Annotated in this window: 50 protein-coding genes (2 of these 50 cut by a window edge); 26 read left to right on the forward strand and 24 right to left on the reverse strand. The window is 64.5% G+C overall.

All coding sequences use genetic code 11. The annotated features are described in order from the left end of the window. The 3 genes from ASE52_RS15880 to ASE52_RS15890 form a co-directional block, all read left to right on the forward strand. A protein-coding gene (locus tag ASE52_RS15880; protein ID WP_035197544.1) for a LysR substrate-binding domain-containing protein crosses the window boundary here: on the forward strand, nt 1-719 show its 3' portion. 259 nt of this gene lie to the left of the window's left edge; 719 of the gene's 978 nt are visible here — the last part of the coding sequence; its start codon lies off the left edge, out of view; it ends in the stop codon at nt 717-719. 68 nt (nt 720-787) lie between these two features. After that, nucleotides 788-1,018, forward strand: coding sequence for a helix-turn-helix domain-containing protein (locus ASE52_RS15885; RefSeq protein WP_057227483.1), 231 nt, complete (start codon nt 788-790; stop codon nt 1,016-1,018). 15 nt (nt 1,019-1,033) lie between these two features. Continuing rightward, nucleotides 1,034-1,549 (forward strand): Clp protease N-terminal domain-containing protein, encoded by a 516-nt coding sequence (locus tag ASE52_RS15890; RefSeq protein WP_055394586.1) that lies wholly within the window; start codon nt 1,034-1,036, stop codon nt 1,547-1,549. 7 nt (nt 1,550-1,556) lie between these two features. Here the strand turns inward: ASE52_RS15890 and ASE52_RS15895 are convergent, their stop codons facing one another. Then, on the reverse strand, nt 1,557-2,069 hold the full coding sequence (locus ASE52_RS15895; RefSeq protein WP_057227485.1) for a MarR family winged helix-turn-helix transcriptional regulator: 513 nt from the start codon (nt 2,067-2,069) through the stop codon (nt 1,557-1,559). A gap of 142 nt (nt 2,070-2,211) precedes the next feature. On the opposite strand from ASE52_RS15895, the gene recA reads away from it, so the two are divergent. Both recA and recX read left to right on the forward strand, forming a co-directional pair. After that, complete coding sequence (gene recA / locus ASE52_RS15900; RefSeq protein WP_057227487.1) at nt 2,212-3,288, forward strand: recombinase RecA; 1,077 nt, start codon at nt 2,212-2,214, stop codon at nt 3,286-3,288. Between the two features lie 82 nt (nt 3,289-3,370). Next, nucleotides 3,371-3,838 (forward strand): recombination regulator RecX, encoded by a 468-nt coding sequence (gene recX / locus ASE52_RS15905; protein WP_010464513.1) that lies wholly within the window; start codon nt 3,371-3,373, stop codon nt 3,836-3,838. A 39-nt stretch (nt 3,839-3,877) separates the two neighbouring features. Here recX and ASE52_RS15910 read toward each other — a convergent pair whose 3' ends face one another. After that, nucleotides 3,878-6,643: a chemotaxis protein CheW gene (locus tag ASE52_RS15910; protein ID WP_206743051.1), complete on the reverse strand. Its 2,766-nt coding sequence runs from the start codon at nt 6,641-6,643 to the stop codon at nt 3,878-3,880. Between the two features lie 121 nt (nt 6,644-6,764). Then, nucleotides 6,765-7,697 (reverse strand): N-acetyl-gamma-glutamyl-phosphate reductase, encoded by a 933-nt coding sequence (gene argC, locus ASE52_RS15915; protein ID WP_057227491.1) that lies wholly within the window; start codon nt 7,695-7,697, stop codon nt 6,765-6,767. 220 nt (nt 7,698-7,917) lie between these two features. On the opposite strand from argC, the gene sucC reads away from it, so the two are divergent. The 9 genes from sucC (at nt 7,918) to ASE52_RS25735 (ending at nt 19,267) form a co-directional block, all read left to right on the forward strand. Next, nucleotides 7,918-9,078 carry an ADP-forming succinate--CoA ligase subunit beta gene (gene sucC, locus ASE52_RS15920; RefSeq protein ID WP_057227493.1) on the forward strand — a complete coding sequence of 387 codons (1,161 nt, stop codon included), beginning with the start codon at nt 7,918-7,920 and terminating at the stop codon, nt 9,076-9,078. Nucleotides 9,079-9,093: 15 nt separating this feature from the next. Then, nucleotides 9,094-9,990, forward strand: a complete 897-nt coding sequence (sucD, locus tag ASE52_RS15925; RefSeq protein ID WP_010464520.1) for a succinate--CoA ligase subunit alpha — start codon at nt 9,094-9,096, stop codon at nt 9,988-9,990. Between the two features lie 383 nt (nt 9,991-10,373). Then, on the forward strand, nt 10,374-13,004 hold the full coding sequence (locus tag ASE52_RS15930) for a serine/threonine-protein kinase (protein ID WP_057227496.1): 2,631 nt from the start codon (nt 10,374-10,376) through the stop codon (nt 13,002-13,004). Nucleotides 13,005-13,021: 17 nt separating this feature from the next. Continuing rightward, a complete protein-coding gene (locus ASE52_RS15935) occupies nt 13,022-13,810 on the forward strand; it encodes a Stp1/IreP family PP2C-type Ser/Thr phosphatase (protein WP_010464524.1) in 789 nt (262 codons plus the stop codon). 44 nt (nt 13,811-13,854) lie between these two features. Then, complete coding sequence (locus ASE52_RS15940; protein WP_010464526.1) at nt 13,855-14,511, forward strand: FHA domain-containing protein; 657 nt, start codon at nt 13,855-13,857, stop codon at nt 14,509-14,511. 62 nt (nt 14,512-14,573) lie between these two features. Next, nucleotides 14,574-16,835, forward strand: a complete 2,262-nt coding sequence (locus ASE52_RS15945) for an adenylate/guanylate cyclase domain-containing protein (RefSeq protein WP_057227497.1) — start codon at nt 14,574-14,576, stop codon at nt 16,833-16,835. 12 nt (nt 16,836-16,847) lie between these two features. Next, nucleotides 16,848-17,639 carry a 3',5'-cyclic-nucleotide phosphodiesterase gene (locus tag ASE52_RS15950; RefSeq protein WP_057227499.1) on the forward strand — a complete coding sequence of 264 codons (792 nt, stop codon included), beginning with the start codon at nt 16,848-16,850 and terminating at the stop codon, nt 17,637-17,639. A 203-nt stretch (nt 17,640-17,842) separates the two neighbouring features. Next, nucleotides 17,843-18,415 carry a pilin gene (locus tag ASE52_RS25215; protein ID WP_082606907.1) on the forward strand — a complete coding sequence of 191 codons (573 nt, stop codon included), beginning with the start codon at nt 17,843-17,845 and terminating at the stop codon, nt 18,413-18,415. A gap of 33 nt (nt 18,416-18,448) precedes the next feature. After that, complete coding sequence (locus tag ASE52_RS25735; RefSeq protein WP_140426250.1) at nt 18,449-19,267, forward strand: fimb protein; 819 nt, start codon at nt 18,449-18,451, stop codon at nt 19,265-19,267. A 40-nt stretch (nt 19,268-19,307) separates the two neighbouring features. Here ASE52_RS25735 and moaC read toward each other — a convergent pair whose 3' ends face one another. Further along, nucleotides 19,308-19,796 (reverse strand): cyclic pyranopterin monophosphate synthase MoaC, encoded by a 489-nt coding sequence (gene moaC / locus ASE52_RS15960; RefSeq protein WP_057227503.1) that lies wholly within the window; start codon nt 19,794-19,796, stop codon nt 19,308-19,310. Nucleotides 19,797-19,976: 180 nt separating this feature from the next. Here moaC and ASE52_RS15965 point away from each other — a divergent pair, with 180 nt between their 5' ends. After that, entirely contained in the window at nt 19,977-21,461 is a 1,485-nt protein-coding gene (locus ASE52_RS15965; protein WP_057228477.1) for a M48 family metalloprotease, read from the forward strand. On the opposite strand, the gene ASE52_RS15970 is transcribed toward ASE52_RS15965, so the two are convergent. From ASE52_RS15970 to ASE52_RS15980, 3 genes are all read right to left on the reverse strand, one after another. Continuing rightward, nucleotides 21,429-21,782, reverse strand: a complete 354-nt coding sequence (locus ASE52_RS15970; protein WP_010464537.1) for a phage holin family protein — start codon at nt 21,780-21,782, stop codon at nt 21,429-21,431. The genes ASE52_RS15965 and ASE52_RS15970 overlap by 33 nt on opposite strands. Before the next feature lie 88 nt (nt 21,783-21,870). Beyond that, nucleotides 21,871-22,326: a hypothetical protein gene (locus ASE52_RS15975; protein ID WP_057227506.1), complete on the reverse strand. Its 456-nt coding sequence runs from the start codon at nt 22,324-22,326 to the stop codon at nt 21,871-21,873. Nucleotides 22,327-22,403: 77 nt separating this feature from the next. Next, nucleotides 22,404-23,138 (reverse strand): TerC family protein, encoded by a 735-nt coding sequence (locus ASE52_RS15980; RefSeq protein WP_010464541.1) that lies wholly within the window; start codon nt 23,136-23,138, stop codon nt 22,404-22,406. Between the two features lie 569 nt (nt 23,139-23,707). On the opposite strand from ASE52_RS15980, the gene ASE52_RS15985 reads away from it, so the two are divergent. Further along, a complete protein-coding gene (locus ASE52_RS15985; protein ID WP_057227508.1) occupies nt 23,708-24,151 on the forward strand; it encodes a DUF3717 domain-containing protein in 444 nt (147 codons plus the stop codon). Between the two features lie 91 nt (nt 24,152-24,242). Continuing rightward, nucleotides 24,243-24,548 (forward strand): DUF2007 domain-containing protein, encoded by a 306-nt coding sequence (locus tag ASE52_RS15990; RefSeq protein ID WP_010464546.1) that lies wholly within the window; start codon nt 24,243-24,245, stop codon nt 24,546-24,548. Nucleotides 24,549-24,623: 75 nt separating this feature from the next. Here ASE52_RS15990 and ASE52_RS15995 read toward each other — a convergent pair whose 3' ends face one another. Continuing rightward, the gene (locus ASE52_RS15995; RefSeq protein WP_057227510.1) at nt 24,624-25,184 is read right to left on the reverse strand and encodes a YaeQ family protein; all 561 of its coding nucleotides are present in this window, start codon (nt 25,182-25,184) and stop codon (nt 24,624-24,626) included. 79 nt (nt 25,185-25,263) lie between these two features. After that, entirely contained in the window at nt 25,264-26,643 is a 1,380-nt protein-coding gene (purB, locus tag ASE52_RS16000) for an adenylosuccinate lyase (protein WP_057227512.1), read from the reverse strand. Nucleotides 26,644-26,748: 105 nt separating this feature from the next. On the opposite strand from purB, the gene ASE52_RS16005 reads away from it, so the two are divergent. The 8 genes from ASE52_RS16005 (at nt 26,749) to ASE52_RS16040 (ending at nt 34,170) form a co-directional block, all read left to right on the forward strand. Continuing rightward, complete coding sequence (locus ASE52_RS16005) at nt 26,749-27,363, forward strand: glutathione S-transferase N-terminal domain-containing protein (protein ID WP_010464552.1); 615 nt, start codon at nt 26,749-26,751, stop codon at nt 27,361-27,363. An 82-nt stretch (nt 27,364-27,445) separates the two neighbouring features. Beyond that, complete coding sequence (locus ASE52_RS16010; protein ID WP_057227514.1) at nt 27,446-28,162, forward strand: TetR/AcrR family transcriptional regulator; 717 nt, start codon at nt 27,446-27,448, stop codon at nt 28,160-28,162. Between the two features lie 193 nt (nt 28,163-28,355). Continuing rightward, nucleotides 28,356-28,943 carry a TRAP transporter small permease gene (locus ASE52_RS16015; RefSeq protein WP_010464556.1) on the forward strand — a complete coding sequence of 196 codons (588 nt, stop codon included), beginning with the start codon at nt 28,356-28,358 and terminating at the stop codon, nt 28,941-28,943. Nucleotides 28,944-28,968: 25 nt separating this feature from the next. Then, a complete protein-coding gene (locus tag ASE52_RS16020; RefSeq protein WP_057227516.1) occupies nt 28,969-30,249 on the forward strand; it encodes a TRAP transporter large permease subunit in 1,281 nt (426 codons plus the stop codon). 68 nt (nt 30,250-30,317) lie between these two features. Beyond that, complete coding sequence (locus tag ASE52_RS16025; RefSeq protein ID WP_057227518.1) at nt 30,318-31,322, forward strand: TRAP transporter substrate-binding protein; 1,005 nt, start codon at nt 30,318-30,320, stop codon at nt 31,320-31,322. 121 nt (nt 31,323-31,443) lie between these two features. Beyond that, on the forward strand, nt 31,444-32,304 hold the full coding sequence (locus ASE52_RS16030) for a shikimate dehydrogenase (protein ID WP_057228479.1): 861 nt from the start codon (nt 31,444-31,446) through the stop codon (nt 32,302-32,304). A 38-nt stretch (nt 32,305-32,342) separates the two neighbouring features. After that, nucleotides 32,343-33,242: a VOC family protein gene (locus ASE52_RS16035; RefSeq protein WP_057227520.1), complete on the forward strand. Its 900-nt coding sequence runs from the start codon at nt 32,343-32,345 to the stop codon at nt 33,240-33,242. Between the two features lie 22 nt (nt 33,243-33,264). Beyond that, nucleotides 33,265-34,170 carry a sugar phosphate isomerase/epimerase family protein gene (locus ASE52_RS16040; protein WP_057228481.1) on the forward strand — a complete coding sequence of 302 codons (906 nt, stop codon included), beginning with the start codon at nt 33,265-33,267 and terminating at the stop codon, nt 34,168-34,170. A gap of 22 nt (nt 34,171-34,192) precedes the next feature. Here the strand turns inward: ASE52_RS16040 and ASE52_RS16045 are convergent, their stop codons facing one another. From ASE52_RS16045 to glnE, 15 genes are all read right to left on the reverse strand, one after another. After that, nucleotides 34,193-34,648: a nuclear transport factor 2 family protein gene (locus ASE52_RS16045; RefSeq protein ID WP_057227522.1), complete on the reverse strand. Its 456-nt coding sequence runs from the start codon at nt 34,646-34,648 to the stop codon at nt 34,193-34,195. 6 nt (nt 34,649-34,654) lie between these two features. Next, the gene (locus tag ASE52_RS16050) at nt 34,655-35,437 is read right to left on the reverse strand and encodes an SDR family NAD(P)-dependent oxidoreductase (RefSeq protein WP_057227524.1); all 783 of its coding nucleotides are present in this window, start codon (nt 35,435-35,437) and stop codon (nt 34,655-34,657) included. Beyond that, nucleotides 35,434-35,976, reverse strand: a complete 543-nt coding sequence (locus ASE52_RS16055; RefSeq protein WP_057227525.1) for a DUF3833 domain-containing protein — start codon at nt 35,974-35,976, stop codon at nt 35,434-35,436. The genes ASE52_RS16050 and ASE52_RS16055 overlap by 4 nt, the downstream gene beginning before the upstream one ends. 25 nt (nt 35,977-36,001) lie before the next feature. Further along, nucleotides 36,002-37,294 (reverse strand): MFS transporter, encoded by a 1,293-nt coding sequence (locus ASE52_RS16060; RefSeq protein WP_057227527.1) that lies wholly within the window; start codon nt 37,292-37,294, stop codon nt 36,002-36,004. After that, on the reverse strand, nt 37,291-37,788 hold the full coding sequence (locus tag ASE52_RS16065) for a chalcone isomerase family protein (protein ID WP_057227529.1): 498 nt from the start codon (nt 37,786-37,788) through the stop codon (nt 37,291-37,293). The genes ASE52_RS16060 and ASE52_RS16065 overlap by 4 nt, the downstream gene beginning before the upstream one ends. Nucleotides 37,789-37,877: 89 nt before the next feature. After that, nucleotides 37,878-39,101: a cyclopropane-fatty-acyl-phospholipid synthase family protein gene (locus ASE52_RS16070; protein ID WP_057228483.1), complete on the reverse strand. Its 1,224-nt coding sequence runs from the start codon at nt 39,099-39,101 to the stop codon at nt 37,878-37,880. 35 nt (nt 39,102-39,136) lie between these two features. Next, on the reverse strand, nt 39,137-39,928 hold the full coding sequence (locus ASE52_RS16075; protein ID WP_057227530.1) for a DUF1365 domain-containing protein: 792 nt from the start codon (nt 39,926-39,928) through the stop codon (nt 39,137-39,139). Further along, nucleotides 39,925-41,244, reverse strand: coding sequence for an FAD-dependent oxidoreductase (locus ASE52_RS16080; protein WP_057227532.1), 1,320 nt, complete (start codon nt 41,242-41,244; stop codon nt 39,925-39,927). The genes ASE52_RS16075 and ASE52_RS16080 overlap by 4 nt, the downstream gene beginning before the upstream one ends. Nucleotides 41,245-41,488: 244 nt before the next feature. Next, the gene (locus ASE52_RS16085; RefSeq protein ID WP_057227534.1) at nt 41,489-42,076 is read right to left on the reverse strand and encodes a glutathione peroxidase; all 588 of its coding nucleotides are present in this window, start codon (nt 42,074-42,076) and stop codon (nt 41,489-41,491) included. Nucleotides 42,077-42,376: 300 nt separating this feature from the next. After that, nucleotides 42,377-43,582, reverse strand: a complete 1,206-nt coding sequence (locus tag ASE52_RS16090) for a hypothetical protein (protein ID WP_057227537.1) — start codon at nt 43,580-43,582, stop codon at nt 42,377-42,379. 137 nt (nt 43,583-43,719) lie between these two features. After that, the gene (locus ASE52_RS16095; protein WP_057227539.1) at nt 43,720-46,830 is read right to left on the reverse strand and encodes an efflux RND transporter permease subunit; all 3,111 of its coding nucleotides are present in this window, start codon (nt 46,828-46,830) and stop codon (nt 43,720-43,722) included. A gap of 12 nt (nt 46,831-46,842) precedes the next feature. After that, on the reverse strand, nt 46,843-48,057 hold the full coding sequence (locus ASE52_RS16100; protein WP_140426252.1) for an efflux RND transporter periplasmic adaptor subunit: 1,215 nt from the start codon (nt 48,055-48,057) through the stop codon (nt 46,843-46,845). 189 nt (nt 48,058-48,246) lie between these two features. Continuing rightward, entirely contained in the window at nt 48,247-49,638 is a 1,392-nt protein-coding gene (locus tag ASE52_RS16105) for an efflux transporter outer membrane subunit (protein ID WP_057227542.1), read from the reverse strand. After that, nucleotides 49,635-50,360 carry a CerR family C-terminal domain-containing protein gene (locus ASE52_RS16110; RefSeq protein ID WP_010464587.1) on the reverse strand — a complete coding sequence of 242 codons (726 nt, stop codon included), beginning with the start codon at nt 50,358-50,360 and terminating at the stop codon, nt 49,635-49,637. Before ASE52_RS16110 ends, ASE52_RS16105 begins: the two co-directional genes overlap by 4 nt. A 105-nt stretch (nt 50,361-50,465) precedes the next feature. Then, nucleotides 50,466-53,213: a bifunctional [glutamate--ammonia ligase]-adenylyl-L-tyrosine phosphorylase/[glutamate--ammonia-ligase] adenylyltransferase gene (gene glnE, locus ASE52_RS16115; RefSeq protein WP_057228485.1), complete on the reverse strand. Its 2,748-nt coding sequence runs from the start codon at nt 53,211-53,213 to the stop codon at nt 50,466-50,468. A gap of 98 nt (nt 53,214-53,311) precedes the next feature. Here glnE and ASE52_RS16120 point away from each other — a divergent pair, with 98 nt between their 5' ends. After that, nucleotides 53,312-57,262, forward strand: partial view of a YhdP family protein gene (locus ASE52_RS16120; protein ID WP_057227546.1) — the 5' portion only. 201 nt of this gene lie beyond the right edge of the window; 3,951 of the gene's 4,152 nt are visible here — the first part of the coding sequence; its start codon is at nt 53,312-53,314; its stop codon lies off the right edge, out of view.

A 57,262-nucleotide genomic window follows, 5' to 3' on the forward strand; every position in this document is an offset into this window, starting at 1 on the left:
CCCTGGAGCTGATCACCAGCGACGACGGTGGTGGCGCACTGCACCTGTCCAGCCTGCCCACGTTTGCAGCCAAGTGGCTGATCCCGCGCCTGCCGCAGTTCCAGCAGCAGCACCCGCAGGTCACATTGCACTTTGTGCCCTACGTGCACAGCTACGACTTCGAGCGGCCCGAGCTGGACTGCTCCATCCTGTTCGGCGAAGGCCACTGGCCCGGCGCGCACGCGCACTACATCACCGGCAACGAGGTGGCGTTGATCGCCCCGCGCACCCGCGTGGCCGACTGGGCCGTCCACACGCCGGGCGACGTGGCGCACCACACGCTGATGCGCCACGTGACAGTGCCCGAGGCCTGGCTGCGCTGGAGCGAGACACACGGGGTGCCCGGCCTTATCGATCCCCTGGCGGGCCCGCAGTTCGACCAGTTCCAGACCATGATCCGCGCGGTCATGGCTGGAATGGGCCTGGCACTGGTGCCGCGCTGCCTGGTGCAGGACGAGATCACCGCCGGGCTGGTGCGCGAGCCCCTGGCCGACGCGCCGCTGCGCGGTGGCTACCGGAGCGACATGGGCTACTGGTTTTGTTATCCCGAAGGCCGCACCCAACTGCATGCGTTGCAGTGTTTTCAACAATGGCTGTTGGCCTGCGCTTCGCCCGCCGGCGAAACACCACAACCCCTGCCCGCATCGGACATGGGAGCGAATACGTTCGCCACCGTCTGACTCCGGCTCAAAAAACCCCCTCGTCAATGTTTGTTGACGCCCGGTCATTCGTCAACTACAGTTGACGAATGCAGCCCCCACCCGCACTCCCCCCGCCCGACAACCCCGAGGCCGCGCTGGCTGCCGTAGTCGCCCTGCGCCTGATGGCCGACCGGCTGGAAACCGCTGCCGTGGCCGCGGCGCTGGAGCAGGGGTGGTCGTGGACGCAGATCGCCCAAGCCCTGGGCGTGAGCAAGCAGGCAGCGCACAAGCGCCTGTCACCCCACATGCCCCAGGCCCCACAGACGTTCCGTTCTTGAGAAGGAGTTCTCGCCATGTTTCGCCAATTGCAACACCGCTTCCAGAGCATGCGCACGCTGAGCTGCCTGTGCACCAGCGCCGAGGCCCATGCCCGCGCAAGCGGCCAGGCCGCACCGGGGGCCGAGCATTTTCTGCTGGCCGCCATCGATCTTCCCGAGGGGTCGGCCCGGCGTGCGCTGGAGAGCGTGGGGGCCGACCCCGCCGCCGTGCGGGATGCGATCGAGCAGCAGTACCGCGATGCGCTCCAGGACATGGGACTGAATGCGCCCCTGCCGCAGGCACAGGCCCTCGCGCCACCGGTTCCAGGCCTCTACCGGGCCCAGCCCTCGGGCCAGGAGGTCATGCAGACGCTCGCGCGCTCCCGCAAGGACCAGGGCGGCCCCCTTCTGGGGGCCCACGTAGTGGCAGTGGTGGCCACCATGCCGCAAGGCGTGGCGGCGCGCACACTGCGTGCCATGGGCATCGATGCAGGCCAGCTGGCGGCTGCAGCGCAGGCCCAGGTGCCATTGGCAACGGGCGCAGCCGCCTGACCCAGGTTCAGCGCATCAACGTACCGACCCCATCGCCGCCCGCATAGGCCTCCAGTCCAATGGCCACCACGGTGGCCACGTCGTGACCTACTTCGGTCCGGAACTCGGCTTCTGCCTGTGCCACCGCATCCCGGAACGCCTGCAGCCACGCCAGGCCCGTGGTCGTGAAACACACGCGGCGCGCACGTGCGTCCAGCGGGTCGGCCTCGCGCGTGACCAGGCCCCAGGCCTCGCACTGGTCCACCAGGTTGGCCATGGCCTGCTTGGTCATGCCCGCACGCTGGGCCAGGTCGGTCAGCCGGTCGCCCTGCAGCGCCAGGTGGCGCGTGATGTGCACATGGGCTGCGCTCACCTGGTCGCGCGCCGCCAGATTGGACAGCGCCAGCGGCACTTCCACGTTGTGCGCCATGAGCTGCAGCACGCGGGCGTCGAAACGGCGCATGGCGTGGCCGAACAGGCGGCCCAGGTGGGTCTGGCGCCAGCCGTCTTCGGCAGGGGATGGAAGGGACAAATCAGGCATCGCTGAATTGTCAGGCAAACTGACCAAATTATCCTTGAATGCCTTCCGATAGCTCGCATAAACTACTGTTCAAGCATCCAGCCTGTGATTAATTGCAGAGCAATGCAAACATCCAACCTGTTGTTTTTCAAGGAGTTTTCTCATGGACGTCGCAGTCAAAGGCACCAACCCCGCATTGCCCGTGAACACCGAAAAGGCCAAGGCCCTGGCCGCCGCGCTCGCCCAGATCGAGAAACAATTCGGTAAGGGCACGATCATGCGCCTGGGTGAAGGCGAGGTGATTGAGGACATCCAGGTGGTCTCCACCGGCTCGCTGGGCCTGGACATTGCCCTGGGTGTAGGTGGCCTGCCCCGTGGCCGGGTGGTCGAGATCTACGGCCCGGAATCCTCGGGCAAGACCACGCTCACGCTGCAGGTGATTGCCGAGATGCAAAAACAGGGCGGCACCTGCGCGTTCGTGGATGCGGAACATGCCTTGGATGTGCAATACGCCCAGAAGCTCGGGGTGCAGCTGTCCGACCTGCTGATCAGCCAGCCCGATACCGGCGAGCAGGCGCTGGAGATCGTGGACAGCCTGGTGCGCTCGGGCGCCGTGGACCTGATCGTCATCGACTCGGTCGCAGCCCTCACGCCCAAGGCCGAAATCGAAGGCGAAATGGGCGATGCCCTGCCCGGCCTGCAGGCCCGCCTGATGAGCCAGGCGCTGCGCAAGCTGACCGCCACCATCAAGAAGACCAACTGCATGGTCATCTTCATCAACCAGATCCGCATGAAGATCGGCGTGATGTTCGGCTCGCCTGAAACCACCACCGGCGGCAACGCGCTCAAGTTCTACGCCTCCGTGCGCCTGGACATCCGCCGCACCGGCACCATCAAGAAGGGCGACGAAGCCATCGGCAACGAAACCAAGGTCAAGGTGGTCAAGAACAAGGTGTCGCCCCCGTTCAAGACGGCCGAGTTCGACATCCTGTTCGGTGAGGGCATCAGCCGCGAGGGCGAGATCATCGACATGGGCGTGACCGCCAAGATCGTCGAGAAGTCGGGCGCCTGGTATGCCTACAACGGAGAGAAGATTGGCCAGGGCCGCGACAACGCGCGCGAGTTCCTGCGCGAGAACCCCGACCTGGCCCGTGAAATCGAGAACAAGGTGCGCGAAGGACTTGGCATTGCGCTGCTGCCCGACGCACTGCAAGCCCCTGCCGCCGCCGCGAGCGAGTGAACTCCGAAACTTCAAACAAAATAGGCCTCCAGCGCTTGATTGACAAGCGCTGACAGCTATCAAATTTGAAGCGCAGAGATTCATGGGATTCACCACGCTCTCGCTCAAGGGCCGGGCCCTGCGCCTTCTGAGCCAGCGGGAACATTCCCGCAGCGAGCTGGCCACCAAGCTGGCGCCCCACGCGGAGAGCCCCGAGGAGCTGGCCGCCCTGCTGGACCTGCTGGTGGAGCAGGACTGGCTGAGCGACCAGCGCGCGGCCCAATCCCTGGTGCATCGCCGGGGCCCCCGCCTGGGTGCCGCCCGCCTGGTCCGGGAACTGCGCACCCGGGGCGTGGCCGATGAGCTGGCGCGCGAGGCCACGGCTCCGCTGCTGGCCACCGAGGTGCAGCGCGCGCGCGAGGTATGGCAGCGCAAGTTTGGCCAGGTGCCTCTGGACATGAAAGAACGCTCGCGCCAGGTCCGCTTCCTGATGGCACGCGGCTTCACCCTGTATGCCATCCAGAAAGCCATTGGGGGCGACACGGAGGACGAAGACCCTGGCGCTGCCTGACCCAGGCCGGCAGCCAACGTGTCCGCTGACCAGGCCCGGTCAGCGCTGCATTGGCAACTCTGCGGCGGTACCGCTGGCTGATGGTGCCGCAAGCACCTCGGGCGGCAAGGGTGCCCACCGGGCATCCAGGCCATTGGGATTCACCACATACACGATGGCCTGGCCCGAGCCCCGGTCGCTCAGGATGCCCGTGATCCACGGGGCGTGTGCGGACACGCTGCCCGGCACAGGGTGCACGCTGTCCTGCGACACCACCCCCACCAGGCGCTCCACCAACAGCACCACCGGGCGGCCCTGGCTCGTCACCACCACTGCCACGGCCCGCCGAGGGTCGGCCAACGCAGACAGGCCCGCAATGCGGCAGGCGTCATAGGCTGGTGCCATGCGGGTCCCGCCTTCGTGGGCAATCTCCAGCATGCCAGCCAACTGCGCCGGACCAGGCACCTGCACCAGGCGCGCGGCCGACATGGCCTGCTGCACATGGGCGCTGTCAATGGCCAACAACAAGGCGCCACAGGCCACCACGCCATAGCGGCGCACGTTGCCACCGGCCCCGTTCACGGATGACTGCGGCAGGGCCAGCGCACTGCTGCTGGCCACGGCGGGCTGCACGGGCATCAGCAATACGGAATACACGGGTTCCCGGTACCCGTCGTCGCGCTTGAATTCCCGGTATCCGGTGCTGGCCGCAACACCCGCCAGATAGTCCTGCCCTTGCCAGCGCACGCGCTGCGCGGTGGCGGGCATGGCGGACGCCGTGGCCACAGAGGGAGTTTTTCCGGCGGGCCCGGGCTGCCGCCCTGCAGCGCCTGTCGGCACCGCAGCCCGCGCGATATCGGCTACAAAAGGCAGCACAGGTGGCGCGCCGCCCTGGGCGGCATCCGGGCCATCCTCGTCGGCGCTGGCCAGCACGCGCCCCTGCGCATCAGTGAAGAAGCCGCGCATGGCCTGTCCCTGCGGCAACGCATCGCGCAGCATGGCTTTCAGCTCGGTGGCGCAGTTGAAGGCCAGGGCAATGCCACCCACCACCGGGCCACCCGGCGCGGTGCGCAGCGCAGCGCAGTACACATAGGCGGGCAAGCCGTCGGCCAGCGCCTGGGGCAGCATGGGCGACACGGCATAAGCCTGCGCACCCTGCAAGGCCAGGGTGCGCCGCACCAGGTCGGCATCCAGCTGCAGGTCGGCGGGCAGCGTGTTGGCATCGCAAGACACAGCCACCACACGCCCCTGGCGGTCAAACAGCGCCACGCGCCGGTACACCGTATAGAGGCTGTTGAGGTGCGCGAGGATCTGCGCCGCGCGCTGTGCTGCAGCTGCCGATTGCTCCGGCGCGCCCCGGGCCTGTATGTCTGTCAGCGCATGGGCCAGCTCTTCAGACAGGGCCCACCAGCGGCAGTCGTTGGCGCGTTCGTAGAGATTGCGGTCCATGATGCGGACCGCCAGGCCGGCATGGACCTTCATCTCGGCGCGGCGCCCTGCCAGCAACAGCCCGCGCAGTTCCTGGATGGCACCGTCGAAGACGGCAATGGTGTCCTTGCCCGTGCGCCCGATCTGGTCAAACACGGCATGGATCGACGAACCTGCGCTCACCGCCGATTCGGCCACCTTGCCATTCCAGATCACGCGGGTCAGCCCCTCCTCGATGGCGCGGGCGCGTTCCACAATGGCGCGCAGCATGGGATCGTCCACTTCCATGCCTGCCGTCTCCACCGGTGCCTGCGCGCCACCGGCCCCAGCGCCAATGTGCTGGGCAGCACCCGCTGCAGAGTCCGGCGTAGCTTGCTCGCCCTTGAACGCCGCATCCAGTCGCACCAGCGCCACCGCCCGCCAAGGCAGGCCTTGGTAGCCCTGGTAGCCCCGGGTGGTGCGGGCCTGCGCCAGATAGTCATGGCCACGGTGCGTGCAGGGGCGGGCATCGAGTGACTGCAGAGAGCCGGTGGCCAGGAACTCGCCCACCGAGAATTCAGCCGGCTTGCTGGACGCAATGACACGGTCACTGCCATCCACCAGCAACAACGCCACGCGGTCCTCGGGGTCGCGCAGGTCGGCAAAGATCGACTCCAGCTCGGAATGGAGCCCGAAGCGCAGCACCACGGCACCACAGGCGCGCCCCTGGGCCGACGCGACCCGGTGCACGTACAGCAACAGATCGCCTTCGCCGGGATACCAAGCCGAGGCACCATAGTGCTCGCCATAGCCGGGACGGTCCATCGCGCCGCGCCACCAGGCGGGCTCCTGCGCAACCAGGGCCTCGCTCACCTGCCGGTCCTCCAGGCCTAGCAACGGATGGGCGTAGGCATCCAGCAGCAGGATGTCGTCGTAGACGGTGTATTTGGCGCGGTACTCTTGCAGCCGGCGGCGCAGCAGCGTGGCGGTATCAGGGTCGCCGTTGTCTCCCGCCGCCTCCACAAAGGCCACCAGCGGTCCATCGGTAGCGATGAAGCCCACATCGGCCGTGCGCTCGAAAAGATTGCGCACCAGGATGTCGATGGCCACCTGGGCCCGCGAGGCCAGGTCGCCCAGGCGATTGCTCAGGTGGGTGGTGGCAATGTGCTCCACCATTTCCTGCGCGAGCGTGGCAAACGCCGTGCGCGTCTGGTCCAGGGTATGCAGGAAGCCCGCAGCCTCGCCAGGGCACACGATGCGCGCAGTGGTGTCGATGACCTCCCAGCGAAGGTCCAGGCGCTGCAACGCAGCTTCGAGCTTTTGCAGCGACCGCATTTGCGGCGCCACGATGTCGTAAGACAGTGGAAAACCCATCAGCCCCCCCAAAAAACTCACGGCGTGCGCCAGCGGGCCTGGCACGGTCAGCGGTCTGGAATCAGCTTAAACGATTCCGATGGAGGCGCCCAAAGAAAAAGCGCGCCAGATCTGGCGCGCTTGAGAATCTACCGGGAAAGCAGGAGGATCGGAAACCCGCCGCGGTTCAAAGGCCCAGCATGAGCTGCAGGTTCTGCACGGCGGCTCCGCTGGCTCCTTTGCCCAGGTTGTCCAGGCGCGCAATCAGCACGGCGTGGCGGTGTTCTTCGTTGGCAAACACGCGCAGCTCCAGCTTGTTGGTGTCGTTGAGCGCCGTGGCATCGAGCTTGCCGTCGGCCGTGGCGGGCAGCACGCTGACCCATTGCTCGGGAGTGTTGCTCTTGGCATAGTGCGAGGCCAGTGCATCATGCAGGTCAGCCGCCTTGGGGGCGCCAGGCAGCAGATCCAGATGCAGGGGCAGCTGCACCAGCATACCCTGCCGGAAGTTGCCCACCGAAGGCACGAAAATCGGGCGCCGCGTGATGCCGGTGTAGCGCATGATTTCGGGCAGGTGCTTGTGCTGCAGGGTCAGAGCGTAGGCCTCAAACAGTGGCGCAGTGCCAGCTTCGTAGGCTTCGATCATGGTGCGGCCTCCACCGGAGTAGCCGCTGACCGAAGGCAGTGCCAGAGGGAAGTCCTTGGGCACCAAGCCTGCATCCACCAGGGGGCGCAGCAGCGCAATGGCGCCTGTGGCGTAACAGCCGGGGTTGGCCACACGGTCCGCCTGGGCCACGGCTTCGCGCTGGCCCGGGGCCAGCTCGGGAAAACCAAACACCCAGCCCGGTGCCGTGCGGTGGGCCGTGCTGGCATCAATCACCTTGACCTTGCGGCCCGTGCTCTGGGCAATCTCATCCACCATGGCCACGGTGTCGCGCGCGGCGTCGTCGTGCAGGCACAGGATCACCAGATCGACCCCGGCGATCAGATCGCGTTTGGCTGCGGGGTCCTTGCGCAACTCGGGCGCGATACTGACCAACTCGATCTGCGGCATGGCCTGCAGACGCTCGCGGATCTGCAGGCCCGTGGTACCGGCTTCGCCATCGATAAAGACTTTGGACATGGGGGTGCTCCTGCAAAAAAGGGCGGCAGCGTCTGCCAAAACGATCCACAAAAGAGACAAAAACCAGCCACCCGGCGGGGACAGGGGGCCGTCAGCTACGCACAAGAATGGTGCATTGCAACATGATACAGTTGCTGGTTGCCATGTTCCCAGCCCGCGGCCAGACATTTTGTTGTTCATGGTAAACGGGTAACCACCATCCTTCCCTGAGAGAGACCTCATGAAGATTCACGAATACCAAGGCAAGGAAATCTTGCGCAATTTTGGTGTGCCCGTTCCGCGCGGCATTCCCGCATTCACGGTGCAAGAAGCCGTCGAAGCAGCCCAGAAGCTCGGCGGCCCTGTGTGGGTCGTGAAGGCCCAGATCCACGCCGGTGGCCGTGGCAAGGGCGGCGGCGTGAAGGTTGCCAAGACCATTGAAGACGTCAAGCGCATCTCGGGCGAAATCCTGGGCATGCAACTCAAGACGCACCAGACCGGCCCCGAAGGCCAGAAGGTCCGCCGCCTGTACATCGAAGACGGCGCCGACATCAAGAACGAACTGTATGTATCCCTGGTCACCGACCGCGGCACGCAGAAGGTCGCCCTGATCGCGTCGAGCGAAGGCGGCATGGACATCGAGGAAGTGGCCCACTCCACCCCCGAGAAGATCATCACCGAGATGATCGACCCCATCGTCGGCATCACCACCGAGCAAAGCAAGAAGGTCGCAGCCGCCATCGGCCTGACCGGTGCCTCCATCGACCAGGCCGTAGACATCTTCGCCAAGATCTACAAGTGCTACATGGAAACCGACGCGTCGCTGGTGGAAATCAACCCGCTGAACTGCGACTCCAAGGGCAACCTGATGGCCCTGGACGCGAAGTTCAACTTCGACGCCAACGCGCTGTTCCGCCACCCTGAAATCGTGGCCTTCCGCGATCTGGACGAAGAAGATCCGGCTGAAGTGGAAGCCTCGAAGTTCGACCTGGCCTACATCAGCCTGGATGGCAACATCGGCTGCCTGGTGAACGGCGCCGGCCTGGCCATGGCCACCATGGACACCATCAAGCTGTTCGGCGGCGAGCCCGCCAACTTCCTGGACGTGGGCGGCGGCGCCACCCCCGAGAAGGTGACCGAAGCCTTCAAGATCATGCTCAAGAACCCCAAGGTCGAAGGCATCCTGGTCAACATCTTCGGCGGCATCATGAAGTGCGACACCATCGCCACCGGCGTGATCACCGCCTGCAAGGCCGTGAACCTGAACGTGCCGCTGGTCGTGCGCATGAAGGGCACGAACGAAGAGCTGGGCAAGAAGATGCTGGCCGAGTCCGGCCTGCCCATCATCGCTGCAGACACCATGGCCGAAGCTGCGACCAAGATCGTTGCTGCCGTCAAGTAAGCCCGGAGAACACACATGTCGATCTACATCAACAAAGACACCAAGGTCATCACCCAGGGCATCACGGGCAAGACGGGCCAGTTCCACACTGAAAAGTGCCAGGAATACGCGAACGGCAAGAATGCCTTCGTGGCAGGCGTGAACCCCAAGAAGGCCGGCGAGTCGATCTTCAACATCCCGATCTACGCCTCCGTCAAGGAAGCCGCATCGCAGACCGGCGCCACCGTGTCGGTGATCTACGTGCCGCCCGCAGGCGCTGCGGCCGCGATCTGGGAAGCCGTCGAGGCCGACCTGGACTTGGCCATCTGCATCACCGAAGGCATCCCGGTGCGCGACATGCTGGAAGTGCGCAACAAGATGAAGGCCAAGGAAGCCGCTGGCGGCAAGCGCACGCTGCTGCTGGGCCCCAACTGCCCCGGCCTGATCACGCCCGACGAGATCAAGATCGGCATCATGCCCGGCCACATCCACCGCAAGGGCCGCATCGGCGTCGTGAGCCGCTCCGGCACGCTGACGTACGAAGCCGTGGCCATGCTGACCGAAGTGGGCCTGGGCCAGTCGAGCGCCGTGGGCATTGGTGGCGACCCCATCAATGGCCTCAAGCACATCGACGTGATGAAGGCCTTCAACGACGACCCGGACACCGATGCCGTGATCATGATCGGCGAAATCGGCGGTCCTGACGAAGCTGAAGCCGCCCAATGGTGCAAGGCCAACATGAAGAAGCCTATCGTGGGCTTCATCGCTGGCGTGACCGCCCCCCCCGGCAAGCGCATGGGCCACGCCGGCGCTCTGATCTCCGGTGGTGCCGACACGGCCGATGCCAAGCTCGCCATCATGGAAGAGTCGGGTTTCATCATCACCCGCAATCCGTCGGAACTGGGCAAGCTGCTCAAGGCCCAGCTGAAGTAAATCTCGCCGCGACCGTTCGCGCAACAACGGACGCCTCGGGCCGAGCGGCTTGAGAGGCGAGTCGAGGCGAATCTCCAAAAAAGCGCCCGGTACCAAGGTTCCGGGCGCTTTTTTCGTTTTCAGAAAGCGTGCTGCCGAAGTGGCTCCCGGGACATCACGTCCAACCCGCCCCTTGTTGTGACAAAAATGGCATTGCGATTGGCACAACCGGCCTAACGCGACAGGATCGGTCATCGAATTCACCGGGAGATACAGGTTTCGCACAGTAGGACGCCTGACGAGGCCCCCCCTAGCCCCGGCTTAAATATTGCTTTCAGTACCATCCAATACAGAGAGTGGAACAATAGCAAGTGGGACGAACAACCTCGGGACGGTGGCTTGGCATGTGGTGTACCGATGGTTTGCGGGGCGCACTGGCTGCGGCGGTGGTCGTGGCATTGTGCGCGGCCACCGGCGGCTTTCAATGGCTGGAGTACCGCATATATGACGCCGCAACGAGCGTCACCACCCCACCTCCTTTGTCTGAAATTGCCATCATTGGCATTGACGATGCCAGCCTGGCAGCTCTGGGAAACTGGCCCTGGTCTCGCGATGTGTATGCCAAGCTGATTGATCAGCTTTCGGCGGCAGGCGCCAAGGCCATCGTCTTGGCCCCCTCTTTTGCCGAGCCGCAGTCCGATCGCGGCTTAACCTACATCCGCAGAATGCGGGACACCATTGCGCGCGCGGGGGACACGTCCTTGCTGGCATCAGAGCTGAACCGTGCCGCCGACGAGGCGGAGAAGGTGCTGGATACCGACGCGCGCCTGGCCGCCAGCATCCAGCGCGCCGGGAATGTATTCCTGGCCTCGCGCTACGCACTGGCAGGAGGGGCCCACACACCGCTGCCTGCCTATGTCCACCGCAGCGTTTTTCCGGCCCCTGGGAGCTTTGCAATCCCTGCGACGTCGGCGCAGCACCCAATCCCGGAGCTGGGTTCAGTGGCTGCGGGCGTCGGCCACTTGTCTGTGGTCCTGGATGAAGACGGCCGCTTGCGCCGCATTCCACTTCTATTGGGATACGACAACGTCGGCGTGCCCTCGTTGGCACTGTTAGCGGCTAGGCACAGCCTGCATCTGGGCCAGGGAGAGCTCCGAATCCAGACAGAGCCCCACGGTTTCCGGATGGGCGGGCTGCAGGTAGCCACCGATGCCTCCGCGGTGATGTTCCCGCGTTTTCACGCAGCACCGGACGGTGCCTCCGCATTCCCTGTGGTGTCCTTTGCCCAGGTATACGGCGGCAAATTTCTGCCCCAGGCCTTCAAGGACAAAGTCGTGCTGGTGGGAGAAACCAGCAACGCACTGGTTGCCCCATGGGTCCAGTCCAGTACGCGGGCCATGTACCCCGTCGAGGTGCTCGCACACACCCTCTCCGCGATCAGGCAAAGTCTTGGCGTGCAACGGCCTGCGTGGGCGCTAGCGACGATTTGGGGTACTGCATTGGGTGCACTGCTCTTTGTAGCACTGGCACTTCCCCGACTTTCCCGCCCGGCCGGATGGGCTCTGAGCACTTCGCTGTTGCTCACTCTCGCTGCGACCGAGTGGAGCTTGCTGCGTTATGCAGGGCTGTGGATTCCTATGGGACCTGGTGTGCTGGCCTTGTTGGGGGGCCTCGCTGCATTTACCGCACTGCGCGCGTTTGGCAAAAGAGGTCAGGCCCCCTCTGCGGAGACCGCAGAAACCGATCGCATGATGGGCCTCGCCCTGCAAGGGCAGGGCCAGTTGGACATGGCATTTGAGCGCCTGCGCAGGGTGCCGCCCAGCGATGCCCTGATGGACAACCTGTACCACCTGGCGCAGGACTTTGAACGTAAGCGCAACTTTGCCAAGGCCAAATCGGTTTACAAACACCTCCTGCAGCACAACAAGGGGTACAAGGATGCACACGTGCGGTACAAGCGCGTGCGGGCTCATCTGCAAAAGGAAACAGGCGCCCCCTCCAGCACGCCCGCATCGATCCCCCCGACCGCCGCCCCACACCTGCCAGGTGATGCGGCGACCGGCATACCCATGCTGGGGCGCTATCAGATAGACAAGGAAATTGGCAAAGGCGCGATGGGTGTCGTCTATTTGGGAAAAGACCCAAAGATTGGACGTGTGGTTGCCATCAAGACCCTGGCGCTCGGAGAAGAATTTGAGGGCGACGCGCTGATCGATGCGAGAGCCCGCTTCTTCCGCGAGGCGGAGACAGCAGGGCGCCTCCAGCATCCCTGCATCGTGACGATCTTCGATGCTGGCGAAGAACATGACTTGGCCTACATCGCCATGGAGTTCCTCAAGGGCGCGGATCTGGCACAGGCCTGCCGGGGCGGGCAGCTCCTGCCGGTGGCCACGGTGATTTCCATCGCCGCGCGCGTTGCCGAGGCACTGGACTACGCCCACGCGCACAACGTGGTGCACCGCGACATCAAGCCTGCCAACATCATGTTCGACAGTGCAACAGACGCTGTGAAAGTGACGGATTTTGGGATCGCGCGCATCACGGACTCCAGCAAGACACGCACCGGATTGGTTCTGGGGACCCCCAGCTTCATGTCACCAGAGCAACTCGCGGGCAAGAAGGTGGATGGCCGATCAGACCTGTACTCACTGGGCGTCACTTTGTTCCAGTTGCTCACCGGACACTTGCCATTGCGAGGCGAGTCGATGACCGAGCTCATGCACAAGATTGCCAGCGTGGACGCGCCCGACATTCGCCAGCTTCGTCCCGATCTCTCCCCCGCCGTGGCGAGCGTGGTAGCCCTGGCACTCAAGAAACGCCCCGAGGCCCGGTACCAGACCGGCCGCCAATTCGCCTCCGACCTGCGGCAGGCGGGCTTGACAGCCGGACAGGCGGGATCGCCGGAGCCGGGAGCAGTCGTCTATGATGCGGTCCGCGATGCAACAGGGCATGAAATGGCGGATTTTGAGAAAACCGTGATGGAGCCACCCACTGGGCGGGGTGCAGCATCTCCGCCGATTTCAGGCGCCCGATGACGCTCGCCCCAACATCCATGACCTATGAATTTTTCGCGCGAACCGACAAAGGCCGCGTGCGCACCAACAACGAAGATGCGGTGGCAGTCGACCGGGACGCGCAGGTCGCCATCCTCGCCGATGGCATGGGCGGGTACAACGCCGGTGAAGTGGCAAGCGGCATGGCCACCACATTCATCCGCACCGAGATGGCCCGCTGGCTGGGGCAGACCGGTACCACACCCCAATCCACTGATGTGCGCCGAGCTCTGGAGATCTGCGTCGAAAACGCCAATCACGCCATTCTGGGAGCCTCACTGTCCAATCCACAATATGCGGGAATGGGCACCACCCTGGTGGTCGGGGTCTTCCATGGCAGCCGCCTCATCCTGGGACATATCGGCGACTCTCGCTGCTATCGACTGAGAGATGGGACCATGCAACAGATCACGCGCGACCACTCCTGGCTGCAGGAACAGGTTGACGCAGGCCTGCTCACCGCCCAACAAGCCGCGCTTTCGTCCAACCGCAACCTCGTCACCCGTGCGCTGGGCGTAGAGCCCAATGTCATGATGGAAGTCAATGAATTTCAGGTGGCCCCGAATGACTTGTTTCTGATGTGTTCAGACGGCCTCACAGACATGGTCGCGGACGCAGACCTTGCGGAATTGGTGCGCGCACCGCTGCCATTGGAGGAAAAAGCCACATTGCTCATCGACACCGCCAATGCGAACGGTGGTCGTGATAACGTCAGCGTACTGCTGGTGCAAGCGGCTGCGGGAGGCAAGAAGCGCGGCCTTATGTCCCGATTGCTAGGGGCTGCGTAAGTGGCTCCGACTACAACAATTACTCATCACATCAGGAGTGGATCATGCCCAGAATGATCGTTTCAATCGACGGGGTTGTCATCAAGGAAGTGCAACTGACCAAAGAGCGCACTACGCTTGGCCGCCGCCCCTACAACGACATCGTGATCGATAACCTCGCCGTGAGCGGCGAGCATGCCGTGATCCATATGGCAGGCCAGGATGTGGAGATTGAGGACCTGGGAAGCACCAACGGGACCTACGTCAACGCCAAGGCGGTCAAGCGGCAGGAGTTGCGCAATGGAGATACCGTCGAAGTCGGCAAGTACAAGATCCGCTTCCTTCACGAGGCGGAGGGTCAGAACTTCGAGAAGACCATGATCTTCAAGCCGGGCATGGTGCCTCCTTTGGGCACGGCATCCCGCCCCAGCCCGTTGGGTGCAGGTTCTGCCGCCCCCGTGATTTCTGCAGTGATCCGTGTAGTGTCTGGCGCCGCTGCCGGGCGGGAAGTGTCGCTGCAAAAGGTGGTGACGACCATTGGCAAGCCCGGCGTGGCCGTTGCCTCCATCACCAAGCGGCACCAGGGCTTTGTGCTGGCCCATGTCGAGGGCCCCGATATGCCGCTGCTCAATGGCGCATCTATCGGTGCATCGCCCGTGCCTCTCAAAAACGGTGACCGCCTGGAACTGGCCGGCACGGAAATGCAGTTCGAACAGAGCTGACAGCCGCGACCGGGCCGCGGCCCAACCAGGCAATTCATCCGTCTCCATTGCCGCCGGAACCTATGCGACAGCGACTCTTGCATCTGTTCCGGCGCCACGCCAGGCGCACAGCGGTCACCTTGATTCCGCTGGCGTTTGCGTTGTTGCACATTTCTGGCGTTCTCCATCTCCAGGTCCTGGAGCGGCTCGAAAACATCATCTATGACACCCGGCTGCGTGCGACCATGCCGCGCACGCTGGACGAGCGCATTGTCATCATCGACATTGACGAAAAGAGCCTGGACAGGGTGGGACACTGGCCTTGGGGACGGGACAAGCTCGCCGCCTTCACGCGAGAGCTGTTTGAACGTCAGCAAGCCTCCGTGGTGGGATTTGACGTCCTTTTCGCGGAAACGGATGGAAGCTCCGGCCTCGCAAGCCTGGAGCGCCTGGCACAGGGGGCTTTACGGGCCCAACCGGGATTCAAGGAACAGCTAGCACGCCTGACTCCCACACTCGACTATGACGCGCGCTTTGCCCGCGCTCTCCAAGGCCGACCAGCAGTTCTGGGCTACTACTTCACCAGTGACCGGGACGGAAGAACGAAAGGTGTTTTGCCCGCGCCCGCGTTGCCCACTGAAAGACTCCGTGGCCTGCCATTGCGAGCAACCTCCTGGGGAGGATACGGCAGCAATATTGCGGAACTGGCACAGTCCGTGCCCGCTGCGGGCTTCTTCAACTCCGTGACCGATGACGACGGTGTCGTCAGATCCCTTCCCTTGCTCGCGGAGTACCAAGGGATTTACTATGAATCCTTGGCTCTGGCGATGTTTCGCACCTTGCTCGATTTGCCCGAGATTTACCCCAGCTTTGTCAGCACCACACCTCAAGGCACCCACGACACATTGCACAGCATCGTGCTGCGCCAGGACGGCCGTGAGCTTACCCTGCCTGTGGACAACAAGCTAGCGACACTGATCCCTTTCCGCGGCGCTGGCGATGTCAATGGCGGCTCATTTCGCTACATTTCCGCGTCGGATGTTCTGGACGGCAAGCTGCCACCCCACAGTCTTCAGGGCCTATTGGTGCTGGTGGGCTCGACAACCCCCGGTCTGCTCGACCTACGCGTGACCCCTGTCGGCCGGACCTACCCCGGCGTGGAAACCCATGCCAATATGCTGTCCGCCTTTCTCGATGGGAAAAGCATCGTGCGACCAGACTATGCCGTGGGCTTTGACGCCGCCCAGCTGCTCTGCGCGGGTGTCCTGCTGGCCCTGGCTCTGCCCGCGCTTTCCGCCACTTCGGCGGTACTCCTCAGTCTGGGAGTTGTTGCAGCGCTTGCAGGGATGAACCTGTGGCTCTACCTCACCCAGGGCTTGGCGATGCCCCTGGCCACGGTGATCGTGATGGCAGTGCTCGCATTCGCGCTCAACATGGTCTATGGCTACTTTGTAGAAAGTCGATCCAAGCGGGAGTTGGCCGCGCTGTTCGGTACCTACGTGCCACCAGAGCTCGTGGACGAGATGGTCAAGCAACCTGAAAACTACAGCATGCAGGCTGCGAACCGCGAACTGACCGTGATGTTCTGCGACATGCGGGGCTTCACTGCCATGTCGGAGCAAATGGAACCCCTTCAGCTGCAAGCCCTGCTCAACGACGTGTTCAGCCAGCTGACCCACATCATTCGCAGCCACCGGGGCACCATCGACAAGTACATGGGGGACTGCGTGATGGCATTCTGGGGCGCGCCAGTTCCGACAGAAGAACACGCGCAACTCGCCGTGCAGGCTGCGCTTGACATGGAACGGGCGGTAGAGCAAATCAACCGCTCACACCAGGAGCGCAAGCTGCCGGAGATTGGTATCGGCATAGGACTCAATACCGGCACCATGTGTGTGGGCGACATGGGCTCGGACATTCGGCGCAGTTACACCGTGATTGGTGATGCCGTGAACCTTGGATCGCGTCTGGAAGGCTTGTCCAAGCACTACGGCGTGCGCACTGTGGTGAGTGAAACCACCCAGGCTCAGGCGCCACAGTTCACTTGGCAGGAGCTGGACCGCGTGCGTGTCAAAGGCAAGGCCCAGGCGGTGGCCATTTATTCGCCGCTGGCAGAACTGAACGCCATCACGCCGCAAAAAGCCGAAGAAATATCCATCTGGCAACACTTCTTGGAAACCTATCGTGCCCAGGACTGGGCACAATGCGGCAAACTGCTGATGAACTTGAAGCAAACCGCCGCCCCCTCTGCCCTCTACGATCTGTATGCCACCCGCGTGCAAGCCCTGCAGGGGCAGGCCTCTGACCCCGAATGGGACGGCGCCACCAATTTCGACACCAAATAGATAGGTTGGCCCATGAAGGTTCGCGTGCTGGGTTGCTCCGGAGCCATCGCCAAAGATTGCCGAACCACTTCCTTCCTCATCGATGACAACATTTTGGTCGATGCGGGCACGGGGGTCGGCGACCTGACACTGGACGAAATGCGCAAAATCGACCATGTGTTTCTTACACATTCGCACCTGGACCATATTGCCGCGTTGCCGCTGATGCTGGATGCCGTTTCATCGTTGCGCAATGCCCCCTTGAAAATCTATGCCTTACAGCCGACGATTGCGGCACTGCAAACTCATGTGTTCAATGGAACGATCTGGCCAGATTTCAGCGCGATCCCGACTGCCGAGCAGCCGCTTCTTCAATACACCCATGTTTCGGTGAGCCAGCAGATAACCATCGGGACTCGCCTCTTGGAAGTTTTACCCGCAGTACATACGGTGCCAGCAGTGGGATATGGGATCCGCGGAGACGCTGGATGGTGGGCATTCAGCGGCGATACAGCAAAAAACCCTGCCTTTTGGGCATGGGTCAACGCGATGCCGGTGTCTCAGTTGGTTGTCGAAACCGCATTTAGCAACCGCGAAAGCGGACTAGCAGCAAAGAGCCTGCACCTATCTCCCAATAGTCTCGCCCGGGAGCTCAAGCAGCTCCGCGCGGACCGATCCTTTCCTATCTACATCACGCATACCAAGCCATCAGAGACAGCGCTCATCATGGATGAAATTCGACAGTTTGATGCAGAGCCGTCGCTTGATGTGTGCAGGGCACACGACATACGATGGTTGGAAGCTGGACAAGTTTTTGAACTGTAACAAATCATCCATCGTGACAATGATGGCAGAACAAAAATGTCACAAAAAGTGACTTCTGCAGCCTCAGGGTTCGTTATCCAGAGCTTACGCCAGAGAGATGGCAGGACTTCCAAAGAAGGTGGCACGTAAAGTGCTTTTAGGTCATCAACCTGGAGAGCTGTTCGACAGGTGTTCACATGCAAACTGCCCCAAGGAGAATTTTTATGAAGCGTTCCCTGCAAAAAGGTTTTACCCTGATCGAATTGATGATCGTGGTAGCTATTATTGGTATTTTGGCGGCTGTGGCCTTGCCTGCATACCAAGACTACACTGTGCGAGCAAAGGTGTCGGAAGGAATTATTGCTGGATCCAGTGCTAAGAGTGTGTTGAGCGAAGCATTCCAGTCCGATGGCATCACCGGTTTGTCGTCTGCAGCAACAGCCATTAACGCAACCCTCACTAATCAAAAGTCCTCTAAATATGTTCTTAACTATTGCGTTGGCGCTGCCGTAACAACGCCCACTGCGGCCCTCTGCCCAGCAACAGGTGCGATTGCTAACTGGATTATTTCGGTGGCTATTGCAGCCAATGCTAATAACGGTATCCCCGCGGGTCTGAACGGGATGACCATTGTGTTGGCACCCAATGTTCAGAACAACATTCCAGTGGCCACCTCGCAAGGTGCCATTGACTGGGCTTGTTCTAGTTTGACCAACCAAGCAGCAACGGCTCGCGGTTTAGTTAACCGACCATTGGGCACCTTGACGGCAAAGTATGCCCCTGCAGAATGCCGTTAATTCTTGAAATTCACGGGCTTTAAACCCTGATACTTGAAAGGCGCGAAAGCGCCTTTTTTTATTGGTTTGTACTTTTATATGAAGCTTCAGAATCGCTGGTATTTCGCTGTCCGTTGGGCGCTGCGCCACGCTTTTGTCAGCCTGGCAGTAGGGTTGATTTCTGCTGTGCTGGTATTTCAATGGTGGTATCCCATGCCTTATCGCCAAATGTTAGGGGTAGGCAATATATTTATCTTAGTCTTGATCGTTGATATTGTATGCGGCCCGTTGATGACCTTGGTGTTGGCAAGCCCCAGCAAGTCAAAAAGGGAAATGGTACTTGATCTTTCTTTAATTGGGATAATCCAAGCAATTGCATTGATATACGGCATACATGCAGTTTGGATTGGACGTCCTGCAGTGTTGGCTTTCGAAAATGATCGACTGATTGTCATTTCTGCCAACGAAATTGAACATTCAGATTTGATACAAGCACCAGAGGGGCTACGTGTACTACCCTTCAGTGGAGTCTTAAAAGTAACAAGCCGCAAGCCCAAGGACAATGCGGAATTTCTTCGTAGCATTGATCTTTCACTCGCAGGCCTTTCGCCTGCGATGCGCCCCGCTCGGTGGGAACCAATCGAAAATCAACACCACCAGATGCGGACCAAGGCTAAACCGCTGGCTGAACTTATTGCGCGACGCTCAAACAAATCTGCCGAGCTGAATATAGCTGCGAGCCATGCCGGCTACAAAGTGGAGGCCTTGACCTATCTTCCACTCACTAGCAGTAAGACAAGGGAGTGGGTGGCGCTGCTCAATCCGTCAATGGACATGGTCGGTTATGCGCCTGTGGATGGTTTCGATGAATAAATTTAGTCTTACAACCATAACTGTGATACCGCTTGTTTTTTTAGAACACCATAGCCCCTGATTTACCACCACGCTTTTCTATCACCCGTACATCATGGATCGACATAGCCCGGTCCACCGCCTTACACATATCGTAGATAGTGAGTAACGCAATCTGTACCGCAGTAAGCGCCTCCATCTCTACCCCAGTAGGGCCATGGGCTTCCACGGTAGCTAAACACGATATTCCGATGGCCCCAGAATACCGGCTGCCAGCCAACTCAAAATCGAGAGCTACTCGCGTCATTGCCAACGGATGGCATAACGGAATCAAGTCACTCGTCTTCTTGGCCGCCTGAATTCCCGCTATCCGAGCAATAGCCAGCACGTCCCCCTTCTTGGCGGTGCCAGCCTCAATCAGTGCCAGGGTTTCGGGCAGCATCTCAATCCGTCCGCAAGCGACTGCAACCCTATGGGTAGCAGGCTTTGCACCAACGTCCACCATGTGGGCTTGGCCTTGGGCGTCGAAGTGCGTAAGTGATGAAGGCATAGTGCTTTTGCAACCAGTTGATTCGAATAGGAAACCCTGGGCAGGCCGGGCATCATACGATGCATGCAGAACTCACCATGCACATGCTGTGCAAGCCCACGGACGCGCGCAAAATTTTCTCAAAAAAACAGCTTGGAATCGCTCCAGCGGATGTTTTTTGGGTTATTTTTTGCTCTTTTTTTGATAGCAATTCAATTTGCAAGTATTACTTCGGCCCGCGCTCAGAGCTCACTCCCCACCCTCGGCGACCCCAGCGACCTCACCACCAGCGCAGAGCGCCGCCTGGGCGACCGCATCATCCGTGAACTCTACAGAGACCCTGACTATATCGACGATCCCGTCATCGCAGACTATGTGCAAGGCATCTGGCGTCCGCTGTTGGCGACTGCCAAGGCACGCGGAGAACTATCCCCGGAGTTGGACGAACGCTTCGCCTGGGAGATTCTCCTTGGTCGCGACCGAACGGTAAATGCGTTCGCATTGCCTGGCGGATATCTGGGCGTGCATCTGGGCCTGATCGGGGTTGTCACCACCCGTGACGAACTCGCCTCGGTGCTGGCCCATGAACTCAGCCACGTCACGCAGCGCCACATCTCGCGCCTGATCACGCAGCAGAGCAAGCAAACACCCTTACTGCTGGGGGCGATGATTCTGGGTGCCCTGGCGGCCAGCAAGAACCCCGGTGCCACACAGGCGCTGGTGGTGGGGGGGCAGGCTCTGGCCATGCAGAATCAGCTCAATTTCTCGCGCGACATGGAACGCGAGGCGGACCGCATTGGTTATGGCCTGATGGCCCCCGCCGGGTTCGCTCCGCAGGGCTTTGTGAGCATGTTCGACAAGCTCCAGCAGGCCAACCGGCTCAACGACAACGGCTCGTGGCCGTATCTGCGCAGCCATCCGTTGACCACCGAGCGCATGGCAGACATGCACTCGCGCATTCCTCCTGGAGAGCTACCCGCTTCAGCAATGCCATCGACGTTGGAGCATGCCATGGTCGCAGCACGTGCCAGGGTACTGGCCAATCCTGGGGTGGACACACTGCGCCAGTGGATTGCCGAGCCGCAAAGCTCCGGCTTTGTGGCCCAACCCGCCCCCAGGCGTGCGGCGGTGCTGTACGCGGCGGCGCTGGGCAGCAATCAACTACGGGATGCTGCGGGCGCGCGCACCGCCGCGAAGAAACTGGAGGAGCTGGTTCGCAGCGATGCCCCAGCCCAACGCTTGGCAAAGTTGCTGGCAACGGAGATCGAACTGGCCGCAGGCGACGCCGCTGCCGCTGTGAGCATCCTGGCGACGGATACGAGCAGAAGCACCCATCGACGCCCTGAACTGGTTTTACGCTCACAGGCCCTGCTGCGCGCTGGACGTGCTGCTGAGGGCACCGGTGCCCTCCAGACCTGGGTCGCCACACACCCTCGGGACGCCACGGTGTGGCAGCTTTTGGCATCCACCTGGCAGGCCCAAGGCCAAGCACTGCGCGCGGTGCGTGCTGAAGCGGAGGCACACGCAGCCCGCTACGACTATGCAGCCGCTGTAGACCGCTTCAAGGCAGGCCAGGATCTGGCGCGGCGAGGAGGTCCCCAGGTGGACCACATCGAGGCATCCATCATCGATACCCGGCTGCGCGCAGTGGAGTCACTTCTTCGCGAACAGGCCGCCGAGCGCTGATTCAATCAGCACACCCAGCAGCGAATAGATCAGAGATCCGAGCAGCGCCGCACCGAAGCCATTGACGTGGAACCCCTCCAGCACGCTGGCGGCGGCCCAGAACATCAGCGCGTTGATGACGAAGAGGAAAAGACCGACGGTGACGATGGTGACCGGCAGCGTCAGCACCACCAGCACGGGCCGCAACACCACGTTGAACAGGCCAATGACAAAGGCAGCGATCAGCGCGGAGGTAAAGCTTTGTACTTCCACACCGCTGTAGACATAGGCCACGAACAGCAGCGATGCGGCGCTGAGCAACCATTTCAGGATGAGTTTCATGGGCTGAGAATAGCACTGGCTCGGTGGAGCAAGGAAATTCGCGAGGCTGGTTTTGAATCTCCAGAATCCGGCCCCAGCCGAGGGTGATCTATTCGAGAGCCAGTACCCACAGCGCACCAAAACCGGTGAGCAGACTGCCCAGCAGCGTTCCGGGCGGGGGCGACCACCGCTTGTCCTGACGTGTCGACTCTTCTGCCGCATCCATCTTCGGCCGCCGCGCATCTACCACTTGGGCGGCGGAGGTTCCCGCCGCTTGCAACTGGTCCGTCAGTTCCGCCAGCGGCCCCTTGGCCAGCACGGTGGTCACTCTGTCCGTCGGCACCCGCAGCCCGGGAAGCATCTGGGCAAACAGCTTGTCCGCCCACTTGGCGCGCCAGTTCTCACGCGCGCTGTGGCTCACCCATTTGCTGATGCGGTGGGTCATCCGGGGCGCGCAGGCGACCAGCACCCATTGTGTTCCAGCAGCTGCGCCGCGCGCGAACAAAGGGGCGAGCACCTGCTGCGCATAAGCCGCGTCGTCTACATACACGATGACTCTATCCATACTGCCTCCCGTTGAAGACCAAGGAAAAAAGGGGGCTGAAGGCCCCCTTTTCCAAGTCGATTCAGATTGCCCGCCCTTTAGCCTTGCTGCTCGGCAGGCGCTGCCGCCGCACGCCGCGCAACAATGAACTTGCCAGCCAGCAGAACCAGCAGGGCGCCCGCCACGCTGGCGCCGTACTTGACTACATCGGTCTGTGGCAGCTTGAGCATCCACTGCCACTTGTCAGGGTTGGAGAAAGCGGGGTCCGTCACCAGCATGCCGCCAGCAATCCAGCCCAGCAGCATGCCGCCGAGCGTGATGATCATCGGGAAGCGTTCCATGAGCTTGATGACCAGCTGGCTGCCCCAGACGATGATCGGGATGGAGATCAGCAGGCCCAGCACGACCAGCAGGAAGGAATGTTCGCCCGCATTCTGCGCAGCGCCTGCAATGGCAATCACGTTGTCCACGCTCATCACCAGGTCGGCCACGATGATGGTCTTGATGGCCGCCAGCAGCTTGTCGCTGCCCTGCACGTCGCCATGGCCGTCTTCGTCGGGAGCCAGCAACTTGACGCCAATCCACACCAGCAGCAGCGCCCCCACGAACTTGAGGAACGGCAGCGCCAGCAGGGTCATGGCAAAGGCGATGAGGATCACACGCAGAACGATGGCCCCTGCGGTACCCCAGATAATGCCCTTGGTCCGCTGGGCGGGGGGCAGCTTGCGGCAGGCCAGCGCGATGACCACCGCGTTGTCGCCGCCCAGCAAGATGTCAATGATGATGATCTGGCCGAGTGCGAGCCAAAATTCGGGCGAAGCCAAAAATTCCATAAATTCCTCAGTATCAATACGCGCGAAGGGGGAGCTCGCCGCCACTGTAGCGCCGACTCCGCCCAAGGGATAGAGGACCTGCGGCCGGATGATCAAGGACTGCCCTGGCGGGCATGAATGCGAAAGGACAGCCTTGATCAGCCCCAGCGGGCCCATCAAAGGTCTTGCTCAGCCCGGCGCCCCTTGCGGTATGCGCTGAACCCGGACCGCCGGAAGCGATGCTTCGCTTCGTATTGACGACGGTTCCGATGCCTCGCGCCCCCGCGCGCCAGAGTCTGGCAATGCCGGAATGCAAGTCGGGAGCTACTCCCCTTCGAAGCGTTGATTGGAACATCGCCAGCACGGTCGCGCAAGTGCGGAGCGATTGTGGTTATTGCTTACACAAGGGCGCTGGCGGGTACAAAGGACGGCAGCGCAGCTATTTCGCATAACACCTTTGCCAGGGTGCCCTTGCCCGCGCGGCTATGATCCAGCCCCCGAAGAACCGGTTCAAGATCCTCCCCGGGTCGCGCAAGTACCTTGCCCGAAGAGTTTGAGAGATTTTGAACAGGTTCTCCACGCAATCGCCCATGGCCGCCATCCACATCACCGACATCGAAGCCGCCATCAACCATTGGCGCAGCCGGGCGCCTTCGCCCGACGGAATTTCCCTGGCGCCAGAGATCCGTGCGCTGGGAGAGGTCTATGCGCAGATGGTGTACCGGCGTGAAGACGAGGTGGACGAGGACCGCCTACCCCCCGAGGCCATGGCCGCTTGGCAGGGCTGGTATAGCACCACGCCCGACACGCCCTGTATCGCCATCTGCTCCACCAGCCAGGGTGACGACCTGTGCAAGGGGTGTGGGCGCACGTTTGGCGAAGTCCAGTTCTGGCCCGCGATGAGCCCGGTCGAGAAGCGCACGGTGTGGCGGCGCATCACCCTGGAGCACTCCGCGTGGCGGTTCAATCGGTATGCGGAAAGGGCGGCCGAAGGGGTCTCGAAGGCGGCGCCGGTGCCAGCCGACGCGGCATAGCCGGTTTCTTTCGCTCACCTCCTGTACCACACACCCACCTGCGAGCGCGCAAGGGCTGTACGCCGGGCGTTCAAACCGCTATGGTGGGCCCATGCTGCGCCTCACCCAAGCCCCGAACATCGCCATCGCCACGCTGTGGGCGGACCTGTTGTGCGAAGCGGGCATGGCGGCCTCCGTGCAGCGCCAGTATCTGGGCGCTGCAGCGGGGCACCTGCCGCCTGACCAGTGCCTGCCCGAAATCTGGCTGGACTATGACGAACACGCTGCCCGTGCGCGTACTTTGCTGCAGGAGCTCCAGGATTTGCCTCAGCGCCGCTGGGCATGCCAGTGTGGGGAGACGGTCGAAGGCGGATTCGAGCAGTGCTGGCAATGTGGCACACTCATGCCACGGGATTGAATCAGCGACTACTAAATTAATAGCTGCTATCGCTTACCTATCAAGCGCCAGAGGCCATTTTTACCAATATTTCAGTCACTTCCAGCGCACGGGCTCCACATGCACGCTGCCCTGCGTGCTGCTCAGGGTGATCGCCCCCTCCTGCACCGTGGCCTGCAGCTGCATGCTGCGCTCGGCCAGCTGCGCCAGCGCCTGGGATGCTTCGGTGGGGATGCGCCACACCTGCAGCTTTTCCAGCCGCGAGAGCTTGGTCTCGATGCCCTTCCACCAGATTTCGGCTGCGTGGTTGAAGCAGTAGACGATCACGGAATCGGCCTTGCTGCAGGCCTTGGTGAGGGGCTTGTCTTCTGGCTGGCCCACCTCGATCCAGACGCGCTTGCGGCCCGTGAAGTCGGTCAGCGAGGCATCCGGGTCATCGGGGTCCGACAGGCCGGCGCCAAACGCCAGCGTGGCGTCGCCATTGCACAGGTCGTTGAGCTGGTGCGCGGCAATGGCCAAAGCGGCCAGCCGGACCATCATGCGCTCGTCCGTCTCGCTCGGATGGCGCGCCAGCGTGAGCGCATGGTCGGCGTAGTAGCCGTGGTCGATGTCGGCGATGGCAAGGTTCGCCTTGAAGATGGTGGATTTGATGGCCATGCAGCCTCACTACTAAATAGATAGCTGCCAGCGCTTGATAGACAAGCGCTGGAGGCCAAAAAGGCTGGAAAATCTACGGTCAGACCCGGCGCGCCAGCTCGGCCGCCTTGCCGACGTAGCTGCCCGGCGTCATCGCCAGCAGCCGGTCCTTTTCGGCCTGGGGGATTTCCAGCGAGTGGATCAGGCCGTGCAGGGCCTCGGCCGTCACGGTCTTGCCGCGCGTCACTTCCTTGAGCTTTTCGTAAGCACCCTGCACACCAAAGCGGCGCATCACCGTCTGGATGGGCTCGGCCAGCACTTCCCACGAAGCGTCCAGGTCTTCGGCCAGCGCTTCTTCATTCAACTCCAGCTTGTTCAGGCCGGTCAACAGCGAGGCATAGGCCAGCGCCGCGTACCCCAGCGCCACGCCCATGTTGCGCAGCACGGTGCTGTCGGTCAGGTCACGCTGCCAGCGGCTGATCGGCAGCTTTTCAGACAGGTGCTTGAGCAGCGCGTTGGCCAGCCCCAGGTTGCCTTCGGCGTTTTCAAAGTCGATCGGGTTGACCTTGTGCGGCATGGTGCTGGAACCAATCTCCCCGGCCTTCAGGCGCTGCTTGAAGTAGCCCAGGCTCACATAACCCCAGATGTCGCGCGACAGGTCGATGAGGATGGTGTTGGCGCGGGCCACGGCATCGAACAGCTCGGCCATGTAGTCGTGTGGCTCGATCTGGATGGAATACTGCTGAAAGGTCAGGCCCAGGCCCAGCGGCTCGGGGGTTTCGATGACCTTCTTGCTGAAGGCTTCCCAGTCGAAATCGGGCCAGGCGGACAGGTGGGCGTTGTAATTGCCCACAGCGCCATTCATCTTGCCCATGATCTTGACGGCGGCCACGCGCTCGCAGGCCGTCTGCAGGCGCATGACGACGTTGGCCATTTCCTTGCCCACGGTGGTCGGGCTGGCGGTCTGGCCGTGGGTGCGGCTCAACATGGGCACATCGGCATAGGCGTGCGCCATTTCGCGCAGCTTGAGCACGATGCGGTCCAGGCCCGGCAGCACGACCTGGTCGCGGCCCGAGCGCAGCTGCAGCGCGTGGCTGGTGTTGTTGATGTCTTCGCTGGTGCAGGCAAAGTGCACAAATTCGGAGGCTTTTTCCAGCTCGGGGCGCGCTTCGAACTTGCTCTTGATCCAGTACTCCACGGCCTTCACGTCGTGGTTTGTTGTTTTTTCGATCTCTTTGATGGCGGCGGCGTCAGCCTCGGAGAAGTTCTTGATGAGGCCCAGCAGGTAGGCGCGCGCACCGGTGGTCAGGGGCTTGAATTCGGCAAAACCAGCGTCGGACAGCGCGATGAACCAGGCCACTTCCACCTGGACACGGCGGTGCATGTAGCCATGTTCACTCATGATCGGGCGCAGGGCGGCAAGTTTGCTGGCGTAACGGCCGTCAAGCGGCGACAGGGCGGTAATGGTGGACAGGCTCATGGCGCGCAATTGTAGGCGCCGCGCATCCGTCAGCTTCGAGCGGGCAGCTGCCGATAGAATCAAACTCGAATCGCTCAGCCTATCCCGCGCACTGGAAGACACACCATGAAATTGATCGGAGCCACCGCCAGCCCCTACGTCCGCAAGGTACGTATCGTGATGGCCGAGAAAAAGCTCGACTACCAGTTCGTGCAAGAAAACGTCTGGGCAGACGATACCCACATTGCCACCTCCAACCCATTGGGCAAAGTGCCCTGCCTGGTGATGGAAGGCGGCGAAGCCGTCTTCGACTCCCGCGTGATCGTGGAGTACTTGGACACCCTCTCCCCTGTTGGCAAGCTGATCCCGTCCCAAGGCCGCGAGCGTGCCGAGGTCAAGACCTGGGAGGCCTTGGCCGATGGCGTGATGGACGCCGCCATCCTCGCGCGGCTGGAAGCCACCTGGGCGCACCGTAAGGACAGCGAACGCAGCCAGGCCTGGATCGACCGCCAGTTGCTCAAGGTGAATGACGGCCTCAAGTCGATGAGCCAAGGCCTGGGTGACAAGCCGTTTTGCAGCGGCATCCACCTGAGCCTGTCCGACATCGCCGTGGGCTGCGCTTTGGGCTGGCTGGAATTCCGCTTTCCGGACATCGCCTGGCGCAGCGAATACCCCAACCTGGGCAAGCTGCTCGACAAACTGATGCTGCGCCCGAGCTTCGCGGACACCAAGCCGTCCTGAACCCCGCAGCGGTGCCAGGGCGGCACCTACAGCCCCTTTCATCACCTGGGCGGGCTCTCGTGTGCCGTATGCTACGGAGCTTATGAACGAAATGGTTCAAAAACCCTCGAAGGCTGGCGAAGCACGGGCCACCCGGCAGCGCGCTGCGCGCGAGGCGGCCACCACGCCCGGGGCAGACCGGGTCCGCGTGAACGATCCCGACCGCACCATGGCCAACATCCTGCAAGTGGCCACGGCGGAGTTTGCCGACAAGGGCCTGGCGGGCGCACGCATCGACGAAATCGCGGCCCTGACCAGCACCAGCAAACGCATGATCTACTACTATTTCGGTAGCAAGGAAGGTCTGTACGTGGCGGTGCTGGAGGAGGCCTACCGGCGCATCCGGCGCATCGAGTCGGAGCTGCACCTCGAAGACCTGACCCCCGAACAGGCGCTGCGCACGCTGGTGGGCTTCACCGTGGACTACCAGCTCGCCAACCCCGATTTCATTCGCCTGGTCATGAATGAAAACATGCACCGGGGCGAGTTCATCAGCCGCTCCACGACCATCCAGGAGCTGAACATTCCTGTCATTCACGCAGTGCACAACGTGTACCAGCGCGGCGTGGCTGCCGGCGTTTTCCGCCCCGACGTGGACCCGGTGGACCTGCACATGTCGATCTCGGCGCTGTGCTTCTTCAACGTGGCCAACCGCCACACCTTTGGCGCCATCTTCAAGCGTTCGCTCGACACGCCTGCCGCCACGGCGCAACGCCGTGAATCGATCATCGAGATGATCGTGCGCTTCCTGCGGCCCTGACCCAACGGCCCTGGCGCTTGCCGCTAGATGGCCGCAAAAAACCCACCGCTGCTCCGCATCCACGGTAGCAGTGCGACCGCCCGCGCCTCCAGCCGCTACCCCCAAACGAAGAGCAGGGTTTGCACCTAGATCAAATACTAACCAGTTCGTACAAAATTATTACAGGCTTTCAACCACAACGACTGGAGACACCATGTTCGCACTGGCCGACCGCGTACTGCGGGGATACACGCGCGTGCTGGATGCACTGGCAGGCCTGTGCCTGGCGATCATGGTGGTGCTCGTTTTTGGCAATGTGGTGCTGCGCTACACGTTCAATTCCGGCATCACCATCTCCGAGGAACTGTCGCGCTGGCTGTTCGTGTGGCTGACCTTCATGGGCGCCGTGGTGGCCTTGCGCGAACACGGCCATCTGGGGGTGGATGCCCTGGTCTCCCGCCTGCCCACGTTGGGCAAGAAGATTTGCCTCGTGGTGGCACAGGTCGCCATGCTCTACGTGTCCTGGCTGCTGCTCTCAGGCAGCTGGTCGCAGACGGTCATCAACTGGGAGACCGAAGCCCCCGTGACCGGCGCTTCGGTCGGCATCTTCTATGCCAGCGGCGTGCTCATGGGCGCCTCCGCCATCGCCATCCTGCTGCGCGACCTGCTGCGCACGCTATTCGTCCCGCTGGCCGACCACGAACTGATCATGGTGCAGGAGAGCGAAGAAGCTGCCGCGCTGGAGCAGATCCAGCGGGACGCGCAAGCGGCATCCGACACCCCGGGCACGAACAAGCCCTGACGACAACCAGCCCGGAACCACTCCCATGACCGTCGCGATCTTCCTCGGCTCTCTGCTGCTGGCCATGGCCATCGGCATTCCCATCGCCTACGCGCTGCTGCTCAGCGGCGTGGCGCTGATGTGGCACCTTGATTTGTTCGATGCCCAGATCCTGGCCCAGAACGTGATCAACGGTGCCGACAGCTTTCCGTTGCTGGCGGTGCCGTTCTTCATGCTCGCGGGCGAGATCATGAACGTGGGCGGCCTGTCCCGCCGCATCGTGAAGCTCGCCCTGGCACTGGTGGGTCACATTCCCGGTGGCCTGGGCTATGTGGTCATCATGGCGGCGGTGATCCTGTCGGCGGTGTCGGGCTCTGCGGTGGCGGACGCGGCCGCGCTGACCTCACTGCTGCTGCCCATGATGATCGTCGCGGGCCATAGCAAGGAGCGCTCGGCAGGCCTCATCGCCTCGGCAGGCGTCATCGGCCCCATCATCCCGCCCTCCATCGGCTTCGTGATCTTTGGCGTGGCGGCCAATGTGTCCATCAGCAAGCTGTTCCTCGCAGGGATCTTCCCGGGACTGCTGCTGGCAGTCTCGCTGGCAGTCACCTGGTGGTGGCTCGGCCGCCGAGAGAACGTCACCCCCCCACCACGCGCCACCCGCGCCGAACTGAAGCTGGCCCTGCGCGAAGCCGCCTGGGCGCTGGGACTGCCTATCATCATCCTCGTGGGACTTCGCATGGGTGTCTTCACACCCACCGAGGCTGCCGTGGTGGCCGCGATGTACGCGCTGGTCGTCTCCATGGCGGTGTACCGCGAACTCTCCTGGCGCCAGCTGGTCGGTATCTTCCAGGCGGCCGCGCGCACCAGCGCCGTGATCATGTTCCTGGTGGCTGCCGCCATGGTGTCGGCCTGGCTCATCACCGTGGCCGATCTGCCGTCCAAGGTCATCGGCATGCTGGAGCCCTTCATGGGCAACCCCACGCTGCTGCTGGTCGCCATCATGCTGCTGGTCATGGTGGTCGGCACCGCCATGGACATGACACCCACCATCCTCATCATGACGCCCGTGCTGATGCCGGTCGTCAAGGCCGCCGGCATCGACCCGGTGTACTTCGGCGTGCTGTTCATCATCAACAACTCCATCGGCCTCATCACGCCGCCCGTGGGCACCGTACTGAATGTCGTGGCAGGCGTGGGGCGCATCTCGATGGGGCAGGTCACACGCGGCGTGATGCCCTTCATGCTGGCGCAGTTCGTGGTGATGTTCCTGCTGGTCGTGTTCCCCTCGCTCGTCACCGTACCCCTGCGCTGGCTGGGCGGCTGACATGGCCCCGTGCACCCGCCCGCGCTTCCCGCTTTTCTGCCCCGCCTAAAACCCAAGGAGACATTTCCATGAAACTGCTCAAAACCCTGCTCGCCACCGCCCTGATCGCAGCGTCGCTGATACCCACGGCGCATGCCCAGGAGCGGACCATCAAGTTCGCCTTCCAGAACCAGAAGGACCACCCGCAGGCCCAGGGCGCGCAGAAGTTCGCCGACCTCGTGGCCGCCAAGACCAATGGCCGCATCGCGGTCAAGCTCTTCCCGGGTGGCACGCTGGGGGGTGACCTGCAGACCGTGTCTGCCCTGCAAGGCGGCACGGTGGAAATGACGGTGCTCAACGCCGGCATCCTGTCCGCCCAGGCCAAGGAATTCGGCATCTACGACTTCCCGTTCCTGTTCGCCTCGCCGCAGGAGGCCGATGCCGTGACCGACGGCCCCTTCGGCAAAAAGCTTCTCGACAAGCTGCAGGCAAAGAACTTGGTGGGCCTGGGCTATTGGGAACTGGGCTTTCGCAATCTCACCAATAGCAAGCGGCCCATCACCAAGGCCGAAGACATCGCGGGCCTGAAGATCCGCGTGATCCAGTCGCCCATCTACATCGACATGTTCAACGCACTGGGCGCCAACGCGGTGCCCATGCCTTTCCCCGAGTTGTACACGGCGCTGGAGCAAAAGGCTGTGGACGGCCAGGAAAACCCGTTTTCGACCATCCTCTCGTCCAAGTTCGCCGAAGTGCAAAAGTACCTGACGGTCACACGCCACATGTACAACCCGCAGGCCGTGATCGTGAGCAAGAAGTTCTGGGACAGCCTGAACCCTGCCGACCAGAAGGCCGTGACCGATGCGATGGCCGAGGCCACCACCTTCCAGCGCGCCGTATCGCGTGTGCAAGCCAACGTGGCCATGGACGACCTCAAGAAGGCCGGGATGCAGATCAACGAGTTCGCGCCGGCCGAAGTGGACAAGCTGCGCGCCAAGGTCAAGCCCGTGGTCGAAAAGCACAGCGACAAGGTGGGCGCCGAGACCGTGCAAGAGGTCTACGCCACGCTGGCCAAGCTGCGCAGCGGCAAGTAACCCGAACGCAGCAACCCTCGCGCTGCTGCGCGGTGACCCACACCCCTGCAGCGCGCCCACCCGCATTCCTCCCATGAGCACCTCGCTCCTTGATCCCCCGATGTTGTCCACCGCATCCACCATGTCTTCCACAAGCCCCCGCAAGGTGCTCATCGGGCTGATCGGTGCCGGCATCCAGAAGTCGCTGTCGCCGGCCCTGCACGAAGAAGAGGCGCGCCACCACGGCATGCGCCTGCACTACCAGCTGATTGACCTGGACCGCTCGGCTTCCTCAGCGGAGCACCTGCCCACGTTGCTGTCGGCAGCGCGCATCATGGGCTACGCGGGCTGCAACGTGACCTACCCCTGCAAGCAGGCCGTGATCCCCTACCTTGACAGCCTGTCGGAAGAGGCGCGCGCCATGGGCGCCGTGAACACGGTCGTCATCCGCGATGGCCAGCTGATGGGGCACAACACCGATGGATCGGGCTGGGCCTGGGGCTTTACCCGTGCACTGCCTGGCGCCGACCTCAGCCGCGTGGTGCTGCTGGGCGCGGGCGGTGCGGGCGCCGCCATTGCGCATGCCGTGCTGCGCCTTGGCGCCCAGCACCTGACCATCGTCGATGCCCAACCCGAACGCGCCGCACAACTGGCCGCCGACGTGAATGCCCTCTATGGCGCGCGCGCCGAGGCTGGCGAGATCCAATCGGCCATGGCCCACGCCACCGGGCTGATCCACGCTACACCCACGGGCATGGACAAACTGCCCGGGCTCCCCCTCGACGCGGCGCTGCTGCGGCAAGCGATGTGGGTGTCCGAGGTGGTGTATTTCCCACTCGAAACCGCCCTGGTCCAGACCGCACGGGCATTGGGCTGCAAGGTGTCGGACGGCGGCGGCATGGCCGTGGGCCAGGCTGTGGGCGCTTTCGAGCTGTTCACCGGCGAAGCCCCTGATGCAGCCCGCATGGACGCGCATTTCCGCCGCCTGGTCAGCGCCCGCTGAACCCTACCGCCTGCAGCAAATCACAAGGAGTCGAATCCATGAGCACCCCGATGATGGCCGCCCGCGAAGCGCTGGGCGAACTGCCCAACCCCCTGGGCCTGCAAGGGGTGGAGTTCATTGAATACGCCACCAGCCGCCCCCAGGCGCTGGGCCAGGCGCTGGAGCGCATGGGCTTTCAGCCGGTGGCGCGGCACCGCTCGCGCGAGGTGCTGCTGTACCGCCAGGGCGACATGAACATCATCGTCAACGCCCACCAGGACAACGAACGCACCGGCGTGCATGCCCCCCCCGCACCCACGGACACGCCGGTGCTGGCCGCTATCGCCTTCCGCGTGAACAACGCGGCCACCGCGTACCGCCGCGTGCTGGAGCTGGGCGCCTGGGCCGTGCACACCGAGGTCGAGGTGATGGAACTCAACATCCCCGCCATCCACGGCGTAGGGTCCAGCCGCATCTACTTTGTGGACCGGTACAAGGAGTTCTCGATCTACGACGTGGACTTTGTGCCCATCCCCACCGTCAACCCGCGCCCACCCGCGCTGCAAGGCCTGCACCTGTTTGGCGTGGTGCAATACATCGGGCTGGGCCGCGCGCAGGACTGGACCCATTTTTATGGCGAACTGTTTGGGTTTGCCGAGCTGTCCCCCGAGCAATCGTTTGGCGTGCTCACGCATGGCCGCATACTGGCCAGCCCCTGCGGCACGCTGCACTGGCAGCTGATTGAGCCGCTGGTCGACGCACTCGATGCCGACCCCGAGGAACTGCTGCAGCGCGTGGCCTTTGGCACGCCCGATGTGCTGGCCGCCGTGAACGCACTGCGCGCGCGGGGCGTGGAGTTTGTCGAATCGCCCACGGGCGTGCACACCGGCACGCGCGGCGCCCTCACGCGCGCCGACGCTGGCTCGCCCAGCTTCGAGCTGGTGCTGGATGCCCGCTGACCCCCCGCCCACGGAGCCCGCCATGCGCACATCCACCATGCAACGCAACGTCGCCGACTTCGGCATGGACACCATCAGCCTGGCCGGCCCACTGGAGGCCAAGCTCGCCGCCGTCCAGGCCGCAGGATTTGGCCAGATCATGCTGGCCGCCCGCGACATCGTGGGCCATCCGCAAGGCATCGAGGCGGCCGTGCACGCCGTGCGCAGCAGCGGCCTGCGCGTGACGGGCTTTCAGGTGCTGCGCGACTTTGAAGGCCTGTCGGGCCACCTGCACAGCTACAAGGTGGACATTGCCAAGCAGATGATCCTGATGGCGCGCGACCTGGGGGCGCCCGTGCTGCTGGCCTGCAGCTCCACGTCATCGCACGCCACCGCCGATGCCGATGCCATCGCGCGCGACCTGCGCAAGCTGGCCCTGCTGGCGCTGCCGCACGGCATCCGCGTGGCGTTTGAAGGACTCTCGTGGGGGCGGCACATCAACGAGGTGCACCAGGCGTGGGTAGCGGTCGAGCAGGCCGATTGCCCCAACCTCGGCCTGGCCATCGACTCGTACCACCAGTTCGCCACCAGCACACCGCTCTCGGCGCTTACGGATGTGGACCCCGAGAAGATCTATCTGGTGCAGCTTTCGGACTTCATGTGGCAGGAGACCCGCACCGTGCAGGAGCGCATCGACACGGCGCGGCACTTTCGCGTTTTCCCTGGCGAAGGCGTGCACAGCCAGGCCCTGGCTGAGCTGGTGCGCACGCTCGATGGCATGGGCTACCAGGGCGACTACAGCTTTGAGGTCTTCAACGACGACTACCAGCAGCTGCCGCTGCCTTATGTGGCACAACGCGCATGGAACAGTGCACTGTGGCTGGCCGAGGGCGTGCTGCAGCGCGCAGTGCCGCTGCCCGGGCACCCACGCATCAAAACGCTGGCGTGATCAATGCGTCAACGGCCAATAATCAGCTGTTGGCGCGCTTCTTGAGCCAGCGCATCAGCGCGCCCACCACCGGCAGCTTTTCGTACAGTTCTTCGGCGGCGTCCCAGTAGTCGCGGTGTAGCGTCACCAGGCCTTGTTCGTCGAGCACCAGGTGCGACGCGCCGCGCACGGTCTGCGTCACGCCCTTGTCAAAGCCCTTGAAGGCGAACAGAAAATCCCAGGTCAGGAAACACTGCGTGCCCTGCACCACGCGGCCGGTGACCACAAAACGCGGCTGCTCCAGTGCCTCGAACATGTGGGCAAAGATGGCCTGGATGGCGGGCACGCCCTGCACCTCGTTGAACGGATCCTTGAAGCGCGCCTGTGGCGCATAGAACTCGCCGATGGTCGCTACATCGGCCGGTGACAGATGCTCGAAAAACGCCACCACGCGGGTGACGGCGTCTTCGGCAGTAAGGGGCGCGCGGGGTGAATGCATGAAGGATCAGAGGCCTGTGAAACGACGAACCGCCGGAAAGTACCACCGATACGGCAACACGCGCAGCAGTTTCATCACGCGCGTGAAGCGCTTGGGGAAGTGGATGTCGAAATGCCCCAGTTCCCAGCCCCGCACGATGGCCGCAGCCGCCGCCTCGGGCGAGATCAGAGCGGGCATCGCGAAGTCGTTGCCGGCTGTGAGCGGCGTTGCCACAAAGCCGGGGTTGATCACGCTCACGCCCATGCCCAGGTCGTGCAGATCCAGGTACAGCGCCTCGGCCAGGTTGATAAGCGCGGCCTTGGTGGGGCCGTAGGCCAGGCTCTTGGGCAGGCCCCTGAAACCGGCCACGCTGCTGATGACGCTCACATGCCCGGGACGCCCGGACTGCGCCGCCGCCAGCATCGCAGGCAATACGCCGGCCAGCACCTGCAGCACGCCGTTGTAATTGATCTGCTCGTGGCGCAGCATTTCTGCCAGGTCGAAGTCGGTGGCACGCATGTCGCGGTAGTAGCCTGCGCAGTAGCACACCATGTCGGGTGCACCGCCCGCCAGCACCTGTGCGGCGGCAACCTGCACCTGTTCGGGCTCTGCCGTATCGACGGCCAAGGCCACGCTGCCTGGGTGCTGGGCCACAAACGCATCCAGCGCATCGCCATTGCGCGCCGAGACGATCACCTGCGCACCGCGCGCATGCAGCGCCGCCGCCGTGGCCCGGCCAATACCGCTGCTGGCCCCAATGAGCCAGGCCCGGCGGCCATGCCAGTCGCGCAGGGGAGGATTGAGGCTCATGGTGCGCGTTTGGTGAAGGACAGGGTGATCTCGCCCAGGCGCACGCCGAACTTGCTCATGGTGGCGCGGTTGAGCATCACGCGGTCGTCAATGAGGTACATCCAGTCGTCCAGGTCCACGTTGTAGACCTTGCCATCCACGGGCAGCGCCAGCGTGTAGTTCCAGCGGAAGGCGTTGCCACGCGTCTGGCCGTTGGCCGTGCCCACCACATCGTCGGCGGTGCCGGTGTAGCGGCCGTCGGCGTGTTTGGTCAGGCGCCAGATGCGGCGCTGGGTGGTACCGTCCGAATAGGTGAAGGCTTCGTCGAGCACGCCCTCATTGCCTTTCCATGAGCAGTCCATGACCACGGTGAAGCGCTTGACGATCTGGCCGCTGCGGTCCTGAAAGATGCCGTGGGCGTCGATCTTGCCGTTGAAATACTGGGCCAGGTCCAGCACCGGTTTTTCGCTGGCGTAACCGTCAATGCTCTGATTGGCGCAGCCGGACAGCACCAAGGGTGCAGTCAGTGCGGCGGAAAGGAGAAGGCGTCGTTGCATCATGGGGGTGCACCTTGGTCGGTCGAATTCAAACAATCTCCGCGCTGCGAGGGCGCCGCAGGAGGAGAAGATAGAGCGCTGCCGCCGCCATCAGCTTGAGCACGCAGGGCAACACCGCATAGGCCAGGCCCAGGGTCTGCAAGCCGTCTTCGCTGCGCGTGCCGGGGGTGTAGCCCAGCCAGCCCAGCAGGGGCAGCGCCAGGCCTGCGGCCAGCGCCAGGTTGAGCTTGGTGGCAAAGTTCCACCAGCCAAAGTACGCGCCTTCGTGCTGCCCGCTGTCGCCCTCTGCCGCAATCACGCCGGCCAGCAGGGCGCTGGGCAATGCCAGGTCGGTGCCCAGTGCCACGCCCGAAAGCGCGCAGACCACCATGAACGGCATCACATCACCCGCGCCCAGAAACGCAGTCCACACAAACACGGCGATCGCCAGCAGCATGCCTGCCAGCCAGGTGCGCACCAGGCCCCATCGCGCCACGGCCCGCAGCCACAGCGGGATCGAGAGCGCAGCGCAGACGAAATAGGCCGCCAGGAACATCGGCTCCTGTGCGGGCGGCGCCTGCAGGCGGTCCTGGATGAAGAACAGCACCAGCGTGGCCGGGATGGCACTGGCAATGCCGTTGAGCATGAACACCGCCAGCAGGCGACGGAAGGCGGGACGCCCCCAGGGTCGCCACAGGCTGGCGCGCTGCGGTGGGCGGTACACCCCCGCTACGGTGCCAGCATGGGCTGAAGGACGGGGTGACCGCGCCCAGGCGCACCAGCCCAGCAGCAAGGCAATGGCAAACACACCGAGCATGACCGGCAGCCCCAGCAGCGCGGGCAGCACCGAGGCCAGCACCACGCCCACCAGCGCAGTCCCTTCGCGCCACGCCACGATGCGACCACGCTGCAGTTCATCGCCGCCCAGGCGCGCGCCCCAGGATTGGTGCGCAATGCTCAGCTGGCTGTAGGCGGTGTAGGTGATGAGCAGCGCCACCAGCGCCCAGGCGATCAGCGCATCGGCCCCGCGCACCCACGGAAAGAACAGGCTGGTCAGCCCCAGCGCCAGCACCACCGCCGACACCGCGCCCACCGCCAGCACGGCGCGCACCGAGCGGCCAAACAGGTGGTCGGCCAAGCGACCCAACAGCGGGTCGATGAACGCATCGAACAACCGCGCCGCCAGCAGCACCGCGCCCAGCGTGGCCAGTGGCATGCCAAATTCGCGCGCATAGTGGTTGGGCAGCAGCACATAGAGCGGCAGCGCCACAAACGCCAACGGCAGGCCCAGCAGCCCATAGGCCCGGCCTGCGCTGGCGCGGAGGGGCTGCCCGTGGCTCATGGTTGCCCTGCAGCGCGGGTGGCGGCCAGCAGCTCTTGGCGCAGACCGGGTTCGGAGGTTTGGGGCGAGAGCCAGATGCCAAAGAAGAGGCGTGAGAACTCGGCGTCAGGCACCTCCCCCACCACACGCCCGGCCATCTTGAACACCGCACCCACGCCGGGCTGGTGAATGCCCAGCAGGCGGTCGCCCGATTTCACGTCGGGCAACGCGGCCTGCAGCGCCTGCTGCCAACGCGTGGCCTGTTGGGGCGTGAAGCTGCCGATGCGGCGCATCTCCTCCAGGGAGCGCCTGGCGATGGCCTCCGCCGTGAAGTCGCGGTGGTAGGTCAGCTCCAGCGCCAAAGGTAGTGCGCCGTAGTTGTCGGCATCAAAGCCGGGCGGCACCCACAGGCGGGCGCGGTAGATCTCGAAACCCAGGAACCGGAGCACCCCCTGGCCCGAGAGGCGCACGCCCGACAGGGGCATGACGGTGGCTGGCTCTGCCGCCCGGGCCATCGGCACGGCCTGTGCGAGAACAGAATTTGAATAAAAATAGGCCCCAGCGCTTATCCACAAAGCGGCAATAGCTATGTTTTTCATAGCAATCAGTCTTTCGCCAGCGTGTACTGCACCAGGTCGATGTTGCTCATCGCAAACGCCGCTTCGCAGTAGGCGAGGTAGAACTCCCAGATGTGCATGAAGCGCTCGTCAAACCCCAGCTGCAGGATCTGCGTGCGCTGCGCGAGGAAGCGCTCGCGCCAGCGTTTGAGGGTCTCGGCGTAGTCCTGGCCAAACGCAAACTCGTCCACCACACGCAGCCCTGCGGCCTCGGCCTCGCGGCGGAACTCGCGCGGGCAAGGCAGGCAACCGCCGGGGAAGATGTACTGCTGGATGAAGTCGGTGGAGCTGATGTAGCGGTCGAACAGGCTGTCGTCGATGACGATGCTCTGGATGCAGGCCTTGCCGCCGGGCTTGAGCAGGCGGTGCACCGACTGGAAATAGGTGGGCCAGTATTCGCGGCCCACGGCCTCGACCATTTCGATGGAGCAGATCGCGTCGTAGGGGCCGTCGTGGATGTCACGGTAGTCCTGCAAGCGCAGGTCGGCCTTGGCTTGCACCCCATGCGCCGCCATGCGCTTTTGCGCAAACGCCAGCTGCTCGGTGGACAGCGTGACGCCGGTGAGGGATGCGCCGAATTCAGTGGTCGCCATCTCGGCCAAGGCGCCCCAGCCGCAGCCAATCTCCAGCACCCGGTCACCGGCCTGCACACCCGCCATGCGCAGCGCACGGCGCACCTTGGCATGTTGCGCGGTGCGCATGTCGCCGCCCGCATCGCCCTCGAACCAGGCGGACGAGTAGTTCATCGTGTCGTCCAGCCACAGCTCGTAGAACGCGTTGCCCAGGTCGTAATGGGCGTGGATGTTCTTCTGGCTGTTGCTGCGCGTGTTGCGGTTGAGCAGGTGCTTGATGCGGTACAGCAGACGCCCGGCCCAGGTGCCGTAGATCACGCCTTCGACCTGCTGGCGGTTGGCGACAAAGAGCTTGAGCAGGTCGGTCAAGTGCGGCGTGGTCCAGTCGCCCGCGATATAGCTCTCGGCAAAACCGATGTCGCCCGACCGGAGCGCGGCGCTGCACACGTTCCAGTTCTTGAGCGTGATGGCGGCCGAGGGGCCGTTGCCCTGTCCGAAGTGCTGCAGCGTGCCATCGGGCAACTGCACCGTGAGGTGGCCGTGCTGCAGCCGCTGCAGCAGCTTGAGCGCGGTGCGTGCCGCAGCAGGGGTGCCAACAGGCAGCGTCGGGGCAGAGCGGGGGGCGGTGGTGGAGTTCATGGCGGCGGTCTCGCGGGGCTGGAACGGCATGGAGATCAACGGGTCACGATGGAGGCAGGCGCCTCGGGCTTGCGGTGGAAACGCACGCGCTTGAGCCACAGCCGCAGCGCATGCCAGTGGATGCGGGCGATGATGGCCAGCGTCATGGCGGGGTAGCCCCAGAGCGCCTGGCGCAAGGTCTGGGGTGTCCCGGCCTGCAGGGTGCCGCTCACGCTGGTCTGGATGAGCGGGCCGGTGTCGTCGTCGTGGTCGATACGCACCACGGTGCGGCCCGCGTCCTGTTCCCCGGCCTCGGTGCGCATGAAGCGAAAGCGGTAGCCGCCGCTCACCTCGCAGAACGGCGACACATGGAACACCTTGCGCGCCTGCTGCTCCACGCCGTACCGCGGGGCATCCAGCAGGTAACAGTGGCGCTCGCCAAAGGTGTTGTTCACCTCCACCACGATGGCGCGCAGGCTACCGTCGGCACGGTGGCAGTACCAGAAGCTCACGGGCTTGAAGGTGTAGCCCAGCACCCGCGGGTAACAGTGCAGCCAAACCTCGCCCGTGGCGTCGGTGACGCCTTCGGTGCGCAGCAGCTCATCGAGCCAGGCCAGCGCACCACCCTGCGCGGCAGTGCGGCCGTCGCCGTGGTCCACGTCATGGAAGCTGATGGCACCACGCCGGTTCACGGCCAGCGCGCTGCCCAGGCCGGGCAGGCTGCGCATGGGCAGCATCAGAAAAAACGTGGGGTAGGCAAACGCATGCCGCCGGGGCCGCAGCCGCGTGTGGCGCACCTGGCCGAAGCCAATGAGGGGCGCTGCGGGCGGGGCCGGGGCGTGGCTCACGCAGCCTCCGCCAAAGGCGCTGGCAGGGCCGCCAGCAGTTGCTCGGCCACGGCCAGGCCTGACTTGAGGCCATCCTCGTGGAAGCCGTAGCCCGTCCAGGCACCGCAGAACCAGGTGTGCTGCTGCCCTTGCAGCTTGCCCACCTGCTGCTGCGCGCGGATGGCGGCCATGTCGAACACCGGGTGAGCGTATTCGTAGCTGCCGATCACGTGCTCAGGCGCAATGTCACGCACCGGATTGAGCGACACCACCACAGGCTGCGCAAACGGCACGGGCTGCAACTGGTTGATGAGGTAGTGCAGGCACACGCGGGCCGACTCGCGGCTGCGTTGCGGCGCACGTTCGTAGTTCCACGCGGCCCAGGCGGCGCGGCGCGCGGGCAGCACCGAGATGTCGGTATGCAGCACGGCGCGGTTGGCCTGGTAGCGGATGGCGCCGAGCACGGCGCGCTCCTGCGTCGTCGGCTGGGCCAGCAGCGCAAGCGACTGGTCCGAATGCGTGGCCAGCACCACCTTGTCAAAGTGTTCTGTGTGGTCAGCAGTCACCACCCGCACTCCAGCCACGTCACGCTCGATGCGGTGCACGGGGGTGTTCAGGCGCTTGTCGGCAATGCCCGCCACGATCTTGTCCACGTAGTGGCGCGCACCACCGGACACCGTCCACCACTGCGGGCGGTTGCTCACCTGGATGAGCCCATGGTTGTGACAGAACCGGATCATGGTGGCCACGGGGAACTTGAGCATCTGGTCGGTGGGGCAGCTCCAGATGCAGCCCAGCATGGGCAAGAAATACCAGTCGCGGAACGCGTCGCCAAAGCGGTGCTCGCGCAAGAAGTCGCCCAGCGGCTGCATCAGCGCGGCCTCGGCCTGCTTTTGGGCGATGCGCGTGCACAGCTTGTTGAAGCGCAGCAGGTCGCGCAGCATGCCCAGGAAGCGCGGATTGACCAGGTTGGAACGCTGGGCAAACACCGTGCTGAGGTTGGTGCCGCTCCATTCCAGCGCGCGGCCACCGCCAGGGCCACCCAGGGCACTCGGCACCTGCACCGAGAACGACATGTCGGACTTGGCGGTTTCTACGCCCAGTTCGGCCAGCAGACGGATCAGGTGGGGGTAGGTGCGCTCGTTGAACACCAGGAAGCCGGTGTCCACGCCATGCGTGACGGGCGTGCCCGACGCGTCGGGCAACGTCACGTCCACCGTATGGGTGTGGCCGCCAAAGTAGTCGCTGGCTTCAAACAGCGTGATGTCCGCCTGGCCGCGCAGCTGGTGCGCGACCGCCAGCCCGGAGATGCCGGAACCGATGATGGCGATTTTCATGGCCGGCTCCCTCTCGCCGGTGCATGGAATAAAAAGGTTGCGAAGCTTCCCGAAACGAATAAGAGAGGGAGGGAGGAGAAGCGCTCCAGGAGGTCAGTCGGAACCCGGGGGCCCGAAAGGCTTCGCAACACTAAAACTGTACGTCGCGCAATCGTCTTGCGCAATAGATAGAGTGGGGTTGCGCTGGCGAAGTTCCAGAGCATGCCCTGGTTTTTTTTAAAGAAACGTAAAGAAAACATTGCAATTACCTCGTAGCGGCAACAGCAAGTTGCTGTTCGATGGCGCGCACGAGGCCCTTGTTGTCAGGGGCAGTGAGGCTGGAGTAGTTGTCCACCAGCTTGCCGTCGCGGCCCAGCAGGTATTTGTGGAAGTTCCAGCGCGGCGCCGTGCCGGACAGTTGTGCCAGCTGGCGAAACAGCGGCGAGACTTCTGCCCCTTTGACGCTGCTCTTTGCAAACATGGGAAATTTCACGCCAAAAGTGTTTTCGCAGAAATCTGCGATCTGCTGGTTGCTGCCGGTCTCCTGCGAAAAGTCGTTGGACGGAAAGCCCAGCACGACCAGCCCCTTGTCCTTGTAGCGGGCATACAGCTCTTCCAGCCCTTTGTACTGGCCGGTGAAGCCACAAAAACTCGCGGTATTGACCACCAGCACCACCCGGCCAGCGTACTGGCACAGCGACTGGGGTTTTTCATCCTGCAGCCTGGCAAACGTGTGCTGCAGCGTGGCCGGACAGCTTTCGGCATCCGCCGCGTGGGCCAAGGGCACATGGCCGACCGTTGCCAGGAGGAAAAGGCTGGCGACCGAAAGAAGGCGTCTGAAAGAGGTGTTCATAGGGCTTGGGGCGCAGTGGTATGGGCAATTTAACCATTCCATCATTTTTTGTCCACATGAGTTTTTATTTGGACTGATTGGTATACGAATGCCCGCACCCAATGGATTCAAAGCTCTGCGGCTTCAATGGTTATTGCCGGCGCAGGCGAAGGCAGGGCGGCACGGGCCGCACAGGTTGGGACCGTCGCGGCAGGGGATGGGGGAAAGAAAGACGGGCAGAAGCTGCTCGTGGATGGCGCCGGGCGTCAAGCCCGTCCACCCGTTGCAGGCGGAGTGCCGCGCCTGCGGCTCAGAGGCTGTTCAGCCCAGGTTGAGCAAACGGTCCAGCGAGAGCTTGACCCGCACGTCCTTGAAAGCCACCACACCCGTGACTTTCCAGGGGGGCATGCCGGTGTCGCGGGGAATGGGCTCCCCTGTCGGCATGCCGTCGCGGTTGGTCACCACCGCCACCTTGGGCGTGGTGGCCGTCGTACCCCGGCGGATGACGACACCCACCTCCTGGCTGGCCAACCGCACAAAGGCCCCTGGCGGATACACGCCCAGCGTCTTGACGAGCGCGGCACCGGCCTCGTCCACCTGGTGCTCTTCATCGTAGTAGCTCGCCTGCATGGCCGCCGTGACCGGCATGGGCCAGCGGGCCGCGCGGGGTGCCATCCGCGCACCAAATATGTCGGCGCGCTGCAAAAGGCGGGCCATTTGCTGGGGTTCCGTCTTCTTGGCCAGCGGGCCAGGGGTGCGGTGGTGGTGGCAGCGCACCGCCTCCAGCCACACAGGGTCGGCCACGCCGAGCGTGCGCAGCAACGCCTCGGAACGCTCTGCATGGCTCTCCACCGCGGCAATCTGCACAGCCGTGAGCGGATGGGTCTGCTGGGCCAGTTGGTCCTGCAGCTCGGTCATGGCAATGTTCATGGAGAGCGCCGCGTGGCCCAACTGCTGCACGCGGGCCTCGGGCCAGCGCAGCATTTCGCGCGCCACCACCATGCACACGCAGCACACCAGCATCGAATGCGTGGCGCTGTACATGCGGGTTTCCTGCACCGACAGGTAGATCAGGGCCAGCAGCGTGGCGTCGGGAGTTTGCTCGCAGTGGCGGGCCAGCTCGTCATGCAGCATCTGGAAGCGCCCGCCAAAATCATGGGGCGAGGGCGCGCGCAGCAATTGTGTGGCACGCAGCTGCAGCTCGGGCCAGTCAGGCAGGGTCTTGCCACCGCGTCCCCGCCCACCCGCGTCGTCGGCCGCCGTCATCTTCATCGCCGCAATTTCACCCAGATTGGTGTCTGCGATCAGCATGCGCTGCAACTGCGCCAGGTAGGCCCGGTGGCTGTCGCCGGACTCATCGGTATCCACGCACAGTTGCCGGCCCCGGCCCACCATCGTGGCCAGCTCTTCCCGGGTGCGGATGACATACCCCTTTTGCGCCAGCAACACGCCATCGGCACCCCGCAGCACAAAAGGCAGAGGATGGCCGAGCTGGATGGATTCGATGTTCAGGCTGACGAGGTTCATGGTGCTCGTTACATTATCTAACGGCCACACGCTTGGCTAAGCCGGGGCAACCCTGGGGATTGCCCGCTTTTTCAGACGAATAGGGGAACCCGGGCGCAGCGGATGCCGCTTTCTGCCACGCCGGCTCCCCGTCCACGTCATCCCGCTGGCGGCGGTGTCGCAGGCAACTCGGCTGCCGGAGCATGGTGCGCCCCACGCAGCCGCCGCAGGGTGCGGCCGAACCACTGCCCCAGGTCGTCCACCCCGGTGAACACAGCCGGGATGACCAGCAGGCTCAGCAGCGTCGAGGTGATCAGGCCACCGATCACAGCCACCGCCATCGGCGAACGGAAGCTTGCGTCCGCAGCGCCGATGCCCAGCGCAATGGGCATCATGCCCGCGCCCATGGCCAGCGTGGTCATGATGATGGGCCGCGCCCGCTTGTGGCACGCGTCGATCAGCGCCTCGAAGCGCGTCATGCCGTGCTCGCGCCGCGCCAGGATGGCGTACTCGACCAGCAGGATGGAGTTCTTGGTGGCGATGCCCATGAGCATGATCAGCCCGATGAGCGAGGGCATCGAGAAGCTCTTTTGCGCGATCAAGAGGCCCACGAACGCGCCGCCCAGCGACAACGGCAGCGCCGCCAAAATTGTCACCGGGTGCAGGAAGTCCTTGAACAGCAGCACCAGCACGATGTAGATGCACAGCACGCCGGTGAGCATGGCCAGGCCAAAGCTGGCGAACAGCTCGCCCATCATCTCGGCGTCGCCGATGGTGATCTGGCGCACGCCGGGCGGCAGGTTCTTGATGGAGGGCAGCGCCTCCACGGCCTTGGTCACGTCGCCCAGTGGCTGGCCCGACAGCTCGATCTCGAAGTTCACGTTGCGCGCGCGGTCGTAGCGGTCGACCACGGCCGGGCCGCCGCTGAACTCCAGCGTGGCCACCTGGCCGAGCATCACCGGGCCCTTGCTGCCGGGCACGGCCAGGCGCTCGAGCAGCGACAGGTCCTGGCGCGCGTCGTCCCGCAGTTTGACCACGATGGGCACCTGGCGCGATGCCAGGTTGAGCTTGGGCAGCGACACGTCGTAGTCGCCCACGGTGGCGATGCGCAGGGTCTCGGCGATGGCGCTGCTGGTCACGCCCAGGTCGGCGGCGCGCGCGAAGTCCGGGCGCACCGCGATCTCGGAACGCACCAGGCTGGCCGTGGACGAGATGCTGCCCAGGCCCGGAATGGTGCGCAGGTCCTTCTCGACCGCGAGGGCCGCCGTGGTCAGCGCCTGCGGGTCGTCGCCCGAGAGCACCAGCACGTACTTCTCGCCCGAGCCGCCCAGGCCCACCTTGCTGCGCACGCCGGGCAGAGTCTCCAGCGCGGCGCGGATGTGGTTCTCGATGCCCTGCTTGCGCGGCCGGTCGCCGCGCTCGGCCAGCAGGATGGTGAGCGTGGCCTTGCGCGTCTCGGCCCCGGCGCCGCCCATGAAGGGGTCGGCCCCCGCCGAGCCGCCGCCGATGGTGGTGTAGACGCTTTTGACATGTTCGACCTTGGCGATGCGCTCGCGCGCGTCTTCGGACACGGCGCGGGTCTGCGCCAGCGTGGCGCCGGGCGGCAGCTCCAGGTACACCTGGGTCTGCGAGTTGTCGTCCGGCGGGATGAAGCCCGTGGGCAGCAGCGGGATCAGCGCCAGCGAGCCAATGAAGAACGCGCCGGTGGCGATGAAGGTGATCCAGCGGTGTTTGACGCACCAGGCCGCCCAGCGCAGGTACACCGTCATCCAGCGCGGGTCTTTGTGATCGTCCACGATGGGCTTCAAGATGTAAGCCGCCATCATGGGCGTGAGCACCCGCGCCACCACCAGGCTGGCAAACACCGCCAGTGATGCCGTCCAGCCGAACTGCTTGAAAAACTTGCCCGCAATGCCGCTCATGAACGCGGTGGGCAGGAACACCGCGATCAGCGTGAAAGTGGTGGCCACCACGGCCAGGCCAATTTCGTCGGCCGCTTCCATGGCCGCCTGGTAAGGCGTCTTCCCCATGCGCAGGTGGCGCACGATGTTCTCGACCTCCACGATGGCATCGTCCACCAGGATGCCCACCACCAGCGACATCGCCAGCAGCGTGATCACGTTGATCGAAAAGCCCAGCAGATGCATGCCGATGAACGCCGGAATCACCGACAGGGGCAGCGCCACCGCCGACACGAACGTGGCACGCCAGTCGCGCAAAAAGAGCCATACCACCAGCACGGCCAGCAGCGCGCCTTCATACAGCAGGTGCATGGAGCCGTCGTATTCCTCCTGCACCGGCTGCACGAAATTGAAGGCCTCGGTGATTTCCAGGTCCGGATGCTGCGCACGCATCTCCTTGAGCGCCGCCTGCACGGCACCGCCCACCTCGATCTCGCTCGCACCCTTGCTGCGCGCCACCTCGAAGCCCACCACGGGCTTGCCGTTGAGCAGGGCCAGCGCGCGCGGCTCGGCAATCGTGTCCGACACCGTGGCCACTTGATCGAGCCGCACATGGCGGCCGTCCGACAGCGACAGCGTGAGGTTGGCCAGCTCCTGCGCCGACTGCACCGTGGCCAGCGTGCGCACGGGCTGTTCGCTCCCGCCCAGGTCGGTACGACCGCCCGCGCTCTCGGTCTGCACCAGGCGCAGCTGGCGCGACACATCGGCCGCCGAGGCGTTGAGGGCCTGCAGTTTGACCGGGTCCAGCGACACATGCACCTGCCGGTCCACGCCGCCCACGCGGTTGACCGCGCCCACACCCCGCACCGTGAGTAACTTCTTGGCCACGGCGTCGTCCACAAACCAGGACAACGCCTCGTTGTCCATGCGGGTCGAGGCGATCGTGAAGGCCAGCACAGGCTGCGCAGCCAGGTCCATCTTGGTCACGATGGGGTCGCGCACGTCGCCCGGCAGGTCGCCGCGCACGCGTGCCACGGCGGAGCGCACGTCATCGAGCGCCTCCTGCGTGGGTTTTTCGAGCCGGAACTCGGCCGTGATGGTGGCGCCGCCGTCCTGCACCTTGGTGTAGATGTGCTTCAAGTCCTGCAGCGTGGCGATGCTGTTTTCGATCTTGCGCGCCACATCGTTTTCAAGCTGCGCGGGCGAGGCGCCCGGCAGCGCCACGGTCACCGAGATCGTGGGCAGGTCGATGTCCGGGAAGTTCTGCACCTTCATGGCGTTGAAGGACAGCAGGCCGCCGAAGGTCAGCAGCACAAACAGCATCAAGGCAGGTATCGGGTTCTTGATGGACCAGGTGGATACATTCATGTGGAATGCTCCTTAATTGATAGCTGCAAAAGATTTATCAACAAGCGCTAGAGCCATTTTTTGCTTGAAAACTGGCGCCTCGGACGTGCTGCTGGGCGCTGGAACTGGCACCGGCGTGTTCGCCACCCGCACCAGATCGCCGTCGTTCAAGAAGCCCGCGCCACGCACCGCTACCGAAGCGTTGGCGTCCAGGCCCGACAACACCTCGACCCGGTCGGCCACGCGCCGGCCGGTCTGCACCTTGCGCTGCTGCACGCGCTGCTCGGCGCCCACCACAAACACGTACGAGAAACCATCGCGCACCACCAGCGCCTCTTGCGGCACGGTAAGCGCCTCGCTGGCACCCAACGCAAAGTCACCCCGCGCGAACATGCCCGCACGGAAATCACCGTTGAGTGGCAGATCGACATACACCAGCACATTGCGCGTCTGCGGGTCCACCGTGGGTGCCACCATGCGCACCGTGCCTTCGGCCGTGGCGCCGCTGGCCGCCGTCACGCTGACCTTGGCGCCCGGCGCAATGCGGCGCAGCTCGGTGGACGTGACTTCGGCGCGCCATTCGAGGCGCCCTTTGCGCACCATGCGGAAGAGCTCGGTGCCTGCACCCACCACCGCGCCCACGGTGGCCGTGCGGGCCGAGATCACGCCGCTGTCGGGCGCCAGCACCTGCGTGTACTTCAGGCGCAACTGCTGTGCGTTCAGCGTGGCCTTGGCGGCCTCCACCCGGGCCTGTGCGGTCTTCTCGGCCGTGGTGTACTGCTGGATCTGCTGCTGGCTCAAGGCGCCCGTGGCCTGCAGCGAGCGGGCCCGGTCGGCATTGGCGGCGGCTTCGGCCGCATTGGCCTGGGCTTCGAGCAGGCTGGCGCGCATCTGCGCCACATCGGCCTGCACCGTTTCGGCCGAGAAGGTGGCGAGCACCTGGCCCGCCTTGACCACGTCACCCACATTCACCCGCACATCGGTCAGGCGCAGTCCATTGCTTTCGGCGCCGATGCTGGCTTCCTGCCAGGCAGCGACGTTGCCGTTGGCCGCCAGGCGCAGGGGCACGGAGGTGCGCTGCGGCTGGGCCGTGCTTACCGTGAGTGCGGGGCGCGATTGGTTCGCCTTGGGTTCATCGGCCGCGCGCGACGCGCCCGAGAAAACCAGGGCACCTCCCGCGGCCAGCACACAGGCGGCGATCACGGCGAAGGCCGTGGGAGAGAACTTGAAGGAAGAGAAATTTTGCATTTGCTTTCGTCCTGAAGAATTCATATCAGCTTTCCACAGCGCTACGCGCCACCCGCACGGGATGAAACTGGCGCGGCCCAGGCCCGTGCCCCCGTGCAAGGGCCGCCCCGCCGCACCGGGGGCGTCCCCCTCCCGACTCGCGCAGCGGGTCGAGAGAGGGGGAAGGCGCGAAGCGACTCAGGCGGTGTTTCACTCTTTCCAGCCACCGCCTGCAGCGCGGTACAGCGAAACCCAGGCGGCCTGGCGTTCGTGCTGCAGCGCGATCAGCGCGTTCTCGGCCGCCAAGGACGTGCGCCGGGCGTCTTCCAGCTCCACCAGGCTCGCCAGCCCGCCGCGCCAGCGCGCCTCTGTGGCATCGAACGAGGTGCGGTAGCCTGCCGCCGCCACCCGCGCACTGGTATTGCGCTCGGCCGTGCTCTGCAGCCGCACCAGCGCCTGCTCGACCTCGCTCACGGCCTGACGCACCTTGGCGCGGTAGAGCGCAGCGGCCTCGTCGTAGCGCGCCTGGGCCGCATCCACCTGCGCGCCGCGCCGGCCGCCGTCGAACAGCGGCACACTCAACGCCAGCGGACCGATGGTCCAGGTGTTCAGGTCGGTCGTCACACCACCGCTGCGCACCCAGGCCGTGCCCACCGAGCCGCTGAGCGACAGGCGTGGGTAACGCTGGGCCTGTGCACTGCCCACTTCGGCGCTGGCAGCGGCGACTTCGCGCTCGGCGTTATACACATCGGGGCGCTGGGCCAGCACTTGGGCGGGCAAGGCGGCAATGGTGAACAGGGCGTCGGGCGCGGCGGATGTCGGTGTGGACAGGCGCCCGCGCAACGCAGGCTCTTCCCACCCGGTCAGCGCTACCATGGTCTTGACTTCGACATCGCATTGCATGCGCTGCTGCGATGCGCGCGCCTGCGCTTCGGCGGCGCTGGCGCGCGCCAGGGCGGCGGTGGCGGGCGCCGTGAAACCGGCACGTTCGCTGAGGTCGGACAGCCGCGAGGTTTCTCCGCGCGACTGCGCATCGCGCTCGGCCACACGCAGCTGCTCCAGGCAGGTGCGCAGGCTGCTCGTCTGCTGCGCCACCTCGGCGGCCACACTCACGCGGGCCTCATGCCACAGCGCCTGGGCGCCCGCCAGGCGCTGGTCGGCCGCCGTCTTGGTGGCCCGGTTGGCGCCGAAGAGGTCGATCTCCCAGCTCGCTTGCAGCCCGGCCTGCGCGGTGGTGGCGATGCCCGCGAGCTGCTCGTTGAAACCCCGGCTGGCGCTGGCCTGTGCATCGAGCGACGGCAGCAGCGCGGCACGGCTGGCCACTTGCGTGGCACGCGCCTGCGCAATGCGGGACTGGGCCTGCGCCACGCCGGGGCTGATGGCTTGCGCGGCATCGATGAGCTCGACGAGCAGCGGATCGCCCAGCTGCGTCCACCACCGGGTCAGATCCCCCAGCGAACCCTGGTGCGGCAAGGGCGCCTGCCACGCCACAGGCGGCGTTGTGGGCACCTGGGCGGGGGGCGCCGTGACGGCACAGGCGCCCAGGGCCAGGGGCAGGGGCAGGCAGGCGGCCCAGAAGAATCGGGTCTTGCTCAAAGTCATGCGTTGGATTCCTTGTGCGAATTCCGTGAAGTGCGGCGCGAGGGCTGTTGTGCAGCCTGCCGCCGGGCGATCTCACCCTGCACCATGCTCAGGGCGTAACCCGTCAGTCGGTCCACCCACGCATCCACAGCCCCAGACCCCGCCAGCTGCGGTGCAATAACTTGCAGCGGGTCGCGCTGGGTCCACATCTGCATAACCAGCCCGGCCAGTGAGAAGGCGAGGCGGTGCATGTCGTCGTCCGCTGCGGCCACGCCCATGTGGCGGCACAGCACCTGGACCAGCGCCAGATGGGGGGCCCGGCACTCGCGCTCAATGAGCTCGGGCCACACATGGGTCGGGTCCAGCAGCTCGCGCACATGCAGGCGCAGCGACTGGGTCACGAGGTCATCGTGCTTGAGCGGCTCCAGAAACCCACCGAAGTAGGAGGCCAGCGCCTGCTGCAGGGTCAGCGCAGGGTCAGCAAACACCGGGATGAGATCGCTGCCGCTGCCAAAAGGCTCGTAGAACGTGGCCGTGTAGAGGCGTGCCTTGTCGCCAAAGTGGTAGGCGATCGCCGCCACGTTGGTGCCTGCAGCTTCCGCAATGGCACGCACCGAGGTCTGCGCAAAGCCCCGCTCGGAAAACAGCTGCAGTGCGGCGTGCAGCAAACGCACACGCGTATCCTCGCCATCACTGCGGGCGGTGCGCTGGGCTGCGGGAATGAAATGGGCGCCAAAACTCATGGCACCGGATTAAACACCAGAATTCAAACAGTTGTTTGAATTAGCAAAGCAATGCCGAAAAATCAGCCCGCAAAAATGCAACGAAACGTCACGCCCGGATGCAGATCAAACGAACACCGACCTCCACAAGGCCAGCACCGCATCGCGCTCGGCCTGCAGAGCCGGGGGCGTGACCTGGGTGGGCGCCTCGTCCAGGCGCGCCACGTGCTGCACGCGCCGCAGCTCGCGGTAGGCATCGGCGGCGGCCACGCCCACACCCTGTGGCAACAGCCCCACCTGCTCGGCGCGCTGCAGCAGCGCGATGTTGCCCACATTGCCCACCAGCTCCGGGTGGTTCGCTGACTCCGAGAGCACCAGGTATTGCACGGCAAACTCCGCATCCACCATGCCGCCCGGGCTGTGTTTCACATCGAACTGCCCGGCGCGCGTAGGGTGCGCTGCGCGCACACGCTCACGCATGGCCACGATCTCCTCGCGCAGGGCGGCCGGATCGCGCTCGGAGGTGATCACGGCCTCGCGCACGGCATCAAAGCGCGCCTGCAAGGCTTCGCTGCCCATCACGAAACGCGCGCGTGTCATGGCCTGGTGTTCCCAAGTCCAGGCCGTGTTGCTTCCCCGGCGCTGCTGGTAGTTGGCGTAGGCCTCAAAGCTCGTGACCAGCAGGCCCGAACTGCCATTGGGCCGCAGCGCAGTGTCGATTTCGTACAGGTCGCCCTCGCCCGTCTTCACGGTGAGCCAGTTGATGAGCTTGCGCACAAAAGCGGCGTAGACCTCGGGGGCGCGCTCATCGTCGTCGTCGAACACGAAGACGATGTCCAGGTCGCTGCCGTAGCCCAGCTCCTTGCCGCCCAGCTTGCCGTAGCCAATGATGGCGAACTGTGGGCTCTCGCGGTGGCGCGTCTTGAGCCGGCTCCAGCACCACTGGGCCGTGATGCGCAGCACGCTGTCGGCCAGGGCGGACAGGTCATCCGCCACCTGCTCAACGGTGATGCGCCGCTCCACGTCGCGCGCGAGGGTGCGGAAGGTTTCCGCGTGCTGGGCGCGGCGCAGCAGGTTGAGCAAGGTTTCATCATCGTCCTCGCCCGTGGACTGCAGCGACGCGAGCCGCACGGCCAATTCGCGCTCAAAGTCCGCCACCACAAAGCGCTCGGCGAGCAGCGAATCTCCCACCAGTTCATCGATGACACCGGGGTGCTGCAGCAGGTAGCGGGCGGGCCATTTGGCCGCACCCAGCAGGTGCAGCAATTGCTCGTGCACAGAGGGGCGCTCCAGCAGCAGTGCCAGATAGCTCTCGCGGCGCAGCAGCGGCTCCAGCCAGTTGGCCAGGCGCAGGGTGGCCTCTTCGGTGACACGGCCTTCCTTGAGCCACTGCGCGGTGCGTTGCACCAACCGGAACAGGCGGGCGCGGGCTTCGTCGCGCAGCCCCGCCACGCGCGGGTGGTTGCGCCATTCGGCCACGCGTTCGCGGAATCCGGGCGGCAACAGCTCCAGCAGGGTGTCGAATTCCGGGGGCGCGGCAGCCACAGCGCGCGGGCCGCCACAGCCTCCGCCATTGCACTGCTTTTTGCCAGCTCCGCCCAGCAGCGTGTCGAATTCCTGGGCTACCAATTCGCGGTGCGCGTCCAGCTCGTGCAGAAAGGCGCAGCAGTCGGGATAGCCCAGGGTGTAGGCGATCCAGGCGAGGTCGTCGTCGCGCGTGGGCAGCACGTGGGTCTGCTGGTCGTCCAGGTACTGGATGCGGTGCTCCACCCGGCGCAAAAAGACATAGGCGCGCGCAAGGGCATCTGCCGTTTCCTGCGGCATGAGGCCTGCCTGGGCCAGGCGCTTGAGCGCGTCCAGCGTGGGCCGGCGACGCAGCTCGGGGAACTGACCGCCCCGCACCACCTGCAGCAGCTGCACCGTGAATTCGATCTCGCGAATGCCGCCGCGCGATAGCTTGACGTCGTTGGCGCGCTCAGGGTGGCCCGCGCTGCGCTTGGCGGCATGGTCCCGGATCTGGCGGTGCAGGGAACGCAGCGCATCAAACACGCTGTAGTCCAGGTAGCGGCGGAACACAAAGGGCAGCACGACGCCCCGCAGTGCCTGCACCTCGGGGCTGGCAATGCAATCACGCGGTGCCACCACCCGGCTCTTGAGCCAGGCAAAACGTTCCCACTCGCGGCCATGCAGCTGCAGGTATTCCTCCAGCGCCGACAACGAGACGGAAGGCGGGCCAGAGTTGCCATTGGGGCGCAGCGCCAGGTCCACACGGAACACAAATCCGTGCTCGGTGGTGTCCCCCACCAGGCTGTAAATGGATTTGACCGCCCGCGCGAAGTATTCGTGGTTGGAAATGCGACCGCGGCCATCGGCTGTGCCGACAGTCTCGCCATCGTGTTCATACACGTAAATCAAATCGATGTCGCTGGAGACATTGAGCTCACGCGCGCCCAGCTTGCCCATGCCAATGATCCACAGCTGCACGGGCTGGCCATCGGGCCCGCGCGGCGCGCCGTGGCGTTCGTCCAGCTCCTGCCGCGCCTGGCGGCTGGCGCGGTCCAGCGCCAGCTCGGCCAGTTCGGTGACGGCGCGGGTGATGTCGGCGAGCGGCGCCTGCGCGTCGCAGTCCATCTGGATGAGCCGTTCCATGACAAGCTGGCGCAGCACACGCAAGGCCGTACCCGTGTCGCAACCGCGCGTGCGCAGCGCGTCATAGGCCTGTTCCATGGTGGCCATCACGGGAGCCCCGGGGGGCAACAGGGCCAGATCGCCGGCATAGCGGCGGTGCAGGCGCTGGTAGAAACGCGAATGCTCCGCCAGCGGGCCCTCGGGCCGGGGCTGGTGACAACGGGGATCAACGGGGGACGAAGACATGGCAGACATGGCAAGGGGCCACATACATAAGGACACTGGTTTGTAGTGAACCCGCGCTAAGCCTGCGGGTCATAATTCCTGCCACATTCAATCCCAACATGATCGATCCCACCACGCACCCCACCCGCCTGCTGAAAATTGTGGCAGGTCTCGCGCGGTGGTCGCTGGGTTTGCTGCTGGCATTCTGGCTGCTGCTGTCCATCGCGTGGGGGGCCCTTCATGGCTGGATTGTGCCGCGAATCGGTGATTTCCGCCCACAGCTTGAGGCGCATGCCGCACGGGCCCTGGGGGTTCCGGTCCAGATTGGCGCCATCGCGGCACACACCGAAGGCCTGATCCCTTCCATCGAACTCTCCGATGTCACCCTGCTGGACGCTGCTGGCCGCTCTGCGCTGCGCCTTCCTCGGGTGGTGGTGGCGTTGTCGCCGCGCTCCCTGCTCAAGGGCGGTTTCGAACAGCTCTACATCGAAGAGCCTGAGCTGGATGTACGCCGCACTGCAGACGGCCGCATCCAGGTGGCGGGACTGGATTTTTCCCAACAGCAGGGCGAAGACAACGCCGCAGCCGACTGGCTGTTTTCCCAGGGTGAGGTCTTCATCCGGGGCGGCACGGTGCGCTGGACCGACGAGCAGCGGGGCGCCCCGGAGCTTGCGCTGGAGAAGGTGGACCTTCTGCTGCGCAACGGCAACTGGCACCACCACATGCGCCTGGATGCCACGCCGCCTGCGGCTTGGGGAGACCGCTTCACGGTGGTCGGGCTGTTCCGCGCGCCCCTGCTGCGCGCACGCGATGGCAACTGGAAGCACTGGAACGGGCAGGTCTTCGCCGACTTTTCCCGGGTGGACGTCTCCCGGCTTCGCCACCACGCCGATGTGGGCATGGAGATCGCCCAGGGCCGGGGCGCATTGCGCGCCTGGGCCGATGTGCAGCGCGGACAGATCGTGGGCGGCACGGCCGACCTGGCGCTCGCCGATGTCAATGCCACGCTGGGCGCGGATCTGCAGGCGCTGGTGCTGCCGTCCATCCAAGGGCGGCTGGGTGGGCGCCGGCTGAACGGGGGGTTTGAATTCTCGACCCAGGCGCTGCAATTTAAGACCGACGACGGGATCACCTGGCCCGGCGGCAACGTACGGCTTGTGCACACGGCGGCGGCCGGCAAGGCACCCGCCCAAGGCGAATTCCGCGCCGACCGCCTGGACCTGGCCGCCCTGGCCCAGGTCGCCAGCCGCCTGCCCCTGGGTGCGACGGCACACGAAGCCGTGCGCACCTATTCCCCCCATGGGCTCGTGGACGAGATCCAGGCGACCTGGAAAGGGCCGCTCGAAAACCTGCAGCAATACCAGGTGCGCGGACGCATCCGGGGCTTGGCCCTGGCGGGGGACGCGCCGGGCAGCGCCTCCACCCAGCTGGGCCTGCGCGGTGCCACGGTGGACATCGACATGACGCAGGCGGGTGGCAAGGCGGCACTGACCATTGCCTCCGGCGCCCTGGTGCTGCCCGGCGTGTTCGAAGATCCTGTGCTGCCGCTGGACCGCCTCAGCGCCGACGTGCGCTGGCAACTCGATGGCGATCGCATCGCCGTACAGGCCAACGACGTGCAGTTCGCCAATGCCGATGCCCAGGGCGAAGCCCGGGCCACCTGGCATACCAGCGATGCGGGCAAGGTGGCGCACCGCTCGCGCTTTCCGGGGGTGCTGGACCTCACGGGCACGCTGAACCGGGCGGACGGGACGCGCGTGCACCGCTACCTGCCCCTGTCCATCCCTGCCGAGTCGCGCCATTACGTGCGCGACGCCGTGGTGGCGGGCAGCGCGAGCAACGTCCAGTTCCGGGTCAAGGGGGATCTGCACCACCTGCCGTTCAACGACCCGAAGCTGGGTGAATTCCGCATTGCAGCCCGCGTGAAGGATGTCACCTACGCCTATGTGCCCACGCAGTTGCAGCCGGCCAACACATTGCCGTGGCCAGCGCTGACCGAGCTTGCGGGCGAGCTGATCTTCGAGCGCTCCTCCATGCAGGTCCGGGGTGCCAGCGGCGGCTTTGCGGGACGCCCAGGCCTGCGCCTGTCAAAGGTAGATGCCAAGATTCCGGACCTCGCCCACACCGTGGTGGGTGTCAGTGCCGATGCCCGGGGGCCGCTGACCGAACTGCTCACGCTCATGAACACATCGCCACTGGGCCGGATGACAGGCAACGCGCTGGAGCAGGCCACCGGCAACGGCAACGCGGATTTTCAGCTGCGCCTGGCCCTGCCCATCAGCGATATCAACAAGTCCAAGGTCCAGGGCAGTGTCACGCTGGCAGGCAACGAACTGCGCATCACGCCCGACACCCCTACGCTGAGCCGGGTGCGGGGTGTGGTGCAGTTCACCGAAGCCGGTTTTTCACTCAACGCCATGCAGGCCCAGGCGCTGGGAGGGCCGGTGCGGCTGGAGGGCGGGATGCGCGCGCTGCCAGCCAATGCTCCGGCCACCGAATCGGCCGTGCAGCTTCGTGCACAGGGCACCGCCACGGCCGAGGGGCTGCAGCAGGCAACGCAGCTGGGCATGCTCTCGCAGCTGGCGCGCCGCGCCACGGGCAGCACCGCGTATTCCATGGCGCTCGCTTTTCGCCGTGGGGTGCCAGAAATACAAGTCACCACCAGCCTGCAGGGGCTGGCGCTGGCGCTGCCGGCCCCGCTGGGCAAGACGGCCGAGAGCAGCCTGCCCCTGCGTTTTGAAACCCAGGTGGCCCGCGAATCGCTGGTCGGCCTCACACACACAGGAAACGGCGGGGAAGCACCGCCACTGCGCGATCAGATCACGCTGGACCTGGGAGCGCTGGGCTCAGCCACCTACCTGCGGGACCTGAGCGGGCCCCAGGCCCGCGTGCTGCGCGGCGCCATCGGCATCGGTCTCTCGGGTGGTGAATCGGCCCCGGTGCCCGCACAGGGGGTGGCAGCCAACATCAGCCAAGGCAAGCTGGATGTGGATGCCTGGGAAGACGTGCTAACGCAAGCGACGGGCAGCGAGCCCGCTGCACGTCCCGCCACGGCGCCGGCATCGCCGGGAACCCACAGCGTGGCACAGGATTACCTGCCGACCACGCTGGCCTTGCGCGCCCGTGAACTCACCCTGCAGGGCCGCACCCTGCACAACATCGTGGCCGGCGCGCTGCGTGAAGGCGCCACCTGGCGCGCCAACCTCGACGCCACGGAACTCAATGGCTACCTGGAATACCGCCAACCAGGTGGCGCCGACCACCCCAATGGGCGCCTGTTTGCAAGGCTCTCGCGCGTGAACATGCCCCAGAGCGATGTGAATCAGGTCGAGGCGCTGCTGGACGAACAGCCCGGCGCCCTGCCCGCGCTGGACATCGTCGTGGACGACTTTGAATTGCGCGGCAAGCGCCTCGGGCGTGTGGAGATGGAGGCCCAGAACCGGGGTGGCGAAGGCGCACAGCGCGAATGGCGCCTCTCCAAGTTCAACATCACGGCGCCCGAAGCGAACTTCACGGCCAACGGCAACTGGGCAGTGCTGAACACCGCGGGGGTGGGTCCCCGCACACCCGACCGGCGTACCGTGCTCAACTTCAAGCTGGACATCCGCGACTCGGGCGATCTGCTGGGCCGCATGGGCATGGCCAATGTGGTCCGGCGTGGCAAGGGCCGCATGGAGGGGCAGGTGGCCTGGATCGGTGCTCCGTTCAGCCCCGACTACCGGACCATGACCGGTCAGATCAACCTGAACATCGAGTCGGGCCAGTTTCTCAAGGCCGACCCAGGCCTGGCCAAGCTGCTGGGCGTGCTGAGCCTGCAATCGCTGCCGCGCCGCCTGACGCTCGACTTCCGCGACGTGTTCAGCGAGGGGTTCGCGTTCGACTTTGTGCGCGGCGACGTGCGCATCGAGCAGGGCGTGGCCACCACGAACAACCTGCAGATGAAGGGCGTCAATGCCGCTGTGCTGATGGAGGGCAGCGCCAACATCGACCACGAAACCCAGGACCTGCGCGTGGTGGTGGTGCCCGAGATCAACGCGATGACCGCGTCCCTGGTGGCCACGGCCATCAAC

Origin of the sequence: Acidovorax sp. Root275 (assembly GCF_001428965.1) — a bacterium.
Lineage (GTDB): Bacteria > Pseudomonadota > Gammaproteobacteria > Burkholderiales > Burkholderiaceae_C > Acidovorax > Acidovorax radicis.

What these genes read in the sequence shown, in the direction of transcription:
- ASE52_RS15885 (WP_057227483.1), top strand. Translation starts at nt 788, where the DNA reads ATGCAGCCCCCACCCGCACTCCCCCCGCCCGACAACCCCGAGGCCGCG.
- ASE52_RS15890 (WP_055394586.1), top strand. Translation starts at nt 1,034, where the DNA reads ATGTTTCGCCAATTGCAACACCGCTTCCAGAGCATGCGCACGCTGAGC.
- ASE52_RS15895 (WP_057227485.1), bottom strand. Translation starts at nt 2,069, where the DNA reads ATGCCTGATTTGTCCCTTCCATCCCCTGCCGAAGACGGCTGGCGCCAG.
- recA (WP_057227487.1), top strand. Translation starts at nt 2,212, where the DNA reads ATGGACGTCGCAGTCAAAGGCACCAACCCCGCATTGCCCGTGAACACC.
- recX (WP_010464513.1), top strand. Translation starts at nt 3,371, where the DNA reads ATGGGATTCACCACGCTCTCGCTCAAGGGCCGGGCCCTGCGCCTTCTG.
- argC (WP_057227491.1), bottom strand. Translation starts at nt 7,697, where the DNA reads ATGTCCAAAGTCTTTATCGATGGCGAAGCCGGTACCACGGGCCTGCAG.
- sucC (WP_057227493.1), top strand. Translation starts at nt 7,918, where the DNA reads ATGAAGATTCACGAATACCAAGGCAAGGAAATCTTGCGCAATTTTGGT.
- sucD (WP_010464520.1), top strand. Translation starts at nt 9,094, where the DNA reads ATGTCGATCTACATCAACAAAGACACCAAGGTCATCACCCAGGGCATC.
- ASE52_RS15930 (WP_057227496.1), top strand. Translation starts at nt 10,374, where the DNA reads ATGTGGTGTACCGATGGTTTGCGGGGCGCACTGGCTGCGGCGGTGGTC.
- ASE52_RS15935 (WP_010464524.1), top strand. Translation starts at nt 13,022, where the DNA reads ATGACCTATGAATTTTTCGCGCGAACCGACAAAGGCCGCGTGCGCACC.
- ASE52_RS15940 (WP_010464526.1), top strand. Translation starts at nt 13,855, where the DNA reads ATGCCCAGAATGATCGTTTCAATCGACGGGGTTGTCATCAAGGAAGTG.
- ASE52_RS15945 (WP_057227497.1), top strand. Translation starts at nt 14,574, where the DNA reads ATGCGACAGCGACTCTTGCATCTGTTCCGGCGCCACGCCAGGCGCACA.
- ASE52_RS15950 (WP_057227499.1), top strand. Translation starts at nt 16,848, where the DNA reads ATGAAGGTTCGCGTGCTGGGTTGCTCCGGAGCCATCGCCAAAGATTGC.
- ASE52_RS25215 (WP_082606907.1), top strand. Translation starts at nt 17,843, where the DNA reads ATGAAGCGTTCCCTGCAAAAAGGTTTTACCCTGATCGAATTGATGATC.
- moaC (WP_057227503.1), bottom strand. Translation starts at nt 19,796, where the DNA reads ATGCCTTCATCACTTACGCACTTCGACGCCCAAGGCCAAGCCCACATG.
- ASE52_RS15970 (WP_010464537.1), bottom strand. Translation starts at nt 21,782, where the DNA reads ATGAAACTCATCCTGAAATGGTTGCTCAGCGCCGCATCGCTGCTGTTC.
- ASE52_RS15975 (WP_057227506.1), bottom strand. Translation starts at nt 22,326, where the DNA reads ATGGATAGAGTCATCGTGTATGTAGACGACGCGGCTTATGCGCAGCAG.
- ASE52_RS15980 (WP_010464541.1), bottom strand. Translation starts at nt 23,138, where the DNA reads ATGGAATTTTTGGCTTCGCCCGAATTTTGGCTCGCACTCGGCCAGATC.
- ASE52_RS15985 (WP_057227508.1), top strand. Translation starts at nt 23,708, where the DNA reads ATGGCCGCCATCCACATCACCGACATCGAAGCCGCCATCAACCATTGG.
- ASE52_RS15990 (WP_010464546.1), top strand. Translation starts at nt 24,243, where the DNA reads ATGCTGCGCCTCACCCAAGCCCCGAACATCGCCATCGCCACGCTGTGG.
- ASE52_RS15995 (WP_057227510.1), bottom strand. Translation starts at nt 25,184, where the DNA reads ATGGCCATCAAATCCACCATCTTCAAGGCGAACCTTGCCATCGCCGAC.
- purB (WP_057227512.1), bottom strand. Translation starts at nt 26,643, where the DNA reads ATGAGCCTGTCCACCATTACCGCCCTGTCGCCGCTTGACGGCCGTTAC.
- ASE52_RS16005 (WP_010464552.1), top strand. Translation starts at nt 26,749, where the DNA reads ATGAAATTGATCGGAGCCACCGCCAGCCCCTACGTCCGCAAGGTACGT.
- ASE52_RS16010 (WP_057227514.1), top strand. Translation starts at nt 27,446, where the DNA reads ATGAACGAAATGGTTCAAAAACCCTCGAAGGCTGGCGAAGCACGGGCC.
- ASE52_RS16015 (WP_010464556.1), top strand. Translation starts at nt 28,356, where the DNA reads ATGTTCGCACTGGCCGACCGCGTACTGCGGGGATACACGCGCGTGCTG.
- ASE52_RS16020 (WP_057227516.1), top strand. Translation starts at nt 28,969, where the DNA reads ATGACCGTCGCGATCTTCCTCGGCTCTCTGCTGCTGGCCATGGCCATC.
- ASE52_RS16025 (WP_057227518.1), top strand. Translation starts at nt 30,318, where the DNA reads ATGAAACTGCTCAAAACCCTGCTCGCCACCGCCCTGATCGCAGCGTCG.
- ASE52_RS16030 (WP_057228479.1), top strand. Translation starts at nt 31,444, where the DNA reads ATGTCTTCCACAAGCCCCCGCAAGGTGCTCATCGGGCTGATCGGTGCC.
- ASE52_RS16035 (WP_057227520.1), top strand. Translation starts at nt 32,343, where the DNA reads ATGAGCACCCCGATGATGGCCGCCCGCGAAGCGCTGGGCGAACTGCCC.
- ASE52_RS16040 (WP_057228481.1), top strand. Translation starts at nt 33,265, where the DNA reads ATGCGCACATCCACCATGCAACGCAACGTCGCCGACTTCGGCATGGAC.
- ASE52_RS16045 (WP_057227522.1), bottom strand. Translation starts at nt 34,648, where the DNA reads ATGCATTCACCCCGCGCGCCCCTTACTGCCGAAGACGCCGTCACCCGC.
- ASE52_RS16050 (WP_057227524.1), bottom strand. Translation starts at nt 35,437, where the DNA reads ATGAGCCTCAATCCTCCCCTGCGCGACTGGCATGGCCGCCGGGCCTGG.
- ASE52_RS16055 (WP_057227525.1), bottom strand. Translation starts at nt 35,976, where the DNA reads ATGATGCAACGACGCCTTCTCCTTTCCGCCGCACTGACTGCACCCTTG.
- ASE52_RS16060 (WP_057227527.1), bottom strand. Translation starts at nt 37,294, where the DNA reads ATGAGCCACGGGCAGCCCCTCCGCGCCAGCGCAGGCCGGGCCTATGGG.
- ASE52_RS16065 (WP_057227529.1), bottom strand. Translation starts at nt 37,788, where the DNA reads ATGGCCCGGGCGGCAGAGCCAGCCACCGTCATGCCCCTGTCGGGCGTG.
- ASE52_RS16070 (WP_057228483.1), bottom strand. Translation starts at nt 39,101, where the DNA reads ATGAACTCCACCACCGCCCCCCGCTCTGCCCCGACGCTGCCTGTTGGC.
- ASE52_RS16080 (WP_057227532.1), bottom strand. Translation starts at nt 41,244, where the DNA reads ATGAAAATCGCCATCATCGGTTCCGGCATCTCCGGGCTGGCGGTCGCG.
- ASE52_RS16085 (WP_057227534.1), bottom strand. Translation starts at nt 42,076, where the DNA reads ATGAACACCTCTTTCAGACGCCTTCTTTCGGTCGCCAGCCTTTTCCTC.
- ASE52_RS16090 (WP_057227537.1), bottom strand. Translation starts at nt 43,582, where the DNA reads ATGAACCTCGTCAGCCTGAACATCGAATCCATCCAGCTCGGCCATCCT.
- ASE52_RS16095 (WP_057227539.1), bottom strand. Translation starts at nt 46,830, where the DNA reads ATGAATGTATCCACCTGGTCCATCAAGAACCCGATACCTGCCTTGATG.
- ASE52_RS16100 (WP_140426252.1), bottom strand. Translation starts at nt 48,057, where the DNA reads ATGCAAAATTTCTCTTCCTTCAAGTTCTCTCCCACGGCCTTCGCCGTG.
- ASE52_RS16105 (WP_057227542.1), bottom strand. Translation starts at nt 49,638, where the DNA reads ATGACTTTGAGCAAGACCCGATTCTTCTGGGCCGCCTGCCTGCCCCTG.
- ASE52_RS16110 (WP_010464587.1), bottom strand. Translation starts at nt 50,360, where the DNA reads ATGAGTTTTGGCGCCCATTTCATTCCCGCAGCCCAGCGCACCGCCCGC.
- glnE (WP_057228485.1), bottom strand. Translation starts at nt 53,213, where the DNA reads ATGTCTTCGTCCCCCGTTGATCCCCGTTGTCACCAGCCCCGGCCCGAG.